This window comes from Serratia sp. ID 25-353 (assembly GCF_054792795.1).
The window spans coordinates 510448-566604 of the sequence record NZ_CM139236.1; the positions used below are offsets into that span (position 1 = coordinate 510448).

General features: G+C 60.4%; 55 protein-coding genes (2 of these 55 cut by a window edge). 30 read left to right on the plus strand and 25 right to left on the minus strand.

Going from position 1 to position 56157, the window contains the following annotated elements:
* From ypfJ to ypfH, 3 genes are all read left to right on the plus strand, one after another.
* Nucleotides 1-653 carry the 3' portion of a KPN_02809 family neutral zinc metallopeptidase gene (gene ypfJ / locus ACYF6X_RS02355; RefSeq protein WP_060428635.1) on the plus strand. The gene continues 217 nt to the left of window position 1, outside the view, so 653 of the gene's 870 nt are visible here — the last part of the coding sequence; its start codon lies off the left edge, out of view; the stop codon is at nt 651-653.
* A 56-nt stretch (nt 654-709) separates the two neighbouring features.
* Nucleotides 710-2722: a tRNA(Met) cytidine acetyltransferase TmcA gene (locus ACYF6X_RS02360; RefSeq protein WP_130018175.1), complete on the plus strand. Its 2013-nt coding sequence runs from the start codon at nt 710-712 to the stop codon at nt 2720-2722.
* Nucleotides 2723-2842: 120 nt separating this feature from the next.
* The gene (gene ypfH, locus ACYF6X_RS02365; RefSeq protein WP_063990465.1) at nt 2843-3532 is read left to right on the plus strand and encodes an esterase; all 690 of its coding nucleotides are present in this window, start codon (nt 2843-2845) and stop codon (nt 3530-3532) included.
* A 30-nt stretch (nt 3533-3562) separates the two neighbouring features.
* On the opposite strand, the gene ACYF6X_RS02370 is transcribed toward ypfH, so the two are convergent.
* From ACYF6X_RS02370 to ACYF6X_RS02390, 5 genes are all read right to left on the minus strand, one after another.
* A complete protein-coding gene (locus ACYF6X_RS02370) occupies nt 3563-3748 on the minus strand; it encodes a YpfN family protein (RefSeq protein ID WP_060428639.1) in 186 nt (61 codons plus the stop codon).
* A 2-nt stretch (nt 3749-3750) separates the two neighbouring features.
* Nucleotides 3751-4425: a M15 family metallopeptidase gene (locus tag ACYF6X_RS02375; RefSeq protein WP_063990464.1), complete on the minus strand. Its 675-nt coding sequence runs from the start codon at nt 4423-4425 to the stop codon at nt 3751-3753.
* Complete coding sequence (dapE, locus tag ACYF6X_RS02380; protein ID WP_063990463.1) at nt 4422-5549, minus strand: succinyl-diaminopimelate desuccinylase; 1128 nt, start codon at nt 5547-5549, stop codon at nt 4422-4424. The genes ACYF6X_RS02375 and dapE overlap by 4 nt, the downstream gene beginning before the upstream one ends.
* Complete coding sequence (locus tag ACYF6X_RS02385; protein ID WP_060438228.1) at nt 5546-5932, minus strand: ArsC family reductase; 387 nt, start codon at nt 5930-5932, stop codon at nt 5546-5548. Before ACYF6X_RS02385 ends, dapE begins: the two co-directional genes overlap by 4 nt.
* Nucleotides 5933-6186: 254 nt before the next feature.
* Complete coding sequence (locus ACYF6X_RS02390; RefSeq protein WP_063990462.1) at nt 6187-6738, minus strand: helix-turn-helix transcriptional regulator; 552 nt, start codon at nt 6736-6738, stop codon at nt 6187-6189.
* A gap of 529 nt (nt 6739-7267) precedes the next feature.
* On the opposite strand from ACYF6X_RS02390, the gene ACYF6X_RS02395 reads away from it, so the two are divergent.
* A complete protein-coding gene (locus ACYF6X_RS02395; protein ID WP_063990461.1) occupies nt 7268-7693 on the plus strand; it encodes a GNAT family N-acetyltransferase in 426 nt (141 codons plus the stop codon).
* A 7-nt stretch (nt 7694-7700) separates the two neighbouring features.
* Here the strand turns inward: ACYF6X_RS02395 and ACYF6X_RS02400 are convergent, their stop codons facing one another.
* Together ACYF6X_RS02400 and ACYF6X_RS02405 are read right to left on the minus strand one after the other, a co-directional pair.
* Complete coding sequence (locus ACYF6X_RS02400) at nt 7701-8132, minus strand: GNAT family N-acetyltransferase (RefSeq protein WP_107227876.1); 432 nt, start codon at nt 8130-8132, stop codon at nt 7701-7703.
* Between the two features lie 9 nt (nt 8133-8141).
* On the minus strand, nt 8142-8621 hold the full coding sequence (locus ACYF6X_RS02405; protein WP_130018176.1) for a tetratricopeptide repeat protein: 480 nt from the start codon (nt 8619-8621) through the stop codon (nt 8142-8144).
* Nucleotides 8622-8837: 216 nt separating this feature from the next.
* Here ACYF6X_RS02405 and ypfM point away from each other — a divergent pair, with 216 nt between their 5' ends.
* On the plus strand, nt 8838-8897 hold the full coding sequence (ypfM, locus tag ACYF6X_RS02410; protein ID WP_100396732.1) for a protein YpfM: 60 nt from the start codon (nt 8838-8840) through the stop codon (nt 8895-8897).
* 126 nt (nt 8898-9023) lie between these two features.
* Here the strand turns inward: ypfM and acrD are convergent, their stop codons facing one another.
* Nucleotides 9024-12158, minus strand: a complete 3135-nt coding sequence (acrD, locus tag ACYF6X_RS02415; RefSeq protein WP_107227877.1) for a multidrug efflux RND transporter permease AcrD — start codon at nt 12156-12158, stop codon at nt 9024-9026.
* A 294-nt stretch (nt 12159-12452) separates the two neighbouring features.
* Here acrD and ACYF6X_RS02420 point away from each other — a divergent pair, with 294 nt between their 5' ends.
* On the plus strand, nt 12453-12731 hold the full coding sequence (locus tag ACYF6X_RS02420) for a winged helix-turn-helix domain-containing protein (protein ID WP_004941750.1): 279 nt from the start codon (nt 12453-12455) through the stop codon (nt 12729-12731).
* Between the two features lie 32 nt (nt 12732-12763).
* On the opposite strand, the gene ACYF6X_RS02425 is transcribed toward ACYF6X_RS02420, so the two are convergent.
* Complete coding sequence (locus ACYF6X_RS02425) at nt 12764-13396, minus strand: response regulator (RefSeq protein ID WP_004941753.1); 633 nt, start codon at nt 13394-13396, stop codon at nt 12764-12766.
* A 161-nt stretch (nt 13397-13557) separates the two neighbouring features.
* Nucleotides 13558-15234, minus strand: coding sequence for a nitrate/nitrite two-component system sensor histidine kinase NarQ (gene narQ, locus ACYF6X_RS02430; RefSeq protein WP_130018177.1), 1677 nt, complete (start codon nt 15232-15234; stop codon nt 13558-13560).
* 390 nt (nt 15235-15624) lie between these two features.
* Between narQ and nudK the strand changes: the two genes are divergently transcribed.
* Complete coding sequence (gene nudK, locus ACYF6X_RS02435; protein ID WP_033635486.1) at nt 15625-16200, plus strand: GDP-mannose pyrophosphatase NudK; 576 nt, start codon at nt 15625-15627, stop codon at nt 16198-16200.
* Between the two features lie 50 nt (nt 16201-16250).
* On the opposite strand, the gene tkt is transcribed toward nudK, so the two are convergent.
* The 3 genes from tkt to cbp21 all read right to left on the minus strand — a co-directional run bounded on the left by tkt (nt 16251) and on the right by cbp21 (nt 20064).
* A complete protein-coding gene (gene tkt / locus ACYF6X_RS02440; protein WP_308316094.1) occupies nt 16251-18245 on the minus strand; it encodes a transketolase in 1995 nt (664 codons plus the stop codon).
* A 17-nt stretch (nt 18246-18262) separates the two neighbouring features.
* Nucleotides 18263-19213: a transaldolase gene (gene tal / locus ACYF6X_RS02445; RefSeq protein ID WP_063988882.1), complete on the minus strand. Its 951-nt coding sequence runs from the start codon at nt 19211-19213 to the stop codon at nt 18263-18265.
* 257 nt (nt 19214-19470) lie between these two features.
* Entirely contained in the window at nt 19471-20064 is a 594-nt protein-coding gene (cbp21, locus tag ACYF6X_RS02450; RefSeq protein ID WP_063988883.1) for a chitin-binding protein/chitosanase CBP21, read from the minus strand.
* Between the two features lie 404 nt (nt 20065-20468).
* On the opposite strand from cbp21, the gene ACYF6X_RS02455 reads away from it, so the two are divergent.
* On the plus strand, nt 20469-21410 hold the full coding sequence (locus ACYF6X_RS02455; RefSeq protein WP_063988884.1) for a LysR family transcriptional regulator: 942 nt from the start codon (nt 20469-20471) through the stop codon (nt 21408-21410).
* An 85-nt stretch (nt 21411-21495) separates the two neighbouring features.
* Here the strand turns inward: ACYF6X_RS02455 and chiB are convergent, their stop codons facing one another.
* Complete coding sequence (gene chiB / locus ACYF6X_RS02460; protein ID WP_033635479.1) at nt 21496-22995, minus strand: chitinase ChiB; 1500 nt, start codon at nt 22993-22995, stop codon at nt 21496-21498.
* Between the two features lie 294 nt (nt 22996-23289).
* Here chiB and ACYF6X_RS02465 point away from each other — a divergent pair, with 294 nt between their 5' ends.
* The 5 genes from ACYF6X_RS02465 to maeB all read left to right on the plus strand — a co-directional run bounded on the left by ACYF6X_RS02465 (nt 23290) and on the right by maeB (nt 27032).
* Nucleotides 23290-23616, plus strand: a complete 327-nt coding sequence (locus ACYF6X_RS02465) for a phage holin, lambda family (RefSeq protein WP_004936551.1) — start codon at nt 23290-23292, stop codon at nt 23614-23616.
* 10 nt (nt 23617-23626) lie between these two features.
* A complete protein-coding gene (chiX, locus tag ACYF6X_RS02470; protein ID WP_460925760.1) occupies nt 23627-24007 on the plus strand; it encodes an L-Ala D-Glu endopeptidase ChiX in 381 nt (126 codons plus the stop codon).
* A complete protein-coding gene (locus tag ACYF6X_RS02475) occupies nt 24004-24384 on the plus strand; it encodes a DUF2570 family protein (protein WP_063988885.1) in 381 nt (126 codons plus the stop codon). The genes chiX and ACYF6X_RS02475 overlap by 4 nt, the downstream gene beginning before the upstream one ends.
* Nucleotides 24365-24538: an Rz1-like lysis system protein LysC gene (gene lysC / locus ACYF6X_RS02480; RefSeq protein WP_165384377.1), complete on the plus strand. Its 174-nt coding sequence runs from the start codon at nt 24365-24367 to the stop codon at nt 24536-24538. Before ACYF6X_RS02475 ends, lysC begins: the two co-directional genes overlap by 20 nt.
* Before the next feature lie 214 nt (nt 24539-24752).
* Nucleotides 24753-27032, plus strand: a complete 2280-nt coding sequence (gene maeB / locus ACYF6X_RS02485; protein ID WP_016926766.1) for an NADP-dependent oxaloacetate-decarboxylating malate dehydrogenase — start codon at nt 24753-24755, stop codon at nt 27030-27032.
* Nucleotides 27033-27081: 49 nt separating this feature from the next.
* Here the strand turns inward: maeB and mmuM are convergent, their stop codons facing one another.
* Together mmuM and mmuP are read right to left on the minus strand one after the other, a co-directional pair.
* Nucleotides 27082-28020, minus strand: a complete 939-nt coding sequence (gene mmuM, locus ACYF6X_RS02490) for a homocysteine S-methyltransferase (RefSeq protein WP_130017788.1) — start codon at nt 28018-28020, stop codon at nt 27082-27084.
* Entirely contained in the window at nt 28010-29419 is a 1410-nt protein-coding gene (gene mmuP, locus ACYF6X_RS02495; RefSeq protein ID WP_149559549.1) for an S-methylmethionine permease, read from the minus strand. The genes mmuM and mmuP overlap by 11 nt, the downstream gene beginning before the upstream one ends.
* 177 nt (nt 29420-29596) lie before the next feature.
* On the opposite strand from mmuP, the gene ACYF6X_RS02500 reads away from it, so the two are divergent.
* From ACYF6X_RS02500 to ACYF6X_RS02515, 4 genes are all read left to right on the plus strand, one after another.
* Nucleotides 29597-30436, plus strand: a complete 840-nt coding sequence (locus ACYF6X_RS02500) for a ChaN family lipoprotein (protein WP_107227556.1) — start codon at nt 29597-29599, stop codon at nt 30434-30436.
* Between the two features lie 103 nt (nt 30437-30539).
* Nucleotides 30540-31337: an energy transducer TonB family protein gene (locus ACYF6X_RS02505; protein WP_130017790.1), complete on the plus strand. Its 798-nt coding sequence runs from the start codon at nt 30540-30542 to the stop codon at nt 31335-31337.
* 54 nt (nt 31338-31391) lie between these two features.
* Entirely contained in the window at nt 31392-33518 is a 2127-nt protein-coding gene (locus ACYF6X_RS02510) for a S9 family peptidase (protein ID WP_130017791.1), read from the plus strand.
* A 122-nt stretch (nt 33519-33640) separates the two neighbouring features.
* Complete coding sequence (locus ACYF6X_RS02515) at nt 33641-35881, plus strand: TonB-dependent receptor domain-containing protein (protein ID WP_130017792.1); 2241 nt, start codon at nt 33641-33643, stop codon at nt 35879-35881.
* A 22-nt stretch (nt 35882-35903) separates the two neighbouring features.
* Here ACYF6X_RS02515 and ACYF6X_RS02520 read toward each other — a convergent pair whose 3' ends face one another.
* The 3 genes from ACYF6X_RS02520 to amiA all read right to left on the minus strand — a co-directional run bounded on the left by ACYF6X_RS02520 (nt 35904) and on the right by amiA (nt 38226).
* Nucleotides 35904-36359 carry a YaiI/YqxD family protein gene (locus ACYF6X_RS02520; protein ID WP_004936514.1) on the minus strand — a complete coding sequence of 152 codons (456 nt, stop codon included), beginning with the start codon at nt 36357-36359 and terminating at the stop codon, nt 35904-35906.
* Nucleotides 36359-37279: an oxygen-dependent coproporphyrinogen oxidase gene (hemF, locus tag ACYF6X_RS02525; RefSeq protein ID WP_130017793.1), complete on the minus strand. Its 921-nt coding sequence runs from the start codon at nt 37277-37279 to the stop codon at nt 36359-36361. The genes ACYF6X_RS02520 and hemF overlap by 1 nt, the downstream gene beginning before the upstream one ends.
* A gap of 65 nt (nt 37280-37344) precedes the next feature.
* Nucleotides 37345-38226 (minus strand): N-acetylmuramoyl-L-alanine amidase AmiA, encoded by an 882-nt coding sequence (gene amiA / locus ACYF6X_RS02530; RefSeq protein ID WP_107227560.1) that lies wholly within the window; start codon nt 38224-38226, stop codon nt 37345-37347.
* A 203-nt stretch (nt 38227-38429) separates the two neighbouring features.
* Here amiA and ACYF6X_RS02535 point away from each other — a divergent pair, with 203 nt between their 5' ends.
* Nucleotides 38430-38855 carry a GNAT family acetyltransferase gene (locus ACYF6X_RS02535; RefSeq protein ID WP_004936504.1) on the plus strand — a complete coding sequence of 142 codons (426 nt, stop codon included), beginning with the start codon at nt 38430-38432 and terminating at the stop codon, nt 38853-38855.
* 42 nt (nt 38856-38897) lie between these two features.
* On the opposite strand, the gene ACYF6X_RS02540 is transcribed toward ACYF6X_RS02535, so the two are convergent.
* Complete coding sequence (locus tag ACYF6X_RS02540) at nt 38898-39296, minus strand: YgiW/YdeI family stress tolerance OB fold protein (protein ID WP_049213185.1); 399 nt, start codon at nt 39294-39296, stop codon at nt 38898-38900.
* A 175-nt stretch (nt 39297-39471) separates the two neighbouring features.
* Between ACYF6X_RS02540 and ACYF6X_RS02545 the strand changes: the two genes are divergently transcribed.
* From ACYF6X_RS02545 to ACYF6X_RS02590, 10 genes are all read left to right on the plus strand, one after another.
* Nucleotides 39472-39936: a DUF2919 domain-containing protein gene (locus tag ACYF6X_RS02545; protein ID WP_063988891.1), complete on the plus strand. Its 465-nt coding sequence runs from the start codon at nt 39472-39474 to the stop codon at nt 39934-39936.
* A 156-nt stretch (nt 39937-40092) separates the two neighbouring features.
* Entirely contained in the window at nt 40093-40680 is a 588-nt protein-coding gene (locus ACYF6X_RS02550) for an RpoE-regulated lipoprotein (protein WP_063988892.1), read from the plus strand.
* A gap of 182 nt (nt 40681-40862) precedes the next feature.
* The gene (locus ACYF6X_RS02555; protein WP_063988893.1) at nt 40863-41762 is read left to right on the plus strand and encodes a Dyp-type peroxidase; all 900 of its coding nucleotides are present in this window, start codon (nt 40863-40865) and stop codon (nt 41760-41762) included.
* A gap of 201 nt (nt 41763-41963) precedes the next feature.
* Nucleotides 41964-42986, plus strand: a complete 1023-nt coding sequence (locus ACYF6X_RS02560; protein WP_107227561.1) for a sulfate ABC transporter substrate-binding protein — start codon at nt 41964-41966, stop codon at nt 42984-42986.
* A complete protein-coding gene (cysT, locus tag ACYF6X_RS02565) occupies nt 42987-43826 on the plus strand; it encodes a sulfate/thiosulfate ABC transporter permease CysT (RefSeq protein WP_019453852.1) in 840 nt (279 codons plus the stop codon). It abuts the gene before it with no gap.
* Nucleotides 43826-44701 (plus strand): sulfate/thiosulfate ABC transporter permease CysW, encoded by an 876-nt coding sequence (cysW, locus tag ACYF6X_RS02570; RefSeq protein ID WP_019453851.1) that lies wholly within the window; start codon nt 43826-43828, stop codon nt 44699-44701. Before cysT ends, cysW begins: the two co-directional genes overlap by 1 nt.
* Nucleotides 44691-45779 carry a sulfate/thiosulfate ABC transporter ATP-binding protein CysA gene (gene cysA, locus ACYF6X_RS02575; RefSeq protein WP_063988895.1) on the plus strand — a complete coding sequence of 363 codons (1089 nt, stop codon included), beginning with the start codon at nt 44691-44693 and terminating at the stop codon, nt 45777-45779. The genes cysW and cysA overlap by 11 nt, the downstream gene beginning before the upstream one ends.
* 81 nt (nt 45780-45860) lie before the next feature.
* Nucleotides 45861-46742 (plus strand): cysteine synthase CysM, encoded by an 882-nt coding sequence (gene cysM, locus ACYF6X_RS02580; protein WP_033638551.1) that lies wholly within the window; start codon nt 45861-45863, stop codon nt 46740-46742.
* A 257-nt stretch (nt 46743-46999) separates the two neighbouring features.
* Nucleotides 47000-47680: a response regulator transcription factor gene (locus ACYF6X_RS02585; protein WP_130017794.1), complete on the plus strand. Its 681-nt coding sequence runs from the start codon at nt 47000-47002 to the stop codon at nt 47678-47680.
* Nucleotides 47681-47686: 6 nt separating this feature from the next.
* Nucleotides 47687-49009, plus strand: coding sequence for an ATP-binding protein (locus ACYF6X_RS02590; protein WP_130017795.1), 1323 nt, complete (start codon nt 47687-47689; stop codon nt 49007-49009).
* Between the two features lie 298 nt (nt 49010-49307).
* On the opposite strand, the gene crr is transcribed toward ACYF6X_RS02590, so the two are convergent.
* From crr to cysZ, 5 genes are all read right to left on the minus strand, one after another.
* Nucleotides 49308-49817 (minus strand): PTS glucose transporter subunit IIA, encoded by a 510-nt coding sequence (crr, locus tag ACYF6X_RS02595; RefSeq protein ID WP_004936467.1) that lies wholly within the window; start codon nt 49815-49817, stop codon nt 49308-49310.
* 49 nt (nt 49818-49866) lie between these two features.
* Nucleotides 49867-51594: a phosphoenolpyruvate-protein phosphotransferase PtsI gene (gene ptsI / locus ACYF6X_RS02600; protein ID WP_015378671.1), complete on the minus strand. Its 1728-nt coding sequence runs from the start codon at nt 51592-51594 to the stop codon at nt 49867-49869.
* Between the two features lie 46 nt (nt 51595-51640).
* Complete coding sequence (gene ptsH / locus ACYF6X_RS02605; RefSeq protein WP_033635455.1) at nt 51641-51898, minus strand: phosphocarrier protein Hpr; 258 nt, start codon at nt 51896-51898, stop codon at nt 51641-51643.
* Between the two features lie 399 nt (nt 51899-52297).
* Nucleotides 52298-53266, minus strand: a complete 969-nt coding sequence (gene cysK, locus ACYF6X_RS02610) for a cysteine synthase A (RefSeq protein WP_033635454.1) — start codon at nt 53264-53266, stop codon at nt 52298-52300.
* A 185-nt stretch (nt 53267-53451) separates the two neighbouring features.
* Nucleotides 53452-54210 carry a sulfate transporter CysZ gene (gene cysZ, locus ACYF6X_RS02615; RefSeq protein ID WP_130017796.1) on the minus strand — a complete coding sequence of 253 codons (759 nt, stop codon included), beginning with the start codon at nt 54208-54210 and terminating at the stop codon, nt 53452-53454.
* Nucleotides 54211-54431: 221 nt separating this feature from the next.
* On the opposite strand from cysZ, the gene zipA reads away from it, so the two are divergent.
* Both zipA and ligA read left to right on the plus strand, forming a co-directional pair.
* Entirely contained in the window at nt 54432-55448 is a 1017-nt protein-coding gene (gene zipA / locus ACYF6X_RS02620; RefSeq protein ID WP_107227564.1) for a cell division protein ZipA, read from the plus strand.
* Between the two features lie 79 nt (nt 55449-55527).
* On the plus strand, nt 55528-56157 hold the start of the coding sequence (gene ligA / locus ACYF6X_RS02625; RefSeq protein ID WP_130017797.1) for an NAD-dependent DNA ligase LigA. 1392 nt of this gene lie beyond the right edge of the window; the window shows 630 of its 2022 coding nt (coding positions 1-630); its start codon is at nt 55528-55530; the stop codon falls past the right edge of the window.

Consider the following 56157-nt stretch of genomic DNA (forward strand, 5'->3'; position numbering starts at 1 on the left):
CCAACATCAGTCCGAAAGACGATGAGCTGGCCAAATTCACCTCGGTGGTGCTGGCCTCGACCGAGGATAACTGGAAAGAGATTTTCCAGCGCATGGGCAAAACCTATCAACCGCCGAAGCTGGTGATGTATCGCGGCGTGACGCGCACCAGCTGCGGCACCGGTCAGGCGGCGATGGGGCCGTTCTACTGCCCGGGTGACAAAACGGTGTATATCGATCTGTCTTTCTATCAGGACATGAAAACCAAGCTGGGCGCCGGCGGTGATTTCGCCCAGGCCTATGTGGTGGCGCACGAAGTCGGCCACCACGTGCAGAACCTGTTGGGCATCGAGCCCAAGGTCCGCCAGATGCAGCAGGGCGCCAGCCAGGCGGAAGTGAACCGCCTGTCGGTGAAAATGGAGCTGCAGGCGGACTGCTTCGCCGGCGTGTGGGGCAAATATGCCGAGAAGCAGCAGATGCTGGAAGAGGGCGACCTGCAGGCGGCGCTGAACGCCGCGCAGGCGATTGGCGACGATCGGTTGCAGCAGCAGAGTCAGGGCCGCGTCGTGCCGGACAGCTTCACTCACGGCACCTCGCAGCAGCGTTACACCTGGTTTAAACAGGGCTTCGACAGCGGCGATCCCAATACCTGCAACACCTTTGCATCCCGTTAACGCCTCAAGTGCCGGAGCCTGACTCCGGCATTTTTTTCGGATTGAGACACAGCCTTATGTTACAGGCAGCGCAACAACTCATGCGGCGACAGGGCATCCGGCGCCTGCTGGTGCTCAGCGGCGAACCCGACTGGTGTCGCGAACAGGCACAGCGGCTGGCGGCGACCCTGCCGGGTGACTGGCCGTGGGTGGGGGAAAACCCGCCGCCCGGCCCGACGGCGTTGGCGAGTGGCGCCGTGCGCCAATTACTGGGGCAGGAGCGGCTGCACGCGGTGTTCGATGCCAGTCAGTCGCTGGACGTGGAGGCGTTGGCGGCGCTGTGCGGCGCATTGCGCGCCGGCAGTTGGCTGCTGTTGCTGACGCCGCCCTGGCGGCAATGGCCTCAGCAGCCGGATGGCGACAGCCTGCGCTGGAGCGATTGCCCGCAGCCGATTACCACTCCGCATTTCATCCACCATCTGCAGCAGCATCTGGCCGGTGACCGCGAAGTGACGATCTGGCGGCAGGATGAGCCCCTGACGCTGCCCGCGCTGCCGGCGCGCGAGGGTTGGCAACCGCCGGATGGCCGGCCGACCGGGGAACAGCAGGCTATCTTGACGACGCTGCTGCAGGCCGAATCCGGCGTGTGGGTGCTGACCGCCGCGCGCGGTCGTGGCAAATCGACGCTGGCCGGCATGCTGGTGGCGCAGTCGCCGCTGACCTGTTGGATAACCGGGCCGAGCCGCGCCGCCACTGAGGTGGCCGGGGAGTGGGCGCAGGGGCGCGCGCAGTTTTGGGCGCCGGATGCCTTGCTGGCGCAGTGCCGGGAGGGGGACGTCAGCGCCGTGGGCTGGCTGCTGGTGGATGAAGCGGCGGCGATCCCCGCGCCGCTGTTGCAGCAGTTGATCGGTTATTTCCCTCGCGTGTTGTTGACCACCACGGTACAGGGGTATGAGGGTACCGGCCGCGGTTTTCTGCTGAAGTTTTGCGCCGGGCTGCCTTCCTATCAAGCGTTGAGCCTGCAACAGCCGATGCGCTGGGCGCAAGGGGATGCGCTGGAACGGATAACGGACAATGCGCTGTTGTTTAATGAGCTGCCCGCCTGGCCGGCGGATGGCCAGGCGATCGATTACAGTCAGGCGGAGCAGCGTGAGCTGTGCGCCGATCCGCAGCGGCTGGCGCGTTTCTATGCCCTGCTGAGCAGCGCGCATTACCGTACCTCGCCGCTGGATTTGCGCAGGCTGATGGATGCGCCCGGCATGCATTTCGGGCTGGCGCAGGCCGGGCAGGAGGTAGTTGGCGCCGTGTGGCTGGTGGACGAGGGCGGCTTGAGCGCCGAGTTGGCGCACGACGTGTGGGCCGGCCGCCGCCGGCCGCGCGGCAACCTGGTGGCGCAGTCGCTGGCGGCGCATGGCGGCCAGTGGTGGGCGCCGACGCTGCGGTCACGGCGCATTACCCGCATCGCGACGCTGCCGGCACTGCGGCGGCAGGGTATCGCGCGTCAGCTGGTCGAGCGGCAACGCCGTCAGGCGCAGGGGCTGGATTTTCTGTCGGTCAGCTTCGGCTATACCGAGCCGCTGTGGCGCTTTTGGCAATCCTGCGGTTTCGAGCTGGTGCGCATCGGCAGCAAGCCGGAGGCCAGCAGCGGCTGCTATACCGCGATGGCTATCTTACCCCTGAGCGAGCAAGGAGAGGCGCTGCGGCACGCGGCGCACAAGCATCTGGCGCGCGACTGGCCCTGGCTGCGGCAGCGTATTGAACTCACGCTGGCGATCCCGGGCGACGACGGCGATACGCCGCTGGGCGAAGAGGATTGGCGCGAGCTGGCCGGGTTCGCTTTCGCCCATCGGCCGCTGGAGGCCAGCCTGGGGGCATTGCAGCGTTTGCTGTTGGCCAGCAATCTGCCGCTGCCCGCGCTGCGCGGCCATCTGCAACGGCGGCAATCCCCGGCGGCCTGCGCGGAGCTGGCGGGCGTCAGCGGCCAGAAAGCCTTGCTGCGCCACTGGCGGCACGAAGCGGCGCAGGCGCTGGAACAGCTGAATGCGCAGCACTGCCGCTACTGGCGCGACTGGACGCAGTCGTTGCAATAAATTGAATAACTCGCTCAATAAAACCCGATTTTCTCGATTTCTCAACGGCGTATAGTCACTGTCAGCGGTGTGGCGGCGACTGTCGCCGCACCAGGTTTGGTTACTATTAAGGAGTCATCGATGAAACATGAGCATTTCGTTGTCCAAAGCCCGGCGACCCCGGCGGCGCAGCTGATCTTGCTGTTTCACGGTGTCGGCGACAACCCGGTGGCGATGGGGGAGATCGGCAGCTATTTCGCCAAAGACTTTCCTCAGGCACAGGTGGTGAGCATCGGTGGCCCCGAAGCGTTCGGCAACGGCGCCGGGCGCCAGTGGTTTTCGGTGCAGGACGTGACCGACGAAAATCGCGCGGCCCGCATCGCAGACGTAATGCCGCAGTTTGTGGCGGTGGTGCGCCATTGGCAGCAGCTGAGCGGTGTAGGCTATGCCGGCACGGCGCTGGTGGGGTTCTCGCAGGGGGCGATCATGGCGCTTGAGGCGTTGAAAGCGGAAACCCGGCTGGCCGGGCGCGTGGTCGCGTTCAGCGGGCGTTTCGCTCAGCTGCCCGAGCAGGCTTTCGGCGACAGCGTGGTGCATTTGATCCACGGTGAAGAGGACGCGGTGATCGCGGTGCAACACGCTCACGCGGCGGCAGAAGCGCTACGGGCCGGCGGCGCCGATTTTACGCTGGACGTGGAGGAAAACGTCGGGCACGCAATCAACCAGGGCATGATGAACGCCGCGCTGGAAAGGCTGCATTATTATGTGCCGCAGCGCTACTGGGACGAGGCATTGTCCGGCAAGCGCGGCGAGCTGATCGCCTTTCGCTAAAAATTCAGGGCGCCGATGAGCGCCCTGATGTCATTTCTTTTTCGGCCAGTCGTCTTCGTCATCCCACTGGGCGTTGTTGTCGCGGTGCGGCGGTATCTCCGGCTTGTTGGCCAGATAGCTTTTCACGTCGACGCGGCGCAGTTCCTTAATGCCGCTGACGACCATTCCCACCAGGATCAGCAGGATAATCCACCAGTAATCAGCTAACCATTGCATAGCTACTCCTTTCCTTCACTGCGTATAAAACGCGAAAAAATCGAGGGCAGATGGCGTTCGAGCCATTCAACACCGGCGACCTCCTTATCTTGCCAGGCCGCCAGCAACAGCGCCGGGGTCAGCAAATGTTCGGCTTCTTGCGCCAGCGGCCGGTAGCTCAGATGCCACGGCTCCACCGCCACGCCACCGCTGTCTTCGGTAAAGGGGCGATAGAAACCGAACTCGGCCATATGCGCCGTCAGCCATTGGTTGAGCGGCGCAAAGTAACCGCCTTCTTCATATTCCCACGGCTCCAGCTGCAGCTTTTGCCCTTCCGGCAGCAGCGACGGATCGTAAACGTCCAGATCGCTGCCCCAGTGATGGCGGCTGGCGCCCGGCAGGGCCGACCAGCGCAGGATCGCCTCACAGCGCTCGGCGGCGGACAGCGGCGCAACGTCTATCGGGCGGCTGTCCTTATCTAATACTGGCCGCTGGCCGCAGAATTTGCCATTCCAGATAGCCAGTTGCCGGTCGAAATCGCGGAAGGTGCTGGCGGGCTGGAGATCGAATCCCGCCTCACGCGCGGCCTGCTGCATCGCCAGGAAGGCGTTGACCGCCTGCGGCTGCAGCCGATGGTTCCCGCTCAGCGGCGCCAGGTGTTCGGTTGAGCGGCCGGTGAGCATCTCTGCGTTGATCATGCGACCAATTGCTCCATGATGCGTTGATACATGCGGCTCAGCAGCTGCAGATCCGCGGCGTTGACACATTCGTTGACCTTGTGGATGGTGGCGTTGACCGGCCCCAGTTCTACCACCTGCGCGCCCATCTGCGCGATGAAGCGGCCGTCGGAGGTGCCGCCGGTGGTCAGCAGCTGCGGCGTCAATTCAGAATAGTGCTCGACGGCGTTGACCACCGCATCCACCAGCGCGCCGCGCGAGGTGAGGAACGGCTGGCCGGACAGCCGCCACTCGATGCTGTAATTCAACTGGTGGCGTTCCAGCAGCTCTTCCACGCGCTGCTTGATCATCGCGTCGGTGAGTTCGGTGCTGAAACGGAAGTTGAATTGCACGTAGAGATCGCCCGGGATCACGTTGTTGCTGCCAGTGCCTGCCTGCACGTTGGCGATCTGCATGCTGGTCGGCGGGAAGAACTCGTTGCCGCGATCCCATTCGATCGCCACCAGTTCATTCAGCGCCGGCATGGCGCGGTGCACCGGGTTGTCCGCCAGGTGCGGATAGGCGACGTGCCCCTGTACGCCGTGGATATGCAGGTTGGCGGTGATGGAGCCGCGACGGCCGTTTTTCACCACGTCGCCGACGCGCTCGGTGCTGGACGGCTCGCCGACCAGGCAGTAATCAAGCCGCTCGTTGCGCGCCATCAGCGTTTCGACCACTTTAACCGTGCCGTGGGTGGCGCTGGCCTCTTCATCTGAAGTGATCAGAAATGCCAGGCGGCCCCGATGATTCGGGTTGGCGGCGACAAAGCGTTCCGCAGCTACCACCATCGCGGCCAACGAGCCTTTCATGTCTGCCGCACCGCGGCCATAAAGCATGCCGTCGCGGATTGCCGGTTCAAACGGCGGATTGTCCCAGCGTTTTTCATCGCCGGTCGGCACTACGTCGGTGTGCCCGGCAAACGCCAGGGTTTGCCCTTCGCCGCGCCAGGCCCAGAAGTTTTGGGTGTCTTCGAAGTCCATGGCTTCGACGGTGAAGCCGATCGCCTGCAAACGTTCGATCATCAGCTGCTGGCAGCCTTCGTCATTCGGGCTGAGGGAAGGGCGTTTGATCAACTGCTGGGCCAGTTCGATAACCGGGCAAGTCATACGGCAACCTCGGCGATAAATTGTTGGTAAGCGTCGGCGTTGAAACCGAGCAGCGCGTGGCCGTTGCCGTCGTCCAGCAGCGGACGTTTAATGATTGCCGGCTGCGCCAGCATCAGCGCGATGGCGGCGTCGGCGTTATCGCAGGCATTGCGCTGCGCTTCATCCAGCTTGCGCCAGGTGGTGCCGCGGGTATTGAGCAGCGGCTCCCAACCCAGTTGCGCGACGAAGCCGCGCAACTGCTGTTCGGTCAGGCCGTCGGCGCGATAGTCGTGAAAATGATAGGTCACGCCCTGATCTTCCAGCCAGCGGCGGGCTTTTTTGATGGTGTCGCAGTTTTTGATGCCGTACATCGTCAGCGTTGTCTGTTGCGGTTTGTTTGCCATGGCGTAAAGCTACCTGTCTCGTCGAGTCGATACTGGGCGGCGGACGCGATCTTAGGCCTTCTCGCCGCCCGGCGATAGCAGAGATAATGCCAGTAAAGCGGCGGCGAGATCCAGACAACGATGCGCGTGAGATGCGATTGGGGGCCAGGGAAAGAGGCTGTCAAAGCGATGAAACGGCGACCTTCGCCGGCAGCGCTGTTAAAAGACGCCGGCGAATGCGTTCAGCTACCCCTGCGGTTCTGGGAAAGAAAACGCTATTCTTTATTTATTCTTATGTTTAAACGATCGGTTAAACACCGTACGCGGGTAATATGCAACAGCGGTTTTATCCTGCTGGTGCCGAATTTTTTCATTATTCGCGACTTGTAATGATTGGCGGTTTTATTTCTGATATTCATGGCATTGCTGATATCGGTCAGCGATTTTCCCGTCGACCACTCCGAGAGGAAAAGGGACTCGCGCTGGGAGAGTTGCGGCGGCTCGGTATAGTGACTGTAACGCTTATATAAGTCGCCGATCAGGTGGCTGAAACGGCTCAATGATATAAGGTTTGATAATATAATGGTCTTATTGTCGACAATCACCATTTCATGCGGGCAGTCGGTGATAATGACTATTTTGTAGGTGTTGGGGTTGGCATATTCATCGCGGTAACGCGCTTCAAAATTGGCGATGGTGACATCGATAAAGCAGACTCTTTTGCGGCTAAAGCCGGCCGGTGCACGTTTTTCCGCCCAGGTTTGCTTAAAGAGTTGTCGGATGCCGACGGTGGTATAGGCACACTCGCTGAAAATATCAATTTCCATTTTATTATAGTCCTTTACTTTCTATTTCCCGGTGAGGAACGATATCTTAAAACATAAAAAAAGAAACAATCTAAATAATTTCACATTGAACTTATCTTGTCGCGTAGACGGAGGCCCTCTCTCGGCAGCGGCAAATAAGGAAAGTCTCATATACTAACATGATTTATAAAGAGTAAATCTGCTTTTTAGCCGGCCCTTTGGCCGGAGGCGGTTTAATAGAATAGAAATCCTCTATTAATACTCAGGTTATTAAAAGGAATTAACATAGATGCCACCTATCGCGAAATTAAATTCGATCGTTTTTATCGATGGCTTTAGCGTGGCTGATTTCGTTAATGAGTTAATAACTAAGATATTTCTTGTTTTCTTGCCGTGATGGCGGTTTTATTTTGAACGGTGGAAAGACAGTCGATGAGTTTATGCGGAAATTCGGTTTGAAATTGAGATAAAGATAAATCTAAACAAAGAAAATGCGATGTTTTGAGCGACGAACAGCGCGTAATGTGGGCGATTGATACGGAGAGCTGGCGTGAAAGAATGTCATATCGAAATTTCCGATCGAGTAACACCGGAAATAACGTCTTGTATTGCGGAGGGGTTGGACCGTTTTAATGATCAACAGATCGGCTACGGCGATCGTCTGCCGCTGGCGGTGGTGGTAAAAGATCCCGACAGTGGGGACGTTCTGGGGGGAATTACCGGGCGTTCATCATTAGGGCTGCTGTTTCTCGATCTCTTTTATCTGCCGGAAGCGCTGCGCGGCGCGGGGTTGGGCAGCGAACTGTTGCGCCGTTTCGAACAGGAAGGCCGCCGGCGCGGTTGCCTTTCGGCCGTGTTGTACACCATCAGCTTTCAGGCGCCGGACTTTTATCAACGGCATGGCTGGCAGCGTATGGGGGAGGTGCCTTGCTTGCCGCCGGGAACCAGCCGCGTCTTTATGAGCAAAACTTTGTGAAGCGCGTTTAACGCACGTAGCCTCCCTGTTGCAGGCGCTGCAGAGAGGCGCCGTCCGCATACACCATGCCGGTGGCCAAATCGTGAAAGCCGTACTTTTTATAGAAGGCCCGCTTTTCCGGCACGGAATAGATGAAAATCTTGCCGAGCGGCGCCAAATCTTGCATTACCCGATCCATCAACCTGCGTCCCAGCCCTTGCCCCTGAAAGCGCGGATCGATCGCCACGTCGGCCAGGTAGGCGACCGAGGTCAGATCGCTGATGGCGTGCGCGGTGGCGATCAGTTCGTCGCCGATAAACCCCCAATAGCAAAACTGGCTGTGTTGGTAAACGCGCCGCAGGGTGTGCGGATCGCGTTTGCCCAGCCCGGCGGCCTCCAGCAATTCGCACAGCCGCTGCCAGTCGATGGCGCGGCGGTTCAGATCGGTGACAATTTCCATCGTTTTCCTCTAACCAATAAGATTGAGATCGGCGGCATAGTGCCGAATGGCGCGCTGATAGCCGCGGATGTCGGGGTCTGACGAGGTGTCCGCCAACAGCAACAACAGATCGGCCACGGCCCGTTTATTTTCACCCAGGTTGTACAGCGCCATGGCGCGAAACAACATCAGCTCGTAGGCCTGCGGGAACTCGGTCAGACCGTCGTCGAAAGCCCGTAACGAAGCCGGATATTCTCCCAGGGCGCGGTAGGTGCTGCCGAGGCCCAGCCAGGCCTCGCGGCGCTGGGCGGGCGGCAAATCGCGGGCCAGCGCCGCGAGGTAGCAGGGAATGGCCTGTTGCTCCAGGCCCTGCACGTCATACAGGCAGGCCAGCTGAAGGTGCAATATCGCCGCTTCCGGTTCGGCCGCCAGTTGCCGTAACGCCAGCGCAGTCGCTTCCTGATAGCGGCCCTGCGTTTTCAACTGCGAGAGAGACAAAGAGGTGGACATGATCGGCGCTCCATTGGCGTATTTTTATACCTTTTACACGCTACCGTGGAGAAATTGATATCACAAGGGAATAGCTGCACAACACATTGATGAGATAAATACGAAAATGTGCGCTAAGCCCGGTTTCCGGGCCCGGCATCGTTCCCGTTTCCCTTCACATGGTCAAAAAACAGGCGTAGAATCCGCTTCGTCAAATAATTGAGGTTGTAAAGTATTATGGTTGATCGTGAATTAGGAAACTGGAAAGACTTCATTGATGAGATGTTGGGCAACTGACACAGCGTTGAAGCAGATGGCAAGGTTGAGTCATTGGAGCGTCACTGAAACACCTTGGGAACGAGATTATCGTTCGAAATAAAGCAGCATCGGTAACCCGACGCTGCTTTTTTTATGCGCTGTCTGTTACTCCTCGGTGGTCGGCGTGGCTGCCGGATGCGGTTTCCCCGGGAAGCGGCGGCGCACCAGCACGAAGAACAGCGGCACGAAGAAAATGGCCAGCAGGGTGGCGGAGATCATGCCGCCCATCACCCCGGTGCCGACCGCATGCTGGCTGCCTGAGCCGGCGCCGCTGCTGATGGTCATCGGCAGCACGCCGAAGATAAACGCCAGCGAGGTCATCAGGATCGGGCGCAGACGCATGCGTGAAGCTTCGAGCGTCGCCGACATCAGATCCTGCCCTTTCTGATTCAGTTCATTGGCGAATTCGACGATCAGAATGGCGTTTTTCGCCGACAGCCCAATGATGGTCAACAGGCCGACCTGGAAATAAACGTCGTTCTCCAGCCCGCGCAGCCAGGTAGCGGCGACCGCGCCGATCACCCCCAGCGGCACCACCAGCATCACTGAGAACGGAATCGACCAGCTCTCGTACAGCGCCGCCAGACACAGGAACACCACCAGCAGCGAGATGGCGTACAGCGCCGGCGCCTGCGAGCCGGACAGCCGTTCCTGATAGGACATCGCCGTCCACTCGAGGCCAAAACCGGTCGGCAGTTGGCTGACCAGTTTTTCCATTTCCATCATGGCGGTGCCGGAACTGACGCCGTTAGCCGCTTCGCCGACGATCTCCAGCGCCGAGCTGCCGTTATAGCGTTCCAGCCGCGGCGAACCGTACTCCCAGTGCGAGCTGGCGAAGGCCGAGAACGGCACCATGCCGCCCGCGCCGTTGCGCACATACCATTTGTTGATGTCATCCGGCAACATGCGGAACGGCGCCGCGGCCTGCACGTAAACTTTTTTCACCCGCCCACGGTCGACGAAGTCGTTGACGTAGGTCGAGCCCCAGGCGGTGGAGAGGGTATTGTTGATGTCGTCGATCGACACGCCCAGCGCTTGCGCCTTGCGTTGATCGATGTCGATTTGCAGCTGCGGGCTGTCGTCCAGGCCGTTGTGACGCACGCGCGACAGCAGCGGGTTTTGCGCGGCCAGCTGCAGCAGCTGATCGCGCGCCGCCATCAGCTTGGCGTGGCCGAGCCCGGCGTGATCCTCCAACTCCATATCGAAGCCGGAGGAGTTGCCGAGGCCGGTGATCGCCGGCGGACTGCTGGCGATCACCCGGGCTTCGTTAATCTTGCTGAATGCCAGCGTGGCGCGATCGATGATGTCGAATGAGCTGTTGGCGCCCGCCGTGCGCAGGTCCCAGTCTTTCAGCCGAATGAACAGACGCGCCACGTTTTGGCCGTTGCCCCCCGGCCCGGAGCCGATGATGGCGAACACCGACACCACGTCCTGTTTCTCTTCGGTGAGGAAGTACTGTTCGACCTTTTCCACCACTTTGGACGTTTGCTGCAGGGTCGAACCTGCCGGCAGCTGCACCTGTACGGTGAAGATGCCGCGGTCTTCCTGCGGCAGGAACGAGGTCGGCAGCTTGATGAACAGCAGCGCCATGCCGCCCAGCAACAGCAGATAAATCACCATGTATCGGCCGCTGGCGTGCAGGATGCGCCCCACGCCGCGCTCATAGCGTTCGGTGTTGCGGTTGAACATACGGTTGAACCAGCCGAAGAAGCCGCGCTTGCCGTGGTGGTGCCCCTTGGCGATCGGTTTGAGCAGCGTGGCGCACAGGGCCGGGGTCAGGATCATCGCCACCAGTACCGACAGCACCATGGCGGAGACGATGGTGATGGAGAACTGGCGATAGATGGCGCCGGTGGTGCCGCCGAAGAACGCCATCGGCACGAACACCGCCGACAGCACCAGCGCGATGCCGACCAGCGCGCTCTGGATCTGCCCCATGGATTTGCGCGTGGCCTCGCGCGGCGGCAGGCCTTCTTCGCTCATCACGCGCTCGACGTTTTCCACCACCACGATGGCGTCGTCCACCAGCAGGCCGATCGCCAGCACCATGGCGAACATGGTGAGGGTGTTGATGCTGAAGCCGCAGGCGGAAAGGATGGCGAAGGTGCCCATCAACACCACCGGCACGGCGATGGTGGGGATCAGCGTGGCGCGGAAGTTCTGCAGAAACAGGTACATCACCAGGAACACCAGCAGGATGGCTTCCAGCAGCGTTTTCACCACGTCTTTGATCGAGGCTTTGACGAACGGGGTGGTTTCATAGGCCACTTTGGCCTCCAGCCCGTGCGGGAAGTACTGCGACAGCTCGGCGATCTTGTCCTTCACCAACTGGTCGGTCTGCAGTTCGTTGGCGCCGGAGGCCAGCTTGATATTCATGCCCGCGGCCTGCATGCCGTTGTAGCGGCTGAGGTAGTTGTAGTTCTCGCCGCCCAGTTCGACGGTGGCGACGTTGCCCAGCGTCACCAGCGATCCGTCCTGATTGACCCGCAGGGTGATCTGACGGAACTGTTCCGGCGTCTGGAGCTGCGACTGGGCGTTGATGGTGGCGTTCAACGCCTGTTTATCGACCGATGGCGTGCCGCCCAGTTGGCCGACCGCCACCTGGGCGTTCTGCGATTGAATGGCATTGACCACGTCCTGGGTCGTGAGCTGGTAACTGTTGAGCTTGTTGGGATCGAGCCAGATGCGCATGGCGTATTGCGAGCCGTACACGTCCATGCTGCCGACGCCGTTGATGCGGCTAAGCGGATCCTGCAGGTTGGAGACGATGTAATCGGCGATGTCCTGCTTGTCCATGCTGTTGTCGGTGGAGACGAACGCCACCATCATCAGCGTGGTGTCGCCGGATTTCGACACCGTGACCCCCTGATTCTGCACCGCCTGCGGCAGGCGCTTGATCGCCGCCTGCAGCTGGTTTTGTACCTGCTGCATCGCCTCGTTGGGATCGGTGCCGGCTTCGAACGTCAGCGTGACGGTCGCCTGGCCGGTATTGGTGCTCTGCGACGACATATACATCATGTTGTCGAGGCCGGTCATATTCTGTTCAATGATCTGCGTGACGGTGTTTTCCAGCGTTTGCGCCGAAGCACCTGGGTAAGTTGCGCTGATGCGCACGTTCGGCGGCGCCAAATTCGGGTATTGTTCCACCGGTAAAGAAAAAATCGCCAATGCCCCGGTCAGGCAAAGAATAATTGCCAGCACCCAGGCGAAAATCGGGCGATCAATAAAAAAATTGGCCATGCAGCGCGAACCTCGTTATGACTTGTTCTATCTTTAAAACGCATCGGAAATATGCATTTCAGCGGCAGGGAAGGATTCCGGCGCTATTGCACTTTACTCGGGATAGTCGAGGAAAGCGTGGAGAAAAAAAGGAGATAGTGTAAATAACGGTAGCGGAAAACGGCGTGGATGCACCGGCGTCGATAATTGTACGCTATTAAGACATTTTTATTACTATCAAAGGCCTTGCGCATGTCTTCGCCGCAGGGAACAGGAAAGTAAAAAACTGGACTCACCTTACAGCAGGAGCTTGGCATGGGAATTAACCCGGTATTTGCCCGTCGGCTTTATTTATGCTGGCTGATCAGCCACAGTGAGCGGCCCAATGTGCCGCGGTTGATGGCGTTGACCGGCTGGCCGCGCCGCACGTTGCAGGATGTGCTGAAGGCGTTGCCCGGCATGGGCGTCGAGCTGCAGTTCGTGCAGCAGGGCGTGCGCAACAATGACGGTTTCTATCAGCTGGAAAGCTGGGGGCCGTTCAACAAGAGTTGGGTGCATCAGCATCATCAGGCGCTGCTCAGCGCCATCGAGTAAGTGGCCCCGGTGTATTGGCCGGGGCGGGGCGATCAGTGGCTTTTGTACTCCAGGTACATCACCGTCGCCGCCACGCGAGAACGCACGTCCAGCTTGCGCAGTATGTTGCGGATGTGCACCTTCACCGTTTCCTCAGAGATATGCAACTGCGCCGCCACCTGTTTGTTGGACAGGCCGCGCGCCACCTCTTGCAAGACGTCCAGTTCGCGTTCGGTCAAGGCGGTGAAGGGATCGCGCTGCTCGCTGCGCGCCAGCAAATAGTCGGCCATGGCATCGCTGATCACGTTCTGCCCCTCGGCGGCGGCGCTGATGTGTTCCAGCAGTTGCTCCGGCTCACTGTCTTTCAGCAGATAGCCGTCGGCGCCGGCGTCGATCAGCGCGTACAGATCGCTGCGCGCGTCGGAGACCGTCAGCACGATGATGCGCGCGTCCACGCCTTCGTCGCGCAGGGCCCGCAGCGTATCCAGCCCGGACATGCCCTTCATGTTCAGATCCAACAAGATCACGTCCGGAGCGTGCTGCAGCGCCAGCGCAACCGCCTCGCTGCCGTTGCCGGCCTCTGCCACCACGCCAAATCGCGCATCCAGTCCCAGCAGTTGTTTGATGCCGCGCCGCATCAACGGATGATCGTCAACGATCATGACTCGATATTGCTTCATCACCATGAAATATGCTCCCTGTAGCAAGTAAAGCCACTCAAACGCGCCCGGAGGCGTGCTTCACAGTGGGACTGTCTCTTCAAAAATAGCGGCAATCTGCACCGCAAACCTCTCCGGGCGGTCTTCTGCCCGGCGGTAACCGTAACGCAGGGTGAACAGCCGCAAGGTCAGGGCGAGAATGTCAGGCAGACCGCCGTGCCGCCGCCGCTTCTGCGCCGGATGCGCAGCGTTCCTCCCAGTCGCGCCGCGCGTTCGCTCATGATGGTCAAGCCGTAATGCCCTTCCGGTTCTTCCAGACTGGCGATGCCGCAACCGTCGTCGGTAATACTGAATACGTTGTCGCCTGCGGCGTTGACCTCGCAACACACCGCGATCTCGCTTGCTCCGGCGTGCTTGACGGCATTGAGCACCGCTTCGCGCACGATCTGCAGCGCGTGCACCTGCTGCTGGGCGTTGAGCGCCTGCGAGGGCAGCCGACAGTGTAACTGAATCCGCGCGGGGGTTAGCGCCTTTAATGGCTGCAACAGTTGCTCCAGCGCGGCATTCAGATCCGCCTCCTGAATGTTGAGGCGGAAGGTGGCCAGTAATTCTCTCAGCTGGCGATAGGCATCGGCCAGCGTGCGATCGAAATCGTCGATAATCGTCTGCGCCGCCGGATCGTCGGCGGCGCGCCTGAGCAGCGTCAGCTGGATGCGCAGGAACGACAGCGTCTGCGCCAGCGAATCGTGCAGCTCGCGCGCGATGGTCCCACGCTCTTCCATCAACAGCAGATATTGGTACTGCTTTTGCGCCCGGTTGAAGTAGACGCCGCGCCCCAGCATGTTGGCCAGGCTCTGCATCAGGTGAGGATGCGGCGGCTGCACTTCTGGCTGCCATCGCAACTCGCCCAGCAGTTTATCGCCTTGGGTGATCGGCAGCGCGCTCCAGGTTTGCGCCGGCGCCGGCTCTCCTTCGTTCAGTTGCCACTGGCCATGATCGTCCGCCACGTTCAACCGGATGCAGCGCAGTCGTTCGCTTTGGCGCACGATGCGCAGCACATTTTCGAACGCTTGCTGATCGATCTGGCGCACGCTCAGCGCCTGCGAGCAGCGATACAGCACCTCCAGCGTTTCGTTGGCCTGCTGCAGGCGGCGGGTCTTTTCCTGCACTTTCAGCTCCAGCGACTGATAGAGCCGGGCCAGCTCGTCCGACATGGCGCTGAAGGTTTGCGACAGCACGCCGAGTTCGTTCGGCAGCGCCACGTCCAACTGCGGGTGGCGAAAATCGCGCTGTTGCACGCGCTGGCTGGCCTCGACCAGATGCTGCAGCGGCGTGACCACCTGGCGGCGCATAAAACGAATGCAGAACAGCACCAGGCCGATGATGGCGGCGTAGCCCAGTACGCTGACGGCGGCCACCAGGGTGAGTTTCAACTCGGAATAACGCTGCAGAGCGGAAACGAAATGGTCAACGCGATTGACATGGCCGGCGACCTCCGCCCGGTAGGCGGTCGCCTGCCCGTCACGGATCTGCCGCTCCATCGTTTGCCATGTTCGTTGCAGCGCCAGATAGTGGTTGCGCACCTCAGCCGGAACGTAAAAGCGCGCCAGCTTTTGCAGCGCCGGCGCCTGTAAAGATTGCCGATACTGCTGCAGGTGCAGCTCCAGCTCCGGGCTCTGCCGGTCAAGATCAAAGGCCAAGCGGTAGCTTTGCATGCGCAGCGAACCGGCAATGTTGATCGCCTCGGCATCACTCTGGCTGCCGGCGACGGTCGTCAACGCCAACCCGGTGGCGAGCACCGACAGTATCACGATGCCGAACAGCGCTCTGGCCAGGCTGCCGGTCACGGAACGTTTAACAAGCAATCACGGAATCCTTTTCTCTCAGGTGAGGCGCTTCGCCAGTTTCATTCGAAAGCAAAACTATAACTTTTGCAACTAAATTGCACCGCGATTTGTATCAAGTTGTCAACAAAACGGGAACAATTGTCGTTGTGTAATCAAATGAATAGCGAAATGCCCACCGATGTTCAGCGGCGGGCCGGTTTCCTCTGGTGATTTGTCTTTGGGGGGCGAATCGCACTGGGTTTTATGCAATGTCATGCGCCTGAGCGCGACTTATTTTCCATTATTTTAAGCAATGTTAAGTCCCGGCTTGTCCGGCGGGGTACGGTGTGATTTTTGTTGCAAATCGTCTGCCGCGGCGCGGCGTAATCGCGGTATGATCTTCAGGTTGCAACTCAAGGGAAAAGGGTCATGTCGTCGAAAATTGAGAATGTGAAGAAAGAGCTGTTGTCGGACAACTGGTATGTGCTGCACAAGTACACGTTCGATCTGAAACGCAAAAACGGCGGTTCGGTGCAACAGATGCGCGAGGTCTACGATCGCGGCAACGGCGCCACCATTTTGCTGTACAACCGCGCCAAGGGCACGGTGGTGCTGACCAATCAATTCCGCATGCCGACCTATGTCAACGGCAACGAAAGCGGCATGCTGCTTGAGGCCTGCGCCGGCCTGCTGGATGCCGACTCTCCGGAGCAGTGTGCGCGCCGCGAAGCGGTGGAAGAGACCGGTTTTCAGGTGGGTGAGGTCAAGAAAATCTTCGAAGCCTACATGTCGCCCGGCGGCGTGACCGAGATCGTGCACTTCTTTATCGCCGAATACCATGACGATGAGCGACGCGCGGCCGGCGGCGGCATTGAAGATGAAGATATTGAAGTGATCGAACTGCCGTTCAGCGAAGCGGTGGCGATGATCGCCGATGGCCGTATTAAAGACGGCAAGACCATCATGCTGCTGCAATATTTGCAGATTCATCGGGTGATGGCATAAAAAAAGCCGGTCACGATGACCGGCTTTTTTATCGGCTGGCGCCGGGTTGCTTACTTCAGCAGCGCCTGCGCCTTCGCCACCACGTTGTCCACGGTGAAGCCGAACTCGGCGAACAGCTGCTCCGCCGGCGCCGACTCACCGAAGGTGGTCATGCCCACGATGGCGCCGTTCAGGCCCACGTACTTGTACCAGTAGTCCGCGATACCCGCTTCCACCGCCACGCGCGCCGTCACCGCCGCCGGCAGCACCGACTCGCGGTATGCCGCATCCTGCTTGTCGAACGCGTCGGTCGACGGCATCGACACCACGCGCACCTGGCGGCCCGCCGCGGTCAGCTTGTCCGCCGCTTCCACCGTGATGCCCACTTCGGAGCCGGTGGCAATCAGGATGACGTCCGGCGTGCCCGCGCAGTCTTTCAGCACGTAGCCGCCGCGGTACACGTTCGCCAGCTGCTCTGCGGTGCGCGGCTGCTGGGTCAGGTTCTGGCGCGAGAACACCAGCGTGGTCGGGCCGTCGTTGCGCTCGATGCCGTACTGCCACGCCACCGCCGATTCCACCTGGTCACACGGGCGCCAGGTGCTCATGTTCGGGGTCACGCGCAGGCTCGCCAACTGCTCCACCGGCTGGTGGGTCGGGCCGTCTTCGCCCAGACCGATGGAGTCGTGGGTGTAGACGAACACGTTGCGCAGCTTCATCAGCGCCGCCATGCGCACCGCGTTGCGGGCGTATTCCACGAACATCAGGAAGGTCGCCGAGTACGGCAGGAAGCCGCCGTGCAGCGCGATGCCGTTGGTGATGGCGGTCATGCCGAACTCGCGCACGCCGTAATGAATGTAGTTGCCCGCCGGGTCAACGTTCAGCGCTTTCGAGCCGGACCACATGGTCAGGTTGCTCGGCGCCAGGTCGGCGGAGCCGCCCAGGAACTCCGGCAGCACCTTGCCGAACGCTTCCAGCGCGTTCTGCGACGCCTTGCGGCTGGCGATGTTGGCCGGGTTGGCCTGCAGTTTTTCCACGAACGCCTTGGCGTCGGCTTTCCAGTCGGCCGGCAGCTCGCCGTTCATGCGGCGCTTGAACTCGGCAGCCTGCTCCGGGAAGGCCCTGGCGTAGGCGGCGAACTTGTCGTTCCAGGCCGCTTCTTTGGCCTGACCGGCTTCCTTGGCGTCCCACTGGGCGTAGATGTCCTGCGGGATTTCAAAGGCGGCGTATTTCCAGCCCAGCGCTTCGCGGGTGGCGGCCACTTCGGCTGCGCCCAGCGCGGCGCCGTGCACGTCATGGGTGCCGGCCTTGTTCGGCGAACCGAAGCCGATAACGGTCTTGCACATCAGCAGCGACGGCTTGTCGGTCACCTTGCGGGCTGCTTCAATCGCGGCCTTGATGGCGTCCGGGTTGTGGCCGTCGACGTTGCGCACCACGTGCCAGCCGTAGGCTTCGAAGCGCAGGGCGGTGTCGTCGGTGAACCAGCCGTCGACGTGGCCGTCGATGGAGATGCCGTTGTCATCGTAGAAAGCGGTCAGCTTGCCGAGCTTGAGGGTACCGGCCAGGGAGCAGACTTCGTGCGAGATGCCTTCCATCATACAGCCGTCGCCCATGAAGGCGTAGGTGTGGTGGTCAACGATGTCGTGACCCGGGCGGTTGAACTGCGCCGCCAGGGTGCGTTCGGCGATGGCGAAGCCGACGGCGTTGGCGATACCCTGGCCCAGCGGGCCGGTGGTGGTTTCAACGCCCGGGGTGTAGCCGTACTCCGGGTGCCCTGGGGTTTTGGAGTGCAGCTGACGGAAGTTTTCCAGCTCGCGCATCGGCAGGTCGTAGCCGGTGAGGTGCAGGAGGCTGTAAATCAACATGGAGCCGTGGCCGTTGGAGAGCACGAAACGGTCGCGGTCAGCCCAGTGCGGGTTAGTCGGGTTGTGGTTGAGGTAGTCACGCCACAGGACTTCGGCGATGTCCGCCATGCCCATAGGGGCCCCCGGGTGGCCGGAATTTGCTTTTTGTACGGCGTCCATGCTGAGTGCGCGGATGGCGTTGGCAAGCGCTTTACGAGAGGACATGTTTTACTCCAGTGCGGTTACAGTTGAGCGGCCAACATGTCTTCCAGCTTCTGCTGGTCGACGGCGAACAGGCGAATGCCTTCGGCGAGTTTCTCCACCGCCATGGCGTCCTGATTGTGCAGCCAGCGGAATTCCGCTTCGGCCAGCGGGGCAGGTTGGTGGAAGCCCTCGGTAGACGGGGTCAGCTTGCGCTCGACCGGCTGGTCGCTGTTTTTCAGCTGTTCAAGCAGGTTCGGCGCGATGGTCAGGCGATCGCAGCCGGCCAGCGCCAAAATCTGCTCAACCTTACGGAAGCTGGCGCCCATGATCACCGTCTGGTAACGATGACGCTTGTAGTATTCATAGATGGTACGCACCGACTTCACGCCCGGATCCTGATCGGCATCGTAGTCGGCGGCAGGCTGTTTGGCTTGATACCAGTCATAGATGCGGCCGACGAACGGCGAGATCAGATACACGCCGGCTTCGGCGCAGGCGCGAGCCTGGGCGAAGGAGAACAGCAGCGTCAGGTTGGTGTTGATGCCTTCTTTTTCCAGCTCTTCGGCGGCTTTGATGCCTTCCCAGGTGGAAGCCAGTTTGATCAGAATGCGCGATTTGTCGATGCCCTGTTCCTGATACATGGCGATCAGCTTGCGCGCTTTGGCGACGCACATGCCGCGATCGAACGACAGACGGGCGTCCACTTCGGTGGAGATGCGGCCCGGCACGCTTTTGAGGATCTCGACGCCGATATTGACCGCCAGCTTATCGCTGGCGTTGATCAGCTGGGTTTCCTTGCTGCCGCCCTGGCGGCGGGCATACTCCAGCGCTTCGGTGATCAGCGCCTTGTACTGCGGCAGCGCGGCGGCTTTCAGGATCAGCGAAGGGTTGGTGGTGGCGTCCTGGGGTTCGAACTGGCGGATGGATTCGATATCGCCGCTGTCGGCGACCACCGTGGTCAGCTGCTTGAGTGCGTCTAATTGATTCATTGATAAGCTCCTTGACCAAGCTCAACGTAGGGAAATGAGAACCTTTTGCATCGTAGGGGGAACACACTGCATCATCGGGTCGGGAATGAAAATGCGCTTTTTCTGATTGTTGCGATGGATAATAACAATGAATGCCGAATAAACCCAGGCGGGGCGCGGCTTGCGGCGGTGGCAGGCGAAGGAGGCGGTAGCGCGAGAGCCAAAAAAGAAGGGTTCAGCGCCAGGCTGAACCCTCAAAGATCGCCTCATTTGGCCGATTATTTGCTCAGGTTGACATCGATCGCCTGGTAGAAGGCGTTGGCGGTGTCGGCTATATCCCACACGGCAAGGATCACGTGCGAACCGCTGCGATCTGCCGGTATGTTGCACTGGTGGGTCACCTGCGCGGCAGGAATGGCGCCGCCGTCGTTGAACTGGCAGAACGGCGTCAGATCAAAGGAGGCGCGGGTCAGCGGTTGCGAAGCGTCCCAGTTCGGCTTGGTGATGAAATAGCGCCAGCTGGTAGTGCTGTGACGCGCGGTCAGCTTCCAGGTAAAGGAGTTGGGGCCGGTTTTCAGGTTGAGCTTGTTCCAGCGCGTCGGCGTTTGCTGATCCAGTTCGAAGAAGGTGGATTTGTCGGCGCTGGCGATATGGCCGTCAGCCGGACCGGCCTGCGGGAAGCCTTTCAGGCCTTCGACGCTCTGCGGTTCATACTGCACGCTGCCGCACTGGGTGTTGAGCTGCAGTTTGCACTGATAGGCGCGGCTGGCCGGTGATTCGACATAACCGTGGGCATTCGCCTGTTGCGAAACGCCGAACATGGCCGCGCTCAGCAGGCCCAGAGAGAGCAGGGTACGGGAAGATTTGTTCATAAGTCACTCCTGACTGAAATTATGTTGTAAGTTGAGCGTATTTCACCGACAAAATGAGAGGCTAATAACGTAATTGGAAATAACCATTTCTGTCGGCTTGTTTTATTTTTATCATTCTGGTTTGGCCGTAGATCGGAATGTTTTACCGGCTATTAACGAAAAATATTATGATGACGATCTTTGATCGTTAGGCTGAATTTATTTAACTTTCACAATGTAAAAGCACGGCGCTATGATGAAATTTATATCAGGTAGTGATGAATAGTATTTAAGATAGCGCTCTCATTTATGAAGTATATTGCTTGTTGCCTTGAGCACCCTTGTTCGACTTGATCGATTTTTGTGCGCCACCACCTTGGGAATTTAGTGTCATTTTTCTTATTTTATTTTAAAGAGGAATTTGTATGACTAGATTATCCCTGGACGCGATTAAAATAATCAGCACCATCAAGAGCACCGGCTCTTTCTCTATGGCGGCGGAGGCGCTGCATAAAACGCCTTCGGCGATCTCTTATCGGGTTTCCAATATTGAAAGCAAACTCTGCGTGAAACTTTTTCATCGCAATGGCCCCATGATTACCCTGACGGATGAAGGGGAGTTTCTCCTGCAGGAGGGCAGCTGGATATTAAATGCGGTGCAGGATCTGGAAAGTCGGGTCAGAAACATCCCCAAGCTGGACAATAATATCCGCCTGGCGGTGGACACCTTCTTCCCGCTGGAGACCCTGACGCAGGATATCCGCGATTATATTCAGCATTGCCCGAACGCCAATATCTCGGTGCAGCGGGAAGCCTTGAACGGCACCTGGGATGCGCTGAAGAACAACCGGGCGGACCTGATCATCGCCATTGGCCAAATTCCCGACAGCGTACAGGCCAAAACCCTGATGCTCGGCAAGCTCAACTTTGTGCTGTGCGTGTCGCCTTCGCACCCGTTCGCGGCGCAGAGAAAGCCGGTGTGCAAGAAGCAGCGCTTGAACGACATCGTGGTCGCGATCGCCGACAGCAGCCATGAGCTGCCTAAACGCAATCACGGTACGCTGCCTCTGCAGCGCCAACTGGTGGTGTGCGACGTGGAAAGCAACCTGGCGCTGCTCAAACGCGGCATCGGCCACGCTTTTCTGCCGCCGTCGCTGATTGAAAAGGAGCTGGCCAGCGGCGAACTGGTGACGGTGCCGGTGGAGATGCAGAAGGGCGACGAAATGATTTGGCTGGCGTGGCATCCGGCCAGCAAGGGCGCCGGGTTTAACTGGTGGCATGAGCGGCTGACGCGCAAAAGCGATGTTTACAGCCTGATGGGCCGGGAAGTGGTGCGGGATGGCGGCTATCCTTGGTGCCACAACTGAAGGGATAGAGACGAAGGGACGCGAAAATCAAACGGTTAACTCAATGAAAACCCCGCAGCGCTCGGCTACGGGGTTTTTTTATGGCTTACGCCACGCGGCCCACCTTCAACCAGGCGCTGTCGGAACCGGGTGCCGAGGTGATATAGCCCCATTTGGTCTGCCAGACGTAACCCTGATAGGACACCAGCGCGCCTTGCGCGTAAGTGGTGCCCGGCACGTAGGCCGGTGCCGTCATGATCGGCAGGTTGCCGGGGCCGACGCCGGTGTAGCGCAGGCCGGTGCCCATATCCAGCTGGCTGTCGTCGTAGTCTGCGGCGTTGAAATAGCGATCCAGCGCGGCCAGCAGATCGCCGTTGCGGTTGTCTTGCCCCAGATGCCAGAACATCACGCCGCCCAGCTGCTGCTGCTTGATGTACTTCGCTTTGTATTTGAAGCTTTCGGCATCGTCATAGGTGACGAACAGCCCGTTCTGCGCATGATACAGGTAAGGGGTTTTGGTCTTGTCGTTCCACAACCGCTGATAGCCGTAGTTGCCCTGCAGCATCTGCTCCAGCTGACGATAGGAGGCGATGCGCGGATCTTTGTCGCGCACGCACTCTTCGCAGCCCACCAGCCAGTAGTCGGTGCTCGGATACGGATCTTCGCCCGGCGTGCTGTGGCTGCTGTACTGGCCGCCGTTGCTGCCGCTGACGCCTTTGAAGGCGCGGCCGTAGAAGGGGACGCCCATCACGATCTTGGCGCTCGGCACGCCTTCCATCATCAGGTGTTGCTGCACTGCGGCGTCGACCGTCAGGCTGAACGGGCTGGGGAAGGCGCGGGTCAGCTCTTCCCAGCTCCAGCCCAGATTGGCTTCGCGCAGCGCGTTGTAGAAGGTCGGCCCGGCCGCGTCGCCGAACAGCGCCGCCTGGTGGTTGGTGATCTTCTCCCAGGGGCCGGCCAGATCGTAGGTCATCAGGTTGATGTAATCGAGCGGCGCGACGATCTGCGCCAGCTTGCTGTAATAGCGCGACAGGAAGAAGGCGCCGCCGGCGCCGGCGATGGTCAACTGATACGGCAGCGCCTGGCGGCCGTCGGCGACGGTTTGCTGATTCAGCAGGGTGCGGATCTCTTGCAGCGCGGCGATGAAACCGTCCACTTCTGAGGCCTGCGGGTACTCCCAGTCGATGTCCACGCCGTCGAAGCCGTAATCCTTCATGATGCGCACGCAGGATTGGGCAAACTTGGTGCGCGATGCCGGGGTCTTCACCGCGTTGACGTAGTTGGCGTGCGACACGCCCAAATCGTTGGAGTAGTACCAGCCGCCGATGGAGAACATGATGCGCAGACTGGGGTTGTGCGCTTTGAGCGCGGTCAGGCGATTGACGACATCACGCGCCTTGGCGTCGTTGGTGGCCGGATCCCAGGCGCATTCCAGATTGCTGTTGATATCCAGGAACGAGAAGTTGATGTGCGTCAGCTGTTTGGCTTTGGCCGGCGTGATGTTGGAAACCGGGAACGGCACGACGGAGGTATCGGACTCGGTGTAATTATTGATTTGGTTGGTCGGAATAAAATAATACCCAATAACGGCTTTGCGTGTGGACATGGCATTTCTCCAGAGTGGATGTTTTTAGGGTGGGGAACTATTTCCCACAGCCATTAATGTTTATTTTTGGTGAAAACAAAAGTCGAAATAAATCACGATAACAATGAATTTTTATTTACCGCCGCCTGCATTAGCGTCTAGGTGTTGTGCCAGCGTTCAGCATGAATGAATTCGACCGTAGGGCCTGTATTTATTCATTTGCTTTGTCATAGCATCCTTAACTAGATTCTGATTATCCGATGTCCCACCGGCCGTGATTGGCATTTAATTAAAAATAAAAAAAGGAGATGAGCTATGTCCAGCATAGAGCCTGACGCTGTTGGCTTAATAGTCCAGCGAGTATGTGAATATCTGCAGCCGGTATTGAACGCCATTCTGGCCGGCGTAATGGCGTTATTGCACGGCGCCTATCGCAACGTGGGCATTCGGCGCCGTTTATTGAATGCGGCGATGTGCGCGTTATTAGCCTGGACGGTACGCGATGCGCTGGCGTTGATGGGCCTGGAATTAAAGTGGGCGAATTTGGCCAGCGTGCTGATTGGCTTTATGGGGGCGGATTACATCAACGCCTTAATTAAGAAATTCATTGGTAAAAAAACGGGGTTTAAAAATGTTAAATGACATCGAAGATATTCGCTTTACCGTCCGCAGCGAAGAGAACCTGCGCGGCGTGCACCCGGATCTGGTGCGCGTTATTCGTCTGGCGCTGCGTTATTCGCTGGTGCCGTTCTCCGTCAGCGAGGGGCTGCGCAGCATGGCGCGCCAGCGGGAAATGGTGCGCGCCGGCAGCAGCCAAACGTTGCGCAGCCGCCACCTGACCGGCCACGCGGTGGACGTGGTGGCGATGCCGGCGGGCGTGGTCTCCTGGGAGTGGGATTACTACGCGCAGATTGCGGTGGCGGTGCGGCGCGCGGCGCGCGAATGCGGCATCAACGTCGAATGGGGCGGCGAATGGAAAACCCTCAAGGATGGCCCGCACTTCCAACTGCCGTTTCGGGATTACCCGGCATGAGCGGCTGGCTGCAAAAACTGATGCAGGGCGGGTTGTTGCTGTTGCTGCTGGCGGCTATCTGCCTTGGTAGCTACAGCTCGCTGTTGTCGCACCAGTTGGCGTCTGCGCGGCAACAGGCGGAGGAACTGCAAAAAAGCCTGGCGCAGCAGGCCGGTCTGATCGCCACCCTGCAGACCCAGGATGCGCAAAACCGTGTGCTGATGGCGGCGCAGCAGCGGCAGGAACGGCAGCTGCGCCAACAGCACGAGGCTTATCAGAGGAAATACCGTGAAGCGATTAAAAACGATCCCTGCGCTGCTCAGCCTCTGCCTGGCGCTGTGCTTGAGCTCCTGCGCCCGGCCGCCGGCGCCCCAGGCCGTGCCGCTGTTGCCCCCTGAGTCGGTGTTTGCGCCCTGTGAGCAACCGCAGCTGCAAGGCGAGACCTGGGGCGATGCGGTAAGCTATACCCTGGCGTTACAAACCTCGTTACACATTTGCGCCGGTCAGGTGGCGACGCTCAACGCCTGGCGCGCCACGCTGCCGTCGCACTGACGGCGGCGTTTCTTTGCGCGTCCCGCAGACCTTCTTTTTTTACTTTTAAAACGGTCTTTCGACCCAGGTTATGGCGCGCTTCAAAGTTTGTGATGTTTCTCTCACTATACTTCAAGGCTGTGCCCTGTCATTGTACTTGGGCGCCACGGCCCACGGCAGGGCGCAGCCTCAAAGCCTTACCTCAACATAAAAGCAAAAAACAAAGGAATCCATAATGGACGAACAGCTCAAACAGAGTGCCCTTGATTTCCATCAGTTTCCTGTCCCAGGGAAGATCCAGGTTTCCCCTACCAAACCGTTGGCGACCCAGCGCGATCTGGCGTTGGCCTATTCGCCGGGCGTCGCCGCGCCTTGCCTCGAGATCGCCGAAGATCCGCTGGCGGCCTACAAATACACCGCGCGCGGCAATCTGGTGGCGGTGATTTCCAACGGCACGGCGGTACTGGGTCTGGGCAATATCGGCGCGTTGGCCGGTAAGCCGGTAATGGAAGGCAAGGGCGTTTTGTTCAAGAAGTTTTCCGGTATCGATGTGTTTGATATCGAAGTGGATGAGCATAACCCTGACAAGTTAATCGACATTATCGCCGCGCTGGAACCGACCTTCGGCGGCATCAACCTGGAAGACATCAAGGCGCCAGAGTGTTTCTACATCGAACAGAAACTGCGCGAGCGCATGAAGATCCCGGTGTTCCACGACGACCAGCACGGCACGGCGATCATCACCACTGCGGCGGTGCTCAACGGCCTGCGCGTGGTGAAGAAGAATATCTCCGACGTACGCCTGGTGGTGTCCGGCGCCGGCGCGGCCTCCATCGCCTGCCTGAACCTGCTGGTGGCGCTGGGGCTGCGGCAACAGAACATCACCGTTTGCGACTCCAAGGGCGTCATCTATAAAGGCCGCGACGCCAACATGGAGCAGACCAAAGCCGCCTACGCCATCGAGGATAACGGCCAGCGCACGCTGGGCGACGCCATCCCGAACGCCGACATCTTCCTCGGCTGCTCCGGCCCGGGCGTCCTGACGCAGGATATGGTGAAAACCATGGCGCGCGATCCGCTGATCATGGCGCTGGCCAACCCGGAACCGGAAATTCTGCCGCCGCTGGCCAAAGCGGTGCGCCCGGACGCCATCATCTGTACCGGCCGTTCCGACTACCCGAACCAGGTGAACAACGTCCTGTGCTTCCCGTTCATCTTCCGCGGCGCGCTGGACGTGGGTGCCACCACCATCAACGAAGAGATGAAGCTGGCCTGCGTGCATGCCATCGCCGATCTGGCGCTGGCGGAGCAGAGCGACGTGGTGGCTTCTGCCTATGACGACCAGGATCTCTCCTTCGGGCCGGAATACATCATTCCGAAACCGTTCGATCCGCGCCTGATCGTCAAGATCGCGCCGGCGGTAGCCAAGGCGGCGATGGATTCCGGCGTGGCGACGCGCCCGATCGAAGACTTCGACGCCTACGTCGAGAAGCTGGCGGAGTTCGTCTACAAAACCAACCTGTTCATGAAGCCGATCTTCTCGCAGGCGCGCAAAGAGGTGAAGCGGGTGGTGCTGGCGGAAGGCGAGGAAGAGCGCGTGCTGCACGCCACGCAGGAGCTGGTGTCGCAGGGGCTGGCCTTCCCGATCCTGGTCGGCCGCCCGAGCGTGATCGAGATGCGCCTGAAAAAATTGGGTCTGCAGCTGACGCCGGGCAAAGATTTCGAAGTGGTAAACAACGAGTCGGATCCGCGCTTTAACGAATACTGGGGCGAGTACTACCAGATCATGAAACGTCGCGGCGTCTCGCAGGAACAGGCGCGCCGCGCGGTGATCGGCAACCCGACGCTGATCGCCGCCATCATGCTGCACCGCGGCGAAGCGGATGCGATGATCTGCGGCACCATCGGCAGCTACCACGAGCATTACGACGTGGTGAAGAACGTGTTCGGCTTCCGTGAAGGCGCGCACGTCGCCGGTGCGATGAACGCGCTGCTGTTGCCGAGCGGCAACACCTTTATCGCCGACACCTACGTCAACGACGATCCGACGCCGGAGCAGCTGGCGGAGATCACTCTGATGGCGGCGGAAACCGTGCGCCGCTTCGGTATCGAGCCGAAGGTGGCGCTGCTGTCTCACTCCAGCTTCGGGTCTTCCGACTGCCCGGCGGCGCGCAAGATGCGTAAAACGCTGGAGTTGGTGAACGAGCTGGCGCCGGAGCTGGAGATCGACGGCGAAATGCACGGCGACGCCGCGCTGGTGGAAAGCATCCGTCACGATCTGATGCCGGACAGCCCGCTGAAAGGCTCGGCCAACCTGCTGATCATGCCGAACATGGAAGCAGCGCGCATCAGCTACAACCTGCTGCGCGTCTCCTGCTCGGAAGGGGTGACCGTCGGGCCGGTGCTGATGGGGGTCGCCAAGCCGGTGCACATCCTGACGCCGATCGCCTCGGTGCGTCGCATCGTCAACATGGTGGCGCTGGCGGTAGTGGAAGCCCAGACCGAACCGCTGTAAGCCCGGGTTGAGTGACTGGCCCCCTGCGCCGCTGGCGCCGGGGGCTTTTTTATGCCTTGCAGCGTGCGGCGATGGCGCGGATATCCTGCGGGGTGGTGCGGCAACAGCCGCCGATCAATTGTGCGCCGAGCGTGCGCCACTCCGTCGCCTGATCGGCCAGGCTGCCGTGCTCGCCGCCGCAGGCGTGCCAGGTTTTGCTCACCGCATCGTAGTGCTCGCCGGAGTTTGGATACACCAGCAGCGGTTTGTCGGCCAGCGCACCCAGCTGGCGCAGCGCCGGGGCGACCTTGTCCAGCGCGATGCAGTTGATGCCGATGGCCAACACCTGTGGGTTGCCGCGCAGCGCGGACAGGACCTCCGTCAGCGGCGTGCCGTCGCTGAGGTGTTGGCTGTCGCGCAGGGTGAAGGCGAACCAGGCGCCGAGCGTCGGGAATTCCTGCAGCAGCGTCAGCAGCGCCTGCAGTTCGGCGAACGACGGCAGCGTTTCGCAGGCCAGCAGATCGACGCCGGCGGCGGCCAGGGCTGCAATACGCGGGCGGTGGAAGGCAATCATGTCATCCTGCGTCAGCCGGTAGTCGCCGCGGTATTCCGAGCCGTCGGCCAGATAGGCGCCGTACGGGCCCACCGAACCGGCGATCAGCAGCGGCGCGGCCTGCGGGTGCGCGGCCAGATAATCGCGGCGCGCGCGTTGCGCCAGCTGCACGCTTTTGGCGATCAGCGCCAGCGACCGATCCTGATCCAGGCCGCGGCGCAAGAAGCCCTGCGGCGTGGCCTGATAGCTGGCGGTGATGGCGCAGTGGGCGCCGGCGTTGAAATAATCGAGATGCACCTGATAGATAAGCTCGGGATTTTCAATCAGCACTTTGGCCGACCAGAGCGGATCGGTCAGATCGCAGCCGCGCGCTTCCAGCTCGGTGGCCAGCGCGCCGTCCAGGATCAGCGTGGGGTGTTCGGCCAGCAGGCGGGCGACGGGGTTATTAACCGACATGTTGTTCTCCCAAAGCGGTTTTTTGCCCGGCGCGCCGGGTCAGGAAATAGGTGAGGTAGCACAGGGCGACGAACGGCAGTCCGCAGTAGAGCGCAATGCGCTGCTCCGGATCGAACGCCAGCCCGATGCAGGCCAGCAGGCACAGCGCAAAGCCGAGGATCGGCGTCAGCGGGTAACCGGGGGCGCGGTATTTCAGGCCGCTTATCGGCTGGCCGCTGCGCAGGTAGGCGCGGCGGAAAGCAAAGTGGGCCGCGCAGATGCTCAGCCACACCGCCACCACCGCAAAACCGGAGATCGCCGACAGGGCGACAAACACCGTGTCCGGCGCGATCACGCTGGTCAGCAGCGCCAGCACGCCGCCGAGCATGCTGAAGGTCAGGGCGTTGATCGGAATGCCACGCGCATTGACGCGCGCAAAGTAGGCCGGCAGGGTGCGCTGGTGGGCCAGCGACCACAGCATGCGCCCCGAGGCGTACAGGCCGGAGTTGGCCGCCGACAGGATGGCGGTCAGGATCACGAAGTTGAAGATATCGGCGGCGTAAGGCACGCCGATGCGTTCAAACACCAGCACGAAAGGGCTTTTGACGATCCCCGCCTGATCCATCGGGATCAACGCCGCCAGCACGAAGACCGTGCCGATAAAGAACAGCATCAGGCGGATCACCGTGGTGCGGATCGCCAGCGGCACGACTTTTTCCGGGTTTTCGGTTTCACCGGCGGCGATGCCGATCAGTTCCGTGCCGGAGAAGGCGAAGTTCACCGCCACCATGGTCATCAGGATCGGCAGCGTGCCGTGCGGCAGCCAGCCGGAAGCGGTCAGGTTATGCAGGAACGGCGCCGGCGTGCCGTCTTTCATCGGCAGCAGGCCGAACATGGCGGCGCCGCCCAGAATGATAAACGCCAGAATGGTCACCACTTTGATCAGCGAAAACCAGAATTCGCTTTCGGCGAAAAAACGGGTGGTCACCACGTTGAGCAGAAAAATGGCCGCGCAGAAGATCAGGCACCACAGCCACACCGGCGACTGCGGGAACCAGTACTGCATGCAGAATCCGGCGGCGGTCAGGCTGGAGCCGAGCGCCACCGTCCAGGTGAGCCAATACAGCCAGGCGACGGCATAGCCGGTGGCCGGCCCCAGATAGCGCGAAGCATAGACGTGAAAAGCGCCGGTTTCCGGCATCGCCACCGACAGCTCGCCCAGGCACAGCATCACCAGATACACCACCAGCGCGCCGATCAGGTAGGCCAGCAGCGTGCCGAGCGCCCCGGTGGTGGAGATGATGTAGCCGGTGTTGAAAAACAGCCCGGTGCCGATCACGCCGCCCAGCGACAGCATCACCAGGTGCCGGGCCTTCATGCTGCGTTTGAACTGTCCTGCGGCGGGTGCCGATGATTGCATAATAATCTATCCGTATAGACGTCTAAATATCTGAATGGCTATTGGTTATACCCGCAATGCTTTTTCAACGCAATGCGCAGCCGGCGATCGCCGCGTAAAAAAATCGTTAAGCCGGATCTATATGCAAATGATAATTATTATCTATAATGTCGCCATTTTCGATAATGGGGCAACATGATGAGATACCTGATTTTATTGGCGGCGTTGGCGCTCGGTGCCTGCAGCCAAACGCCGGTGAAGGCGCCGGCCAGCGACGTCGCGAGTTTGGGGAGTATCACCGATCTGCACAGCGGCGCGACCCTGACGCCGGAGCAGCTGTTGACGCGACTGGCGCAGCAGCCGCGGGTGATCCTGGGGGAGAAGCATGACAATCCTTACCACCATCAGATTGAGGAATGGCTGGTGCAGCAGTTACCGCTGCGGCGGCCGCAGGGCAGCGTGCTGATGGAGATGATCAACCCGAACCAGCAGGCGCAGGTCGACAAGGTGAAGCAGTGGTTGCAGAGCGATCCGACGGTGCGCGACGGCCGCGTAGCGGAGCTGATCGCCTGGCAGCCGGGCTGGAAGTGGGCGCTGTATGGCGGGGTGACGATGGCGGCGATGCGCGCGCCTTACCCGCTGTGGTCGGCCAATCTGGATCGCAGCGAGATTACGGCGTTCTATCAGCAGCCGCAATTCCCGGCGGGGCAACTATCGGCGCAGCCGGCGGTGCGCAAGGCGCTGGAAGAGACCATCCGCACTTCGCACGGCGGCAAGATTGAGGCCGACCAGCTGCATGCGATGCTGGCGATCCAGCAGCAGCGCGACCGGCGCATGGCGGAACGTCTGCTGGCGGCGCCCACGCCCGCGCTGCTGATCGCCGGCGGCTATCACGCCGCCAAATCGGTGGGGGTGCCGCTGCACGTGCGGGATCTGCAACCGGCGGCGGCGCCGACGGTGCTGATGCTGGCGGAGCAGGGCGTACAGGTCGATGCGAACACCGCAGACTACCTGTGGCTCACACCATCAGTGAAATGAATACGTTAAGACAGTGAAAAGGGGTGTTAATTATATTTGCAAATGATTATCATTAGTAAATGTGATCTGCAATCATTCGCAATTAAGCAAAGCTAATGCCCCTATGTTAAGTCAGTCTTACTCCCTCCCGGCCTTTGAACTGCCGCAGCCGCGCTGGGCGCGCGGCCTGCTGCTCGCTCTGGCGGCGCACGCGGCGTTGGTGCTGTTGTTTTACTGGCCGCAGACGGCGCTGGAGCCGGTGGTGTTGCCACCGCCGGCGGTGATGATGAGCTGGGCGGCGCAGATTGAAGCGCCGGAAAGCAAGCCGCTGCCGCTGGGCGTGCAGCAGGCGGAGTCCGCCGCGGCGCAGCCGGCGGAGCAGCAGCAACAGCCGGATCTGCCCAAGCTGGCGCGCGCCGAGAAAGCGAAAATCGTGACGGCGCAGAAGAAGCGCGCCGAACACCGACCCCCGCAAAAATCGCAGCCGAAGCCGCAGGAACAGGCCAAAGAGACGCGCAATGCCGCCGCGTCCAGCGCCGCCGCGCCGCAGGCGCAGACGCTCTCCCACCAGACCGCCGCACCGATCAACAGCGACGCCAACAGCAACGTGCAGGCCAAACTGTCGTGGGAGAGCCTGGTGAAAGGCAAACTGAACCGCATCAAGGATTACCCTTTGGATGCCCGCAGCCGCCGGCGCAGCGGCATGCCGCAGGTCAGCTTCAGCGTTGACGCGCAGGGACGGGTCTCGAACGTCATGCTGCAGGTGCGTTCCGGCACCGCGTCGCTGGATCGGGAAGCGGTGGCGGTGGTATCGCGCGCCCAGCCGTTGCCGCCGCCGCCGCCGGAGATGCTGCAGCAGGGGGCCGTCAAGGTGACGATGCCGATCGATTTCAATCTGGCGGAGCTGAACGCCCGCCGTTAATGCCCGCAGGCGCCGCATCGCCGTCGTGCGCCTCTTCAAACTTCGTGAGGGATTATGAATCCGCTGTTATTCACCCCGCGCCGTCGCATCGCGGCCGCGCTCTGGCTTTCTTTAGGCATCGCTGGCGCCGCGCTGGCGCAACCGCAGCCGCCGTTGGCGGAACGCGCGCCGAAAGCGCTGACGGCGCACGGCGAGACGCGCACCGACGATTACTACTGGCTGCGCGACGACAGCCGAAAAGAGCCGAAGGTGCTGGACTACCTGAAGGCGGAGAACCGCTATACCGAGCAGATGATGGCGCCGTACCAGAAGCTGCGCGCCACGCTGTATCAGGAGATGTTGGGCCGCATGAACCCTGACGATCGTTCGGTGCCGTATCAGCTCAACGGCTATCGCTATCAGGAAAGCTACGCCGCCGGTAAAGATTTCGCGCTGTATCAGCGCCAGGCGCTCACCGCCGACGCGCCGTGGCAAACCTTGCTGGACGCCAATCAGCGCGCGGCCGGCCACGCCTACTATCGCCTGGGGGCGATGGACGTCAGCCAGGACAACCGCCGCCTGGCGGTGGCCGAAGATCTGCAGGGCCGCCGCCAATACCGCATCTCCCTGCGCGAGATAGGCAGCGAACGCTGGTCGCCGGAAACGCTGGAAAACACCTCCGGCAACATGGTGTGGGCCAACGACAACCAAACCCTGTTCTACGTGCGCAACCACCCACAAACGCTGTTGCCGTACCAGGTCTATCGCCATCAGTACGGGACACCGACGGCGGAAGATAAGCTGGTGTACCAGGAAAACGACCCGGCGTTCTACCTCAGCCTTGGCCGCTCGTCCTCGCGTGATTATCTGATTCTGACCATCAGCGGTAACACCACCTCCGAGGTGCGCCTGATCGACGCTAACCAGCCGCAGCGCGAGCCGCAGCTGTTTGCCGCCCGGCAGAACGGCCGCGAGTACTATCTCGATCACTACCGCGGCGAGTTCTATCTGCGTTCCAACCATCAGGATCCGAACTTTGGCCTGTACCGCACGGCGGCGGCGGGCAAACCCTGGCAGACGCTGATCGCACCGCAGGCGCAGCACGAGGTGGAGAACTTCAGCCTGTTCCGCGACTGGCTGGTGGTGCAGGAGCGCGCCAACGGGCTGGTGCAGCTGCGGCAAATCAGCTGGGACGGCAAAACTGAGCGCGCCATCCCGTTCGACGACGCCAGCTACATGGCCTGGCTGGGTTATAACCCGGAGCCGGACAGCGATCGGTTGCGCTACGGCTATTCGGCGATGACCACGCCGACCCGCACCTATGAGTGGGATCTGAACAAGGGCGAGCGCACCTTGCTGAAGCAGCAGGAAGTGAAAGGCGTCGATCCCAGCTTGTATCACAGCGAGCGCATCTGGGTCACGGCGCGCGACGGCGTGAAGGTGCCGGTCTCGCTGGTGTACCGCACATCGCTGTTCAAAAACGGGCATAACCCGCTGCTGGTGTACGGCTACGGCGCTTACGGCATGAGCATGGATCCGGCGTTCAGCGCCAACCGCATCAGCCTGCTGGATCGCGGCTTCGTCTATGCGCTGATCCACGTGCGCGGCGGCGGCGAGCTGGGGCAGAGCTGGTACAAACAGGGCAAGCTGACGCACAAACCGAACAGCTTCAACGACTTCATCGACGCCACCCAGGCGCTGATCAAAGACGGCTACGGCCAACCGGGGCGCATCTACGCCATGGGCGGCAGCGCCGGCGGCTTGCTGATGGGAGCGGTGATCAATCAGGCGCCGCAGCTGTACAACGCAGTAGTGGCGCAGGTGCCGTTCGTCGACGTGGTGACCACCATGCTGGACGACAGCATTCCACTCACCACCGGCGAATACGAGGAGTGGGGCAACCCGCACCAGCTGGCCGCCTATGCGCTGATGAAGTCCTACAGCCCGTACGACAACGTGCGCAAGCAGCGTTACCCGAACCTGCTGGTTACCAGCGGCTTGTACGACTCGCAGGTGCAGTATTGGGAACCGGCCAAATGGGTGGCGAAGCTGCGGCGCTTCAAGCAGGGTGATTCGCTGCTGCTGCTCTCCACCGACATGACCGCCGGCCACGGCGGCAAGTCGGGCCGCCTGGCGCGGCTGGAAAACGGCGCGCTGGAGTACGCCTTTATTCTGGCGGCGGATCGGCAGGCGCAGAAATAACCTTCAGCGCCGCGGCACGCTGCGGCGCAATAAAACAATAACAATCTTTTACCGCGCGTTTCGGCGGGCTTTTTGCTGGGCATTGTCGGCCATCAAACCTTATTGGCTATTTCTGGGGATATATGAAAATCAAAATGATAGCGAGCCTGATCGGCGCGGGACTGGCGCTGTACGGGCAGGCTGCGGCCGCGCAGGAACAGGCGGAAAATAATAAAGGCAGCGTGGCGTTCAGCCCGCTCAACGTCTCGGCCGCCGACAGCGGCAAAAGCAGCGAAAAAGACGCGTTGGCCCGGCCGGGCGCGTTCAGCTCGCGCGATGAAAACAAGAATCTGGAGTCAGTGGACAGCATTCTGCGCAGTATGCCGGGCACCTATACCCAGATCGATCCCGGCCAGGGATCGGTCAGCGTCAATATTCGCGGCCTGAGCGGTTTTGGCCGGGTCAATACTATGGTCGACGGCATCACGCAAAACTACTACGGCAACTCGCCGAACGACGCGGCGCACGGGGGATTGCCCACCAGCCAGTTCGGGGCGCTGATCGATCCTAACTTTATCGTCGGCGTCGATGTGGCGCGCGGCAACGCGACCGGTTCCGATGGGGTGAACGCGCTGGCGGGCAGCGCTAACTTCCGCACTATCGGCGTGGATGACGTAGTGTTTTCCGATAACCCGTTCGGCGTGCGCACCAAATTCTCGGTGGGCAATAACGGCATCGGCCGCAGCGGCATGATCGCCGTCGGTGCCAAAACCGCCGCCTTTGCCGACGGCGGCAGCCTGGGGGCGATGGCAGCGATCAGCGGCAGTTCCATCACCTCCAACTACAAAAACGGCGCCGGTTTCGACAGCGAGATGTTCAACGTCGATAAAACCTACCGCCAGAACCCGAAATCCCAGCTGTTCAAGGTGGACATCAAGCCGGATGCCTTTAACAGCATCGAACTGTCGGCGCGCAGCTACCAGAATAAAATCACCCGCCGCCACATCGACAGCGATGATTTCTACCTTAAATACCACTACGCGCCGTTCTCGGAACTGATCGATTTCAACCTGACCGCCAGCACCAGCCGCGGCAAGCAGCAATTTATGTCCGACAACATGGCGGGATTCAGCGACAGCACGGCGAAAAACATCTCCGATGCGCTGGATATCAACAACACCAGCCGTTTCAGCCTGCAGGATGTCGATTTCGCCTTCAGCTACGGCGGCAAGCTGGTGCGCAATGAGTATAAGAAAAAGGCCTCCGGTTTGGTGACGGATGACAATCAGGCGGAAAGTTCGTCGGTGGGGATGTCGGGCAAGCAGGATATTTCCAGCCTGTACAGCGGCCTGCAGGCCAACTACGGCATCTGGCAGGGTAATTTCGATCTGAACTACACCGCTTATCGCCTCTCAGGCTATAAGCCGGCCTGTGACGAGCGCGTAGAGTGCTTCCCGCAGGGCGCCGGCAATATCAACCGCAACGAACACGGCTTCAACCCGTCGGTCATGCTGTCGGCGCAGGTGACGCCGTGGCTGCAGCCGTTCGTCAGCTACAGCAAGTCGATGCGCGGGCCGAATATCCAGGAGGTGTTCTTCGCCAACAGCGGCGGTCAGTCGATGAACCCATTCCTAAAGGGCGAAAAAGCGGAGACCTGGCAGGGCGGGTTCAACGCCAATGCCCACGATCTGTTGTTCAAGCAGGACAGCTTCCAACTGAAAGCGGTCTATTTCGAAACCAGGATCAAAAACTACATTTCCAGCCAATCCTACCTGGTGTGTAAAAACCGCCAGAAGTGCAACCGTTCGCAGGCGACGCAGGAAGAGTGGGATGACGCGGACGTCAACGTCAGCATGACCATGTACAGCAACGCCCCTGAACCGGTCAAAATGCGCGGGGTGGAGATCGAAGCGCTGTACGACGCCGGTTTCGCCTTCACCAAGCTGTCGTTAAGCAAGGAGCATACCTCCCAGCCGACCAACCAGGCCAGCAACGAATTCGGCGCGGGCGATGTCAGCGAACTGCCGGAGTTCTACTTCACGCTGGACAGCGGGGTGCGCCTGCTGGACGAGACGTTGACGCTGGGCGGGGTGGTGAAATACACCGGCAAAGCGGTGCGCCTGTCGCCTGATTCCATTCGCGATGAAAACGAACAGTTGATGAAGGAGCCGGCGCCGCATATTCCGACCATTATCGATCTGTACGGCACCTATCAGGTAAATCGTAATCTGTTGCTGAAGCTCAGCGTGCAAAACCTGATGGACAAAGACTACTCGGACGCGCTGAACAAGATGAACTCGCTGCCTTCGCAGTCGCAGGACTTCACGCCGACCAACACCGCCCGTGGGCGGACTTATATCTTCGGCGGGGAGGTACGCTTCTAAACCGCAGCAGAGCAGGGCGCAGTCACTGCGCCCGTTTCGCCTGCAGCAGCCATTTATCCAGCTCGTTGGCGAACTGCTGGCGGTCGCGCTGGTTCAGGGCGTTCGGGCCGCCGGTCTGAATGCCGCTGGCGCGCAGGGTATCCATAAAATCGCGCATGTTGAGGCGCTCGCGGATGGTGTCCGGCGTATAGCGTTCGCCGCGCGGGTTCAGCGCTACCGCACCTTTCTCTATCACCTCCGCCGCCAGCGGGATATCGGCGGTGATCACCAGATCGCCCGCTTCGCAGCGGCGCACAATCTCGTTGTCGGCCACGTCGAAGCCGGCCGCCACCTGCAGCGAACGAATGTACTTCGAGGGCGGCGTGCGCAATGGCTGATTCGCCACCAGCGTCACGGTGATGGCGGTACGATCGGCGGCGCGGAACAACACCTCTTTGATCACGTTCGGACAGGCGTCCGCATCGACCCAAATCTGCATCATTTCGCCTCCTGCAGCCAGTCGCGCACCGGCAGGAAATCGCGCGCCAGCGCCGCTTCCGGGCTGTCGCCTTCCGGCTGGTAGTTATATTCCCAACGCACCAGCGGCGGCATCGACATCAGAATGGACTCGGTGCGCCCGCCGGTTTGCAGCCCGAACAGCGTGCCGCGATCCCACACCAGGTTGAACTCCACATAGCGGCCGCGGCGGTACAGCTGGAACTGGCGCTCGCGCTCGCCCCAGCTCAAGGCCTTGCGTTTTTCGACGATCGGCAGATAGGCGTCGAGGAAGCCCTGGCCCACCGCGCGGGTGAAGGCGAAGCAGTGGTCGAAGTCCGGGGTGTTCAGATCGTCGTAGAACAGGCCGCCGATGCCGCGTGCTTCGTTACGATGCTTGATGAAGAAGTAATCGTCGCACCACTGTTTGTATTTCGGGTAGACCTCGTCGCCGAACGGCGCACACAGGTCGGCCGCGGTGCGGTGCCAGTGCACGGCATCCTCTGCGAAGCCGTAGAACGGCGTCAGATCAAAGCCGCCGCCGAACCACCACACCGGCGCTTCGCCCGGTTTTTCGGCGATGAAGAAACGCACGTTAGCGTGGCTGGTAGGCACGTAGGGGCTGAGCGGGTGGATAACCAATGAGACGCCCATCGCCTGGAAGCTGCGCCCAGCCAGTTCCGGACGGTGCGCGGTCGCCGAGGCCGGCAAGGTGGCGCCGGAGACGTGCGAGAAGTTGACCCCCGCCTGTTCGAACACCGCGCCGTTGGTCAGCACGCGGCTGCGGCCACCGCCGCCTTCTTCACGCGTCCATTGGTCTTCGGTGAACACGGCGCCGCCGTCGGCCTGGGCGAGCTGCGCGCAGATGTGATCCTGCAGCGCCAGCAGGAAGGATTTTACTTCAGCGATGTTAGGTAAACTCATGCGGGGTCTTTATAGCGTCTGGCTGAACAAGGCGCTGAGTATACTCTTATTCGCCGCCCGCGGCATCAGCGGGGTTTGCGCTGGTGGGCGTCGAAGTAGTCGAAGAAGTTAACGATGCCGTCCGCGATGGCGCGGGCTATTTTCTCGCGAAACGCGGTGGTGCCCAGCAGCCGCTCTTCGTTCGGGTTGGTGATGAACGAGGTTTCCACCAGCACCGAGGGAATGGACGGGGATTTCAACACCGCGAACGCCGCCTGTTCGGTGCTGTCGCTGTGCAGGTGGTGTACCGGGCGAATTTGGCCGAGCACGTGGCGGCCGAGCGTCAGGCTGTTGTTGATGGTGTCGGTTTGCACCAGATCGAACAGCACCTGTTGCAGGTAGTTGTCCTGATCTTTGTACTTGCCGCCTGCCACGTCGTCGGCGGCGTTTTCACGGTTGGACAGGTAGCGCGCCATGGCGCTGCTGGCGCCGCGGTTGGACAGGGCGAACACCGAAGCGCCGGAGGCCGATGGGCTGGTAAAGCCGTCGGCGTGGATCGAAATGAACAGGTCGGCCTGGTGCTGGTGGGCGATCTCCACCCGCTGGAACAGCGGAATGAACTCGTCTTCTTCGCGCGTCAGGCGCGCCTCGACGTGGTCGTGCTCATGCAGAAAACGGCGTACGTGGTTGGCGATTTCCAGCACGATGTGTTTTTCCTGCGAGCCTTCGTGGCCGACCGCGCCGGAGTCGATGCCGCCGTGGCCGGGATCGATCATCACCCGTTTTTTGCCGCCGGCCGGTTTCGCCGCCGGCTTGCTGTGCTGATTGCGCAGCAGGCCTTCCGCCCTGGCGCTGTGGTTTTTCACGCCGAACAGCGCCACCGCCAGGCCGGAAAGCAAAAGTTGGCGTCGCGTCGGGGAAACGGCAAGCGGCTTAAAATTGAGGAATTGTTTACCCTGCTTTTTCATTACGCAACGCTCCATCGACGATTCTATTTTGCGACGTTATATCGTATTAATAATCATTAATCGACCCGATAACTATTTCCATTTATTACGCCTGTTACCGCGATTTCCGGGCAAATAGCGCGGTAAATCGCAGTTTGATATTGCGTAAGTGAATAATCACGCGATAATCAGATAAACACCTTAATTAACAGCGGCCAACATCGATGGAAATTCGCGTATTTCGACAAGACGACTTTGAAGAGGTCATTACCCTGTGGGAGCGCTGCGATCTGCTGCGGCCCTGGAACGATCCGGAAATGGACATCGAGCGCAAGCTGAACCACGATCCGGAGCTGTTCCTGGTGGCGGAAGTCGGCGGCGAAGTGGTCGGTTCGGTGATGGGCGGCTATGACGGCCACCGCGGCTCGGCGTATTACCTCGGGGTACATCCCGACTATCGCGGGCGCGGCATCGCCAATGCGTTGATCAACCGTCTGGAGAAGAAGTTGATCGCCCGCGGCTGCCCGAAAATCCAGATTATGGTGCGCGAAGACAACGACACGGTGGTCGAGATGTACGAGAAGCTCGGCTATGAGATCCAGGGCATCACCAGCCTGGGCAAGCGGCTGATCGAAGATCAGGAATATTGATCGAGCGGCGGGCGGCGGCGTTGCACCGCCCGCCGCAGTGCATTACGGCAGCTTTTTGACGGTTTTCACGTCCACTTCGACGCTGCTCCAGTCTTTATCCACTTTGCCTTCCAACTGTACCTTGTCTTTCGGCGTCACGGTTTGGCCGTTCCAGCGTTTGCGGTCGATATCGACCGTCAAGGTGCCGGTGGCGTCGCGGAAGGTATAGGTTTCGTCGCCGATGCGCTGCTCGATGTTGCCCTGCAGCATCACCCAGGTGTCGTCGCTCAGCGATTTCACCTTGTCCACGGTGGTCAGCGCCGCGCTGGGGCCGGAGAAACCGCCTTGTGCGGTGGTTTGCGTTTGAGCCTGCGGCGCGGCCGGATCGAGGAACCCGCCTTGTTGCGCCAGTACCGGTGCGCTGCACAGCGCGATCAGAGCGGCCAGAGTCAGTTTTTTCATGTTGCGCTTCCTTATCGTTATCGAAAATTACATCCCGCTGATATCGGGTTGCTTGCTGAGTGATAAGCATTAAAACACGCCGATCTTAAGAGCTTCTTAAGCCGACGCATTGAAATTCCCATCGCCGGCGCCCATCTGTAGCCATAGTCTTTATTCTGTTGGCAAGGAACGATCGTTGAAGCCATTCTCACCCCAGTTTTCCCCGGATGATTACGACCAGCACGGCGCGCTGCGGCTGCCGCTGGGATTTTGGGCCGTGCTGATTCTGCAGGCGCGCACCTGGCTGCTGTTCGTGATGGCCGGCGCTTCGCGTGAGCAGGGCGAAAGCTTGCTGGCGCTGTTTTATCCGGATACCCAACGCTTTTGGTACGGCATGCTGCTCGGTCTGCCAGCGGCGCTGGCGTTTTTGCTGAGCGGCCGCCGCCACCAATGGCCGCGGCTGTGGCACGGCTGGCGCTGGGGGCTGGTTGTCTCCGTGCTGGCGTCGCTCGGCGGCTCGCTGTTCAGCCTGTGGCGCCAGGACGGCGATGCGCCGGGGCTGGAGCTGGCGTTGGCGCTGCTCGATGCGCTGGCGCTGAGCTATCTGCTGTTGAATGCGCGCCTGAAAGCCTGCTTTACGCCGGCGGAGCACGCCGACTAATTGCCGAGAAGTGCGGCACTTTTCGCATTTTCCGTACTCCAAGCTGGCAACCGTTGGCGTAGTGCGGGCCGTTGTGAGAGGCTGGCACGCAGCAAAACGCCGAGTGCGGCAAGGGCGGGCTACCGCCCCGCGCCATTGATGTTTAAGGAGCTAGAGATGAATATTCGCCCCCTGTTGTTAGGGCTTCCGCTGTTACTGACCGGCTGTTCGAGCATGTCCAATTTCTCCTGGTCCAGCCTGTCGCCGTTCAACTGGTTCGGCAGCAGCCTGGAGGTCGGCGCCAAGGGCGTCGGCAAGCTCAACGCCGGCACGCCGATGTCGGAAAGCGCCATCAACGACGGGCTGGACGGCAACTACCGCCTGCGCGGCGGCATGGCGACCAGCAACGGTCAGATCGTCTCTTATTATCAGGCGCTGTCCGGCGACGAGGTGAAGCTGGTGATCACCGGTGAACCGAAAGGGCGCCTACAGCGGGTGGACGTGCTGGATCCGAAAGTGGCGACGGAGTGGGGCAACAAGCTCGGCACGCCGTTCGGCGATATGTACAGCAAGGCGTTCGGCTCCTGTAAACCGGGCAGCGGCGAAGACGCCGGCAAAGTGGAGTGCGTGGCGGAGCAGAGCAAGTACGTTACCTACATCTTCAGCGGCAAATGGGCCGGGGCGCAGGACATCATCCCGCCGGACGACACCCTGAAAAGCTGGACGGTCAGCAAAATCATCTGGCACGCCAAGCCGCAGCAGTAATATGTTCAACGGGCGCCGGTTCACGGCGCCTGCCTTTTCAAGCCATTACCCCTATTTTCTTTGCGCTGCTGCAAGGCAATCGCCCGTGCTTGCGGTATGATAGCGCGCGTTTGTAACAGGGAACCCGCGCGTCAACCGCCATACCTTACCTGTTGCCGGATTCTGGTATTGAGGATAACAACATGACACAGGTTCAGAGCGGCATTCTGCTGGAGCACTGCCGTTTCGCCATTTTTATGGAAGCCAGCGTACAGGGCGAATTCGCCGACTTGCGCCAGGGCTGCAAGCAGTTTTGTCAGACGCTGAGCGAGCTGCAGCAGCAGTTTCCCGATGCGCGCCTCGGCGCGGTGATCGCTTTCGGCTACGACGTCTGGCACGACCTCTCCAGCGGCCAGGGCGCGCAAGAGCTGAAGCCGTTCACGCCGCTCGGCAAAGGGCTGGCGCCGGCCACCCAGCGCGACATGCTGATCCACATCCAGTCGCTGCGCCACGACGTCAATTTCACGCTGGCGCAGGCCGCGCTGGCGGCGTTCGGCAACGTCATCAAGATTGAAGAAGAAACCCACGGTTTCCGCTGGGTGGAAGAGCGCGATCTGAGCGGCTTCATCGACGGCACCGAAAACCCGCAGGGCGAGCAGCGCGCGGCAGTGGCGACGATCGCCGAAGGCGAAGAGGACGCAGGCGGCAGCTACGTGCTGGTGCAACGTTACGAGCACAACCTGCGCCAGTGGCAGCGCTTTACCACCGAACAGCAGGAGCAGATCATTGGCCGCACCAAGCACGACAGCGAAGAGCTGCCGGCCGATCAGCGCCCGGATACCTCGCACGTCAGCCGCGTCGATCTGAAAGAGGATGGCAAAGGCCTGAAAATTCTGCGCCAGAGCCTGCCTTACGGCACCGCCAGCGGCAAACACGGCCTGTTCTTCATCGCGTATTGCGCGCGCCTGCACAATATCGAGCAGCAGCTGCTGAGCATGTTCGGCGATCTGGACGGCAAACGCGACGCGATGCTGCGTTTCAGCCGCGCGGTCACCGGCAGCTACTACTTTGCGCCATCGCTGACGCGCCTGCTGTCACTTTGACGCCGTTGCCGAAGCCGGCACGCCCGGCTTCGGCCCGTTTTCCCGCCCCGAAAACGCCATGTGCCCCCTGCCTTATAGCGTTTGATGCTTGTAAATCACTAAACGGTATATAAAAGCGTTACAGCTCCGCACCGAGTTATAAATACACTGGTCGTCAATAAGGCGAAAGCCTGAAGGAATGACTCAGTGATAAGGTGCAGAATGAAACAAAACCGGGTTAAAAATCTCGTGCTGAAAGGTTGGCTGGCGGCTGCGCTGTTGGCGAGCGGCGCCGCGTCGGCGACGGAATTGCTGAACAGCTCTTATGACGTTTCCCGTGAATTGTTCGTCGCGCTGAATCCCGGCTTTGAACAGCAGTGGAATCAACAGCATCCGAACGACAAGCTGACCATCAAACAATCGCATGCCGGCTCGTCGAAGCAGGCGCTGGCGATCCTGCAGGGTTTGCGCGCCGACGTGGTGACGTACAACCAGGTCACCGACGTGCAGATCCTGCACGATCGCGGGCAGCTGATCCCAGCGGACTGGCAGGCGCGCCTGCCAAACAACAGCTCGCCGTTCTATTCCACCATGGCGTTTCTGGTGCGCAAGGACAACCCGAAGGGCATCCACACCTGGAACGATCTGGTGCGCGACGACGTGAAGCTGGTGTTCCCGAACCCGAAAACCTCCGGCAACGGCCGTTACACCTATCTGGCCGCCTGGGGCGCCGCCAGCCAGGCCGACGGCAACGACGCGGCCAAGACCCGCGCCTTCATGACCCGCTTCCTGAAAAACGTGCTGGTGTTCGATACCGGCGGCCGCGGCGCGACCACCACCTTCGTCGAACGCGGCTTGGGCGACGTGCTGATCAGCTTCGAGTCCGAAGTGAACAACATCCGTAAGCAATACGGTGAAGACAAGTACGAAGTGATCGTGCCGCCGGTCGATATTCTGGCGGAATTCCCGGTGGCCTGGGTCGACAAAAACGTCGAGCGTAACGGCACCGAACAGGCGGCCAAAGCTTATCTGAACTATCTCTACAGCCCGGCGGCGCAGCAGGTGATCACCAGCTTCTACTACCGCGTGTATGACCAGAAAGCGATGACTGCCGCGAAGGGGCAATTTCCGGACACCCAACTGTTCCGCGTGGAAGATCAATTCGGCGGCTGGCCGCAGGTGATGAAAACCCACTTCGCCACCGGCGGCGAGCTGGATCAGCTGTTAGCGGCAGGGCGCAAGTAAATGTTGGCGTTGTCGTCCAGTAAGCGGGTGCTGCCCGGATTTGGCCTCAGCCTCGGCAGCAGCCTGTTTTATACCTGTTTGATCCTGCTGCTGCCGCTCACCGCGTTGGTGATGCAGCTGGCGCAGATGAGCCTGGCGCAATACTGGGAAGTGATTTCCAACCCGCAGGTGGTGGCGGCGTATAAAGTGACGCTGCTGGCGGCCGGCGTCGCCAGCCTGTTCAATGCGGTGTTCGGTATGCTGATGGCCTGGATCCTGACGCGCTACCGTTTTCCCGGCCGCTCGCTGCTGGATGGCCTGATCGATCTGCCGTTCGCGCTGCCGACCGCGGTGGCCGGCCTGACGCTGGCCGGCCTGTTTTCCACCACCGGCTGGTATGGTCAGTGGCTGGCGCACTTCGATATCAAGGTTACCTTTACCTGGCTTGGGATCGCGGTAGCGATGGCGTTCACCAGCCTGCCGTTTGTGGTGCGCACCGTGCAGCCGGTTCTGGAAGAGCTGGGGCCGGAATACGAAGAGGCGGCCGAGACGCTGGGCGCCACGCGCTGGCAGAGCTTCCGCCGCGTGGTGCTGCCCGAGGTGGCGCCGGCATTGTTGGCCGGCACCGCCATCTCCTTTACTCGCAGCCTGGGCGAGTTCGGCGCGGTGATTTTCATCGCCGGCAACATCGCCTGGAAGACGGAAGTGACCTCGCTGATGATTTTTGTGCGTTTGCAGGAGTTCGATTACCCGGCGGCCAGCGCCATCGCCTCGGTGATCCTGGCGGCGTCGCTGCTGCTGCTGTTTAGCATTAACGTATTGCAAAGCCGCTTCGGCAGACGCTTGGGAGGAGGGCACTGATGGCTGATGTTTCCGCCTTCAACGGCGCCGAGCGCCCGCGCGTCAACTGGGGCAAGTGGACGCTGATCGCCATCGGCGCGCTGTTCTCGGTGCTGCTGCTGGTAGTGCCGATGATGTCGATTTTCGCCGAGGCCTTTTCCAAAGGATTCGGCGCGATGTGGAGCAACTTGCTCGATCCGGACATGCTGCACGCCATTTGGCTGACGGTCTTGATCGCGCTGATCACCGTGCCGTTCAACCTGGTGTTCGGCACGTTGCTGGCGTGGCTGGTGACGCGCTTCACCTTCCCCGGCCGCCAGCTGCTGCTGACGCTGATCGATATCCCGTTCGCCGTTTCACCGGTGGTGGCGGGGCTGATTTACTTGCTGTTTTACGGCAGCAACGGCCTGCTGGGCGGCTGGCTGGATGCGCATAACATCCAGATCATGTTCTCCTGGCCAGGCATGGTGCTGGTGACCATTTTCGTCACCTGCCCCTTCGTGGTGCGCGAGCTGGTGCCGATGATGCTCAGCCAGGGCAGCCAGGAAGACGAGGCCGCCATTTTGCTGGGGGCGTCCGGCTGGCAGATGTTCCGCCGCGTGACGCTGCCCAACATTCGCTGGGCGCTACTGTATGGCGTGGTGCTGACCAACGCGCGCGCCATCGGCGAGTTCGGCGCGGTGTCGGTGGTGTCCGGTTCGATTCGCGGCGAAACCTACAGCCTGCCGCTGCAGGTCGAGCTGTTGCAGCAGGATTACAACACCGTCGGCTCCTTTACCGCCGCCGCCCTGTTGACCCTGATGGCGATCGTTACCCTATTTTTGAAGAGCGCGCTGCAGTGGCGTCTGGAACGTCAAAACGCGCGTCTCGAGCGGGAGGAAAATCATGAGCATTGAGATTAACGGCATCAACAAGTACTTCGGTCGCACCAAGGTATTGAACGATATCTCGCTCGATATTGCTTCCGGCGAGATGGTGGCGCTGCTCGGGCCGTCCGGTTCCGGCAAGACCACGCTGCTGCGCATCATCGCCGGGCTGGAAAGTCAGAGCGGCGGCAAGCTGGGCTTCCACGGCACCGACGTCAGCCACATGCACGCGCGCGACAGGCGCGTGGGCTTCGTGTTTCAGCACTATGCGCTGTTCCGCCACATGACGGTGTTCGACAACATCGCTTTCGGCCTGACCGTGCTGCCGCGCCGCGAGCGGCCGAACGCCGCGGCGATCAAACAGAAAGTCACCCAACTGCTGGAGATGGTGCAACTGGGCCACCTGGCCAACCGCTATCCGTCGCAGCTGTCCGGCGGCCAGAAACAGCGTGTGGCGCTGGCGCGTGCCCTGGCGGTGGAACCGCAAATCCTGCTGCTGGACGAACCGTTCGGCGCGCTGGATGCACAGGTGCGCAAAGAGCTGCGCCGTTGGCTGCGTCAGCTGCACGAAGAGCTGAAGTTCACCAGCGTATTCGTTACCCACGATCAGGAAGAGGCGATGGAAGTGGCCGACCGCATCGTGGTGATGAGCCAGGGCAATATCGAACAGGTCGGGTCGCCGGTCGAAATCATGCGCGAACCGGCGAGCCGTTTCGTGCTGGAATTCATGGGGGAAGTGAACCGCCTGAACGGCGAAATTCGCGGCTCTCAGCTGTTCGTCGGCGCGCACCAGTGGCCGCTGTCGTTCCAGCCGATGCACCAGGGCAGCGTCGATCTGTTCCTGCGCCCGTGGGAAATGGAAGTGGCGACCGAAAGCAGCGAGCGCTGCCCGCTGCCGGTTCAGGTGCTGGAAGTCAGCCCGCGCGGCCATTTCTGGCAGTTGACGGTGCAGCCGATCGGCTGGCATCAGGAACCGATAAGCCTAGTGCTGCCGGAGGGCAACGCCACGCCGGTGCGCGGCGGCCGTTACTACGTTGGCAGCCTCAATGCGCGGCTGTATGCCGGCGATCAACTGCTGCAACCTGTTGCGTTAGCCAAAAGCGCCTGATAGGTTTTAGCAGCCCTTTTCTTCAAGGCAACCCCCGGGTTGCCTTTTTACTTTACGCACACCAACACACAGGCAAAGATCGTGACAACGCTCGAACAATGCATCGGGAACACCCCGCTGGTACAACTGCAACGGCTGGCCGCCCAGGCGGGCAGCGAGGTATGGGTCAAACTGGAAGGCAATAACCCGGCGGGATCGGTGAAGGATCGCGCTGCGTTGGCGATGATCCAGCAGGCGGAGCTGCGCGGCGAGATCAAGCCCGGCGACGTGCTGATTGAGGCCACCAGCGGCAACACCGGCATTGCGCTGGCGATGATTGCTGCATTGAAAGGCTATACGCTGAAGCTACTGATGCCGGAGAACATGAGCCTGGAGCGGCAGGCGGCGATGCGCGCCTACGGTGCCGAGCTGATCCTGGTCAGCCGTGAACAGGGAATGGAAGGGGCGCGCGATCTGGCGCTGGAGATGCAGCGCCAGGGGCAGGGTAAGGTGCTGGATCAGTTCAATAATCTCGACAATCCCTATGCCCATTTCACCACCACCGGCCCGGAGATCTGGCGCCAGACCGAAGGGCGCATCACCCACTTCGTTTCCAGCATGGGCACCACCGGCACCATTACCGGCGTGGGCGGTTACCTGAAGAGCCAGAATCCGCAGGTACAGATCATCGGCCTGCAGCCGGCAGAAGGCAGCAGCATCCCCGGCATTCGCCGTTGGGCGCCCGCTTACCTGCCGGGCATTTTCCGCCCGGAGCTGGTGGATCAGGTGCTGGATATCGAGCAGCGCGATGCCGAGCAGACCATGCGCCAGCTGGCGCAGCGTGAAGGCATCTTCTGCGGCGTCAGCTCCGGCGGCGCGGTAGCCGGCGCCCTGCGCGTCGCGGCGGCCCATCCCGGCAGCGTCGTGGTGGCGATCGTCTGCGATCGCGGTGACCGTTACCTCTCCACCGGCGTGTTCGACTGAATGTGCCCTCCCGGCGGTGCGTTCCGCCGGGAAAACCCTTCTCACTTCCCTTTTGACCGACGGTATAGCCGGCCCGCCTGCGCGGTGGCCGGCGCCTGTCGGCATGCCAATACCCTGACAGAAGTAGAGAAATTGCGCGACAGCAGCCACACTAACGATGGCGAGACGCGAACCGCGATGTGTAAGGATTGAGTAAAACCGGCTGCGGGCCGGCGGAATTGGCGGGAAAATAACGAAAATCGGTGAAGGAGCAAGGCATGAAAATTTTACTGGTCGACGATGACCTGGAGCTTGGCACCATGCTGAGCGAATACCTGACGGGCGAAGGCTTCGACGCCACGCTGGTGCTGACCGGCAAGGCGGGGGTAGAGGGCGCGCTGTCGGGCGACTATACCGCGATGATCCTCGACATCATGCTGCCGGACATGAGCGGCATCGACGTGCTGCGCGACGTGCGTAAAAAGAGCCGGCTGCCGATCATCATGCTGACTGCCAAAGGCGACAACATCGATCGGGTGATTGGCCTGGAGATGGGCGCCGACGATTACATGCCCAAACCGTGCTATCCGCGCGAATTGGTGGCGCGTCTGCGTGCGGTGCTGCGCCGTTTCGAAGAGCGGCCGCAAGAGGCGGACGACGAGGCCGCCATCAGCTTCGGCGAGCTGACGCTGAACCCTTCAACCCGCAGCAGCGAATGGTGCGGTAAGGCGTTTGATCTGACCGCTTCGGAGTTCAATCTGTTGGAGCTGTTGCTGCGCGCGCCGGATCGCGTGGTGTCGAAGGACGAGCTGTCCGAGAAGGGGCTGGGGCGCCCGCGTGAGGCCTATGATCGCAGCGTGGACGTGCACATCAGCAATATCCGCCAGAAGCTGAGCGCATTGGCCGGCAGTAAGCTCAGCATTGAGACGGTGCGTAGCATCGGCTATCGCATTCGGTAATCTGACATGCGCGGAAGACTGTTCTGGAAAATTTTGCTCGGCTTTTGGCTGACCTTTCTCATCATGACGCAGGCGCTGTGGGTGGCGTTTTCTCTCTATGGCGATCGCTATGTGCCGCCGGAGAACGCCATGGCGCGGCGGGTCATCGGCCTGCAGCTGACTTCGGCCGCCACCCAGTTGCGCAGCGGCGGCATGCCGGCGCTGGAAGCCTTGATGCGCGACTGGCCCGAGGACGACAGGCGTTTGCTGTCCGTGACGCCAATGACCCAACCACCGCCGCCCACGTCGGAAGAACCGGCATTTGAAGGGCGGCGGATGCCGAAAGAGATCTCTGCCTGGGTGCAGACCGGGGAAGGGCAGGGATACTGGCTGAGTTATAACGTGCGCGGGTTGCGGGAAGAGTATCGGCCGGAGCGGCGCTCCCATTTCTTCAACATTCCTGCGCCGATGCTGTGGGTCGGCGGGCTGGGCGGTTTGCTGTTCAGCGCCGTGCTGGCCTGGAACCTGACCCGGCCGATGCGTCAGCTGCGCGGCGGTCTGGATCGGGTGGCGCAGGGCGATCTGTCGGTGCGGCTGTTCCCGAAGATGCGGCGCCGTCATGACGAGCTGTCCGACGTGGCGCGCGATTTCGACACCATGGCCGAGCGGCTGGAACTGCTGGTCAGCGCCCGCGAGCAGCTGTTGCACGACGTTTCGCACGAGCTGCGTTCGCCGCTGGCGCGCCTGCAGCTGGCGATCGGCCTGGCACGGCAGAATGCCGGCAACGTCGAAACCTCGCTCAAGCGCATCGAACACGAATCGGTGCGGCTGGACAAAATGATCGGCGAGCTGCTGGCGTTGTCGCGAACCGAACACAGCAGCCTGCCGGACGAGGAGTATTTCGATCTGTACGGCCTGGTGGATGCGGTGGTGAGCGATGCGCGCTATGAGGCGCAGGTGCCCGGCGTGGATATCGTGCTGCAGGCCGAGTCGGACGTGGAGTACACCGTCAAGGGCAATGCGGAGCTGATGCGGCGAGCGGTGGACAACATCGTGCGCAATGCGCTGCGCTTTTCCAGCCACGGCCAGCGGGTGACGGTGGCGCTGACGCGCGTCGATAATCAGTTCCAGATCGCGGTCAGCGATCAGGGGCCGGGAGTCGAGGAGGCGAAGCTGTCGAGCATCTTCGATCCGTTCGTGCGCGTGAAGTCGGCGCTGTCGGGCAAGGGCTACGGTCTGGGGCTGGCGATCACCCGCAAGGTGGTACTGGCGCACGGCGGCCAGGTTGAGGCGCGCAACGGCGATAAAGAGGGGCTGGTCATAACCCTGCGCATCCCGCGCTGGCAATAATAGACTATCTTACTTGCCATTTTGAACTAGGGCAGTGCTCGCCTTCGTCACGTACTGCGTGTACGCTCCGAAGGTTGCGCGCTGTCCATGTTCAAACTGCCTGCGCCGATAACGTCTATTATCCGCGGTATACCCAAAGGGTTTCGAATTGCAGCTAGGCGGCAAGCGGGGGAATCCCCGGGAGCTTACTCCAGTAAGTGACCGGGGTGAGCACGTGCGGCCAACAACGCTGCGGTTCGAAAGACGAAGGGGATAAAAAAACGGCGCCGAGGGCGCCGTTTTTCTTGCTCATCCGCGCTTACTTCTTGATGCGGATGATCGGGGTTTCGCCAACGGTCACGCTGCCGGACAGTTTGATCAGCTCTTTGATCTCGTCCATGTTGGAGATAACGACCGGCGTCAGGGTAGACTTGGCTTTCTCTTCCAGCAGTGGCAGGTTGAACTCGATAACCACGTCACCTTTCTTGACGCGCTGACCTTCTTCGGCGATGCGTTTGAAGCCTTCGCCTTTCAGTTCTACGGTATCGATGCCGAAGTGGACGAACAGCTCAATGCCGCTGTCGGATTCGATAGAGAATGCATGGTTGGTTTCGAAAATCTTGCCGATGGTGCCGTCAACCGGAGCAACCATTTTGTTGCCGGCCGGTTTAATAGCGATACCGTCGCCAACGATTTTTTCAGCGAACACTACGTCCGGCACATCTTCGATATTGACGATTTCGCCAGAAAGGGGAGCGACGATCTCGATAGTGCCCGTGTCTTTCTTGTCATCAGAAACCAGAGATTTCAGTTTATCGAACAAACCCATGATCTTCTCCTAAGCATTAAATTGGGCGGCGTTCCAGTGTCGTGGAAGTTTAGCAGAGCGTTTTTTCTTCGATGAATTTATTGACGCAATTCATCAGGTCTTGTGCCGTTGGCTGTGCCAAGGCCTGCGCTGCCAACGCCTTCACATCTTCGAAATTCGTGTTACGAATAATTTTCTTGATGCGCGGGATTGAAATCGCACTCATGCTGAACTCATCCAGCCCCATGCCCAATAACAACAGTGTAGCACGCTCATCGCCAGCCAGTTCGCCGCACATGCCGGTCCACTTGCCTTCCGCGTGAGATGCATCAATAACCTGTTTGATCAGGCCAAGCACTGATGGGGACATCGGGTTATAGAGATGAGAAATCAGCTCGTTGCCGCGATCTACCGCCAGAGTATACTGGGTTAGATCGTTTGTCCCAATACTAAAGAAGTCGACTTCTTTCGCCAGGTGGTGAGCGATGACCGCCGCAGCCGGTGTTTCCACCATCACGCCCACTTCGATGCTCTCGTCAAACGCCTTGCCTTCTTCGCGCAGCTGCGCTTTCAGCGTCTCGATTTCGCCTTTCAGATCGCGCACTTCTTCCACGGAGATGATCATCGGGAACATGATGCGCAGTTTGCCGAACGCCGAAGCGCGCAGGATGGCGCGCAGCTGGGCGTGCAGGATTTCACGGCGGTCCATCGCGATGCGGATGGCGCGCCAGCCGAGGAACGGGTTCTCTTCCTTCGGCAGGTTCATGTACGGCAGGTCTTTGTCGCCGCCGATGTCCATGGTGCGGACGATCACGGCCTGCGAGCCCATGGCTTCCGCCACGGCTTTATAAGCCTGGAACTGCTCGTCTTCGGTCGGCAGCGAGTCGCGGTCCATGAACAGGAATTCGGTACGATACAGGCCGACGCCTTCCGCGCCGTTGCGCTCTGCACCGGCGACGTCGCGCACGGTGCCGATGTTGGCGCAGACTTCAACCTGATGGCCGTCCAGCGTAATCGCCGGCAGGTCCTTCAGCTTGGCCAGATCGTTTTTCTCGGTGATGTATTGGTTCTGGGCGGCTTTCAGCTGATCGATAACGTCAGCAGTCGGGTTAACGTAAATTTTGTTGTTAACCGCATCCAGAATCAGGTAGTCGTCGTTTTTCACCTGCTTGGTCACGTCGCTGGTACCGACGATCGCCGGCAGCTCCAGGGAGCGCGCCATGATAGAGGTGTGGGAAGTCCGGCCGCCGAGATCGGTAATGAAGCCCAGCACTTTGTCCAGGTTCAACTGCGCGGTCTCGGACGGGGTCAGGTCGGTGGCCACCAGGATCACTTCGTCCTGAATGGAGCCCAGATCGACGATCGGCATGCCCAGGATGTTCTGCAGCAGGCGCTTACCGATGTCGCGCACGTCGGCGGCGCGTTCTTTCAGGTATTCGTCGTCCAGCTCTTCCAGCGCTTTCGCCTGACCTTCGATCACGGTGTAGGCGGCGGCGTCTGCGGAGGCCAGATCGTCTTTGATTAGGGCTATGATTTCCTGCTCAAGCTCTTCGTCTTCCAGCAACATGATGTGGCCTTCGAAGATAGCTTCCTTCTCTTCGCCGAAGGTTTCGCCAGCTTTGGTCTTGATCGCTTCCAGCTGTTCGGACGCTTTCGCGCGGCCGGCCAGAAAACGCGAGACTTCCTGCTCTACTTGATCAGCAGAGATTTTCTTCCGGTTGATGACGATGTCGTCTTCTTTCAGCAAGAGAGCCTTACCAAAAGCGATGCCCGGTGATACTAAAATGCCTGAAATCATAACCCTACCTTACTCTTGACTGGTGTTAACTAAAAAGACGGGCCGATTACTCAAGCTCTGCCATCAGTTTTACCAAGTGCTCAACGGCTTTCTGCTCGTCTTCACCTTCAGCTGAGATGGTCACTACGGTCCCTTGAGTCAGCCCCAGAGTTTGCAGTTTGAACAGGCTTTTAGCGCTGGCGCTTTTGCCGTTGGAGGTCACGGTGATGTCAGACGCGAAGCCTTTGGCTTCTTTAACGAACTGAGCGGCAGGGCGAGTATGCAGACCATTCGGAGCGGTAATAGTAACTTCTTGCTGGAACATTGATGTTTCCCCAACTTATTGGATTAATGTTGTGGAGCTAAAGTTTAGCCCAGGGGCCTGACTTTAGCTTGTCTGGTTATAGCGCCTGACTATGGACAGGGGCGAACGTTGATGCAACAGAAAACGACGCGTTAGGCACTTCAGATCAAAAAACTCGGCTTTAGACGTCGTTCCAATCCGCTCCCCATTATGCCCGATTCGACGCGTCGGCGACAGATGAGTAAATCGATTCAGCCTTGGCCGGGCTCAGGGGGTGATTAATTTTGCGCATCGAAATAATGCACCGTTAAATACTAAAGCCGACGGGCAAAAGCAATCTTGGACTGCTATAAAGTTTGATCCAGTCCACAAAAAAGCACCCCGCAGGGTGCTTTTTTAGCGATTTGTGCAGTGGCGGAATTACTGCTGCAATTCCTGCTCGGTGAACAGATCGGCAAACAGCGCGGTGCTCAGGTAACGTTCGCCGGAAGAGGGCAGGATCACCACGATGGTCTTGTCGGCGAACGCCGGTTCTTCGGCCAGTTTCACCGCCGCCGCAACCGCTGCGCCGGAGGAGATGCCCGCCAGAATGCCTTCTTCGTCCATCAGGCGACGCGCCATGCTGATGGCTTCGTCGTTGGAGACTTTCTCGACGCGATCCACCAGGTCCAGATCGAGGTTGCCCGGAATGAAGCCGGCGCCGATGCCCTGGATCTTGTGCGGGCCCGGTTTCAGCTCTTCACCGGCCAGCGCCTGGCTGATGACCGGCGAGTCGGTCGGCTCGACCGCCACTGTGGTGATGGCCTTGCCTTTGGTGTTCTTGATGTAGCGGCTGACGCCGGTGAGCGTGCCGCCGGTGCCGACGCCGGAGATGAACACGTCGACGTCGCCGTCGGTGTCTTCCCAGATTTCCGGGCCGGTGGTTTTTTCATGGATGGCCGGGTTGGCCGGGTTGCTGAACTGTTGCAGGATCAGGTAACGGTTCGGGTCGGTGGCGACGATCTCTTCGGCTTTGGCGATAGCGCCTTTCATGCCTTTCGCCCCTTCGGTCAGCACCAGATTGGCGCCCAGCGCCTTGAGCAGCTTGCGGCGCTCGATGCTCATGGTTTCCGGCATGGTCAGCGTCAGCTTGTAACCGCGCGCGGCGGCCACGAAGGCCAGCGCGATGCCGGTGTTGCCGCTGGTCGGCTCCACCAGCTCTTTACCGGCGGTCAGTACGCCGCGTTGTTCCGCATCCCAAATCATATTGGCACCGATGCGGCATTTGACGCTGAAGCTCGGGTTGCGTGATTCAACCTTGGCCAGAATGCGTCCGTTGCCGATACGGTTCAGACGAACCAGCGGCGTATGGCCGATTGTTAATGAGTTGTCTTCATATATCTTGCTCATAGCCCGTCCTTTAACTCTATGAAAATGTGGGGAACATCGAAAGCATACGCTAACAGTACCGGCAGGGAAGTAAAGAATTGGTATATCTATATGTTATTAGGAAATAAGTTTTAAGCACAATGATAAGGGCGCGAAATGCGCGCCCTGTAGAAAATTTCCGCGCTATCGGCGGTAAAAAACGGCGGTTATCGGACGAATTGCGAGCGATAGCGAACGACCCACATCGCGGTGGCGCCGCAGACGGCGACCGGCAGGATCACCAGGTTGAGGATCGGGATCATGGTGAACAGGCTGACCAGCGCGCCGAACTGCAGGTTGTCGGTTTTGTGCTGGCGCAAGGCGCGACGCATGTCGGCAAAGCTCACCTTGTGGTTGTCGAACGGGTAGTCGCAATACTGAATCGCCAACATCCAGGCGCTGAACAGGAACCACAGCACCGGCGCCACCGTCTGGCCGATGCCGGGCACGAAGTAGAGCGCCAGCAGCAGCAGCGCGCGCGGCAGGTAATACATTAGCTTGCGCCATTCGCGCGCCATGATGCGCGGCAGATCTTTGGCGATGCCGAGCAGGCCGGTGTCCGGCAGCGGTTTGCCGGTCAGGCTGCCTTCGAGCTGCTCGGCCAGCAGGCCGCAGAACGGCGCGGCGATCAGGTTGGTGAGGGTGCTGAACAGATAGCTGAACACCAGCAGCACCGAAATGACCGCCAGCGGCCACAGCAGGTAGCTCAACCATTGCAGCCAGTCGGGAACGTGGCTCATCATCGTCGGGATCCAGTCGCCGAGCCGGCTGAACAGCCACCAGAAAGCGGAACCCATCAGCAGCACGTTGACCAGCAACGGCAAGACCACATAGCGTTTAATCCCCGGGCGCGAAATCAGGCGCCAACCTTCGGCGAAATAGTGAATGCCGCTGGTCGAACGGGAAGGGGACTGCGTATAGGACATATCTTAAGTTATCTCGTTGTCTGAACAGGCATCATTATCATATAGGGATGATTTTCCACTGGCTAGGGTAGGGTTGGCTGAAAAACCAGCAGAAAAAGGCAGTATAATCATCTTTATTGGCATAAAGTTCAGCACGGACTTGCACTTGTGTGCGCGGGCAAATAGAGTTAAAGAGTGAATGTTTGCCGCGGTGGCAATGTATTGGAACAACAGAGATAGCAATGATGCAGGATTTGCGTCTGATATTAATCGTTGTTGGCGCGATCGCCATAATAGCGCTGTTATTGCACGGTCTGTGGACCAGTCGCAAAGAACGGTCAGCGCTCTTCCGCGATCGCCCAGCCAAACGTTCCCAAAAGGAACGTGAACAAACTCCGATCGACGATCTCGAAGAAGGCGTCGGTGAGGTGCGCGTACGCGCCGCTCACCCGCAAGACGAGCCGTCATTCGGCCATTTCGATGCCGCACGCGAAGAACCCGTGGCCGCGACGAAGCCTGCTCCGGCGGCTGCGCCAGCGCCCCGCGCCGTTCAACCGGCTGCCCATCAGACGCCGCCTCCGCTGTCTCAGCGGCCGGAGTATGATGACATCCTGCTGAACAACTACGCGCCGGACGAAGAACAGGCCGAGCCGCAGCAACCGCAACCGGCCGCGCGCCGTGAGCCGCGCGTCGACGATCTGCCGCATGAACATGAGGCGCCGCAGGGGGCGGAACCGGCATTCCACGCCGAGCCGGCCCCTGTGCAGCAAGCGCCGGAAGTGAAGCCGGCGCAGGAACCTGCACCGCAACCGGCGGCTGCGCCCATTCAGGCTAAACTGAAAGAGACCGTGCTGGTGCTGCACGTCGCGGCCCATCAGGGCGGCGTAATCGGCGGCGAAGTGCTGCTGCAGAGCGTGTTGCAGGCGGGCTTCCAGTTTGGCGAGATGGGCATCTTCCACCGTCATATCAGCCCGGCCGGCAGCGGCCCGGTGCTGTTCAGCCTGGCGAACATGGTCAAGCCGGGGTCGTTCGATCCTGACATGATGTCCGACTTCTCCACGCCGGGCGTGTCGATGTTCATGATGGTGCCGTCTTACGGCGACGCCAATCAGAACTTCAAGCTGATGCTGCAGTCGGCACAGCGCATCGCCGACGACGTGGGCGGCGTGGTGCTGGACGACGAGCGCCGCATGATGACGCCGCAGAAGCTGGAAACCTACAAAGCGCGTATCCGTGAAGTGTTGGAAAACAACGCCTGACCGGGTTGCCGCGCGCACTGAACATCCGTAACAACAAAGCCCCCGCTAGCCGGGGGTTTTTTATCTTTGATGGTGAGCCATGGAATCGATAATCCAACAAATCAATGAACTACGAGCCACACTGCGCCATCATGAATACCAGTATCATGTGCTGGATGCGCCGGAAGTGCCGGATGCGGAATATGACCGCCTGATGCGCGAACTGCGCGAGCTGGAGAGCGCGCATCCGGAGTGGGTCACCGCCGATTCGCCGACCCAGCGTGTGGGCGCAGCGCCGCTGGCGGCGTTCGACCAGGTGCGTCACGAAGTACCGATGCTGTCGCTGGACAACGTGTTCGACGAAGAAAGCTTCCTGGCATTTTACAAGCGCGTGCAGGATAGGCTCAAAAGCAGCGATCCGTTGACTTTCTGCTGCGAGCTGAAGCTGGACGGCCTGGCGGTCAGCCTGCTGTACGAAGACGGTGAGCTGGTGCGCGCGGCGACGCGCGGCGACGGCACCACCGGCGAGAACATCACCACTAACGTGCGCACCATCCGCGCCATCCCGCTGCGCCTGACCGGCGACAATATTCCGCGCCGGCTGGAAGTGCGCGGCGAAGTGTTCATGCCGCAGGCCGGTTTTGAACAAATGAACGAAGAAGCGAGGCGCAAAGACGGCAAGGTGTTCGCCAACCCGCGCAACGCCGCTGCCGGCTCGCTGCGCCAGCTC

What these genes read in the sequence shown, in the direction of transcription:
- ACYF6X_RS02360 (WP_130018175.1), top strand. Translation starts at nt 710, where the DNA reads ATGTTACAGGCAGCGCAACAACTCATGCGGCGACAGGGCATCCGGCGC.
- ypfH (WP_063990465.1), top strand. Translation starts at nt 2,843, where the DNA reads ATGAAACATGAGCATTTCGTTGTCCAAAGCCCGGCGACCCCGGCGGCG.
- ACYF6X_RS02370 (WP_060428639.1), bottom strand. Translation starts at nt 3,748, where the DNA reads ATGCAATGGTTAGCTGATTACTGGTGGATTATCCTGCTGATCCTGGTG.
- ACYF6X_RS02375 (WP_063990464.1), bottom strand. Translation starts at nt 4,425, where the DNA reads ATGATCAACGCAGAGATGCTCACCGGCCGCTCAACCGAACACCTGGCG.
- dapE (WP_063990463.1), bottom strand. Translation starts at nt 5,549, where the DNA reads ATGACTTGCCCGGTTATCGAACTGGCCCAGCAGTTGATCAAACGCCCT.
- ACYF6X_RS02385 (WP_060438228.1), bottom strand. Translation starts at nt 5,932, where the DNA reads ATGGCAAACAAACCGCAACAGACAACGCTGACGATGTACGGCATCAAA.
- ACYF6X_RS02390 (WP_063990462.1), bottom strand. Translation starts at nt 6,738, where the DNA reads ATGGAAATTGATATTTTCAGCGAGTGTGCCTATACCACCGTCGGCATC.
- ACYF6X_RS02400 (WP_107227876.1), bottom strand. Translation starts at nt 8,132, where the DNA reads ATGGAAATTGTCACCGATCTGAACCGCCGCGCCATCGACTGGCAGCGG.
- ACYF6X_RS02405 (WP_130018176.1), bottom strand. Translation starts at nt 8,621, where the DNA reads ATGTCCACCTCTTTGTCTCTCTCGCAGTTGAAAACGCAGGGCCGCTAT.
- acrD (WP_107227877.1), bottom strand. Translation starts at nt 12,158, where the DNA reads ATGGCCAATTTTTTTATTGATCGCCCGATTTTCGCCTGGGTGCTGGCA.
- ACYF6X_RS02420 (WP_004941750.1), top strand. Translation starts at nt 12,453, where the DNA reads ATGGGAATTAACCCGGTATTTGCCCGTCGGCTTTATTTATGCTGGCTG.
- ACYF6X_RS02425 (WP_004941753.1), bottom strand. Translation starts at nt 13,396, where the DNA reads ATGGTGATGAAGCAATATCGAGTCATGATCGTTGACGATCATCCGTTG.
- nudK (WP_033635486.1), top strand. Translation starts at nt 15,625, where the DNA reads ATGTCGTCGAAAATTGAGAATGTGAAGAAAGAGCTGTTGTCGGACAAC.
- tkt (WP_308316094.1), bottom strand. Translation starts at nt 18,245, where the DNA reads ATGTCCTCTCGTAAAGCGCTTGCCAACGCCATCCGCGCACTCAGCATG.
- tal (WP_063988882.1), bottom strand. Translation starts at nt 19,213, where the DNA reads ATGAATCAATTAGACGCACTCAAGCAGCTGACCACGGTGGTCGCCGAC.
- cbp21 (WP_063988883.1), bottom strand. Translation starts at nt 20,064, where the DNA reads ATGAACAAATCTTCCCGTACCCTGCTCTCTCTGGGCCTGCTGAGCGCG.
- ACYF6X_RS02455 (WP_063988884.1), top strand. Translation starts at nt 20,469, where the DNA reads ATGACTAGATTATCCCTGGACGCGATTAAAATAATCAGCACCATCAAG.
- chiB (WP_033635479.1), bottom strand. Translation starts at nt 22,995, where the DNA reads ATGTCCACACGCAAAGCCGTTATTGGGTATTATTTTATTCCGACCAAC.
- ACYF6X_RS02465 (WP_004936551.1), top strand. Translation starts at nt 23,290, where the DNA reads ATGTCCAGCATAGAGCCTGACGCTGTTGGCTTAATAGTCCAGCGAGTA.
- ACYF6X_RS02475 (WP_063988885.1), top strand. Translation starts at nt 24,004, where the DNA reads ATGAGCGGCTGGCTGCAAAAACTGATGCAGGGCGGGTTGTTGCTGTTG.
- maeB (WP_016926766.1), top strand. Translation starts at nt 24,753, where the DNA reads ATGGACGAACAGCTCAAACAGAGTGCCCTTGATTTCCATCAGTTTCCT.
- mmuM (WP_130017788.1), bottom strand. Translation starts at nt 28,020, where the DNA reads ATGTCGGTTAATAACCCCGTCGCCCGCCTGCTGGCCGAACACCCCACG.
- mmuP (WP_149559549.1), bottom strand. Translation starts at nt 29,419, where the DNA reads ATGCAATCATCGGCACCCGCCGCAGGACAGTTCAAACGCAGCATGAAG.
- ACYF6X_RS02500 (WP_107227556.1), top strand. Translation starts at nt 29,597, where the DNA reads ATGAGATACCTGATTTTATTGGCGGCGTTGGCGCTCGGTGCCTGCAGC.
- ACYF6X_RS02505 (WP_130017790.1), top strand. Translation starts at nt 30,540, where the DNA reads ATGTTAAGTCAGTCTTACTCCCTCCCGGCCTTTGAACTGCCGCAGCCG.
- ACYF6X_RS02510 (WP_130017791.1), top strand. Translation starts at nt 31,392, where the DNA reads ATGAATCCGCTGTTATTCACCCCGCGCCGTCGCATCGCGGCCGCGCTC.
- ACYF6X_RS02515 (WP_130017792.1), top strand. Translation starts at nt 33,641, where the DNA reads ATGAAAATCAAAATGATAGCGAGCCTGATCGGCGCGGGACTGGCGCTG.
- ACYF6X_RS02520 (WP_004936514.1), bottom strand. Translation starts at nt 36,359, where the DNA reads ATGCAGATTTGGGTCGATGCGGACGCCTGTCCGAACGTGATCAAAGAG.
- hemF (WP_130017793.1), bottom strand. Translation starts at nt 37,279, where the DNA reads ATGAGTTTACCTAACATCGCTGAAGTAAAATCCTTCCTGCTGGCGCTG.
- amiA (WP_107227560.1), bottom strand. Translation starts at nt 38,226, where the DNA reads ATGAAAAAGCAGGGTAAACAATTCCTCAATTTTAAGCCGCTTGCCGTT.
- ACYF6X_RS02535 (WP_004936504.1), top strand. Translation starts at nt 38,430, where the DNA reads ATGGAAATTCGCGTATTTCGACAAGACGACTTTGAAGAGGTCATTACC.
- ACYF6X_RS02540 (WP_049213185.1), bottom strand. Translation starts at nt 39,296, where the DNA reads ATGAAAAAACTGACTCTGGCCGCTCTGATCGCGCTGTGCAGCGCACCG.
- ACYF6X_RS02550 (WP_063988892.1), top strand. Translation starts at nt 40,093, where the DNA reads ATGAATATTCGCCCCCTGTTGTTAGGGCTTCCGCTGTTACTGACCGGC.
- ACYF6X_RS02555 (WP_063988893.1), top strand. Translation starts at nt 40,863, where the DNA reads ATGACACAGGTTCAGAGCGGCATTCTGCTGGAGCACTGCCGTTTCGCC.
- ACYF6X_RS02560 (WP_107227561.1), top strand. Translation starts at nt 41,964, where the DNA reads ATGAAACAAAACCGGGTTAAAAATCTCGTGCTGAAAGGTTGGCTGGCG.
- cysT (WP_019453852.1), top strand. Translation starts at nt 42,987, where the DNA reads ATGTTGGCGTTGTCGTCCAGTAAGCGGGTGCTGCCCGGATTTGGCCTC.
- cysW (WP_019453851.1), top strand. Translation starts at nt 43,826, where the DNA reads ATGGCTGATGTTTCCGCCTTCAACGGCGCCGAGCGCCCGCGCGTCAAC.
- cysA (WP_063988895.1), top strand. Translation starts at nt 44,691, where the DNA reads ATGAGCATTGAGATTAACGGCATCAACAAGTACTTCGGTCGCACCAAG.
- ACYF6X_RS02585 (WP_130017794.1), top strand. Translation starts at nt 47,000, where the DNA reads ATGAAAATTTTACTGGTCGACGATGACCTGGAGCTTGGCACCATGCTG.
- ACYF6X_RS02590 (WP_130017795.1), top strand. Translation starts at nt 47,687, where the DNA reads ATGCGCGGAAGACTGTTCTGGAAAATTTTGCTCGGCTTTTGGCTGACC.
- crr (WP_004936467.1), bottom strand. Translation starts at nt 49,817, where the DNA reads ATGGGTTTGTTCGATAAACTGAAATCTCTGGTTTCTGATGACAAGAAA.
- ptsI (WP_015378671.1), bottom strand. Translation starts at nt 51,594, where the DNA reads ATGATTTCAGGCATTTTAGTATCACCGGGCATCGCTTTTGGTAAGGCT.
- ptsH (WP_033635455.1), bottom strand. Translation starts at nt 51,898, where the DNA reads ATGTTCCAGCAAGAAGTTACTATTACCGCTCCGAATGGTCTGCATACT.
- cysK (WP_033635454.1), bottom strand. Translation starts at nt 53,266, where the DNA reads ATGAGCAAGATATATGAAGACAACTCATTAACAATCGGCCATACGCCG.
- cysZ (WP_130017796.1), bottom strand. Translation starts at nt 54,210, where the DNA reads ATGTCCTATACGCAGTCCCCTTCCCGTTCGACCAGCGGCATTCACTAT.
- zipA (WP_107227564.1), top strand. Translation starts at nt 54,432, where the DNA reads ATGATGCAGGATTTGCGTCTGATATTAATCGTTGTTGGCGCGATCGCC.